49 protein-coding genes and 1 pseudogene (2 of these 50 cut by a window edge) are annotated in these 56,913 nt (G+C 61.4%); 23 read left to right on the top strand and 27 right to left on the bottom strand.

Translation table 11 applies throughout. The features are described 5' to 3' along the window. The 3 genes in view from ACM530_RS26020 to ACM530_RS26010 are tightly spaced (at most 9 nt apart) and all read right to left on the bottom strand, a layout consistent with a single transcriptional unit that may run on beyond the window. A protein-coding gene (locus ACM530_RS26020; protein ID WP_416363519.1) for an EAL domain-containing protein crosses the window boundary here: on the bottom strand, positions 1-436 show its 5' end (the start). The gene continues 818 nt to the left of window position 1, outside the view; only the first 436 of its 1,254 coding nucleotides appear in the window; its start codon is at positions 434-436; its stop codon lies beyond the left edge, outside the window. A 9-nt stretch (positions 437-445) separates the two neighbouring features. Next, positions 446-829, bottom strand: coding sequence for a response regulator (locus tag ACM530_RS26015; RefSeq protein ID WP_145160607.1), 384 nt, complete (start codon positions 827-829; stop codon positions 446-448). Beyond that, positions 814-2,163: a sensor histidine kinase gene (locus ACM530_RS26010; RefSeq protein WP_416363518.1), complete on the bottom strand. Its 1,350-nt coding sequence runs from the start codon at positions 2,161-2,163 to the stop codon at positions 814-816. Before ACM530_RS26010 ends, ACM530_RS26015 begins: the two co-directional genes overlap by 16 nt. A gap of 1,238 nt (positions 2,164-3,401) precedes the next feature. On the opposite strand from ACM530_RS26010, the gene ACM530_RS26005 reads away from it, so the two are divergent. Genes ACM530_RS26005 through xylB form a run of 5 tightly spaced genes read left to right on the top strand, consistent with a single transcriptional unit; the run spans position 3,402 to position 9,381 of the window. After that, positions 3,402-4,934: a sugar ABC transporter ATP-binding protein gene (locus ACM530_RS26005; RefSeq protein WP_416363517.1), complete on the top strand. Its 1,533-nt coding sequence runs from the start codon at positions 3,402-3,404 to the stop codon at positions 4,932-4,934. Further along, positions 4,927-5,919: an ABC transporter permease subunit gene (locus ACM530_RS26000; RefSeq protein ID WP_416363516.1), complete on the top strand. Its 993-nt coding sequence runs from the start codon at positions 4,927-4,929 to the stop codon at positions 5,917-5,919. The genes ACM530_RS26005 and ACM530_RS26000 overlap by 8 nt, the downstream gene beginning before the upstream one ends. A gap of 34 nt (positions 5,920-5,953) precedes the next feature. Further along, positions 5,954-6,886 carry an ABC transporter substrate-binding protein gene (locus tag ACM530_RS25995; protein WP_145160615.1) on the top strand — a complete coding sequence of 311 codons (933 nt, stop codon included), beginning with the start codon at positions 5,954-5,956 and terminating at the stop codon, positions 6,884-6,886. A 25-nt stretch (positions 6,887-6,911) separates the two neighbouring features. Next, positions 6,912-7,904: a LacI family DNA-binding transcriptional regulator gene (locus ACM530_RS25990; protein WP_416363515.1), complete on the top strand. Its 993-nt coding sequence runs from the start codon at positions 6,912-6,914 to the stop codon at positions 7,902-7,904. Between the two features lie 16 nt (positions 7,905-7,920). Continuing rightward, on the top strand, positions 7,921-9,381 hold the full coding sequence (gene xylB, locus ACM530_RS25985; protein ID WP_416363514.1) for a xylulokinase: 1,461 nt from the start codon (positions 7,921-7,923) through the stop codon (positions 9,379-9,381). 265 nt (positions 9,382-9,646) lie between these two features. On the opposite strand, the pseudogene ACM530_RS25980 reads toward xylB, so the two are convergent. The 4 genes and pseudogenes from ACM530_RS25980 to ACM530_RS25965 form a co-directional block, all read right to left on the bottom strand. Continuing rightward, positions 9,647-10,105, bottom strand: a pseudogene (locus ACM530_RS25980) (REP-associated tyrosine transposase). A gap of 322 nt (positions 10,106-10,427) precedes the next feature. Continuing rightward, positions 10,428-11,225 carry an aldo/keto reductase gene (locus tag ACM530_RS25975; RefSeq protein WP_416363513.1) on the bottom strand — a complete coding sequence of 266 codons (798 nt, stop codon included), beginning with the start codon at positions 11,223-11,225 and terminating at the stop codon, positions 10,428-10,430. Then, positions 11,225-12,094 carry an NmrA family NAD(P)-binding protein gene (locus tag ACM530_RS25970; RefSeq protein WP_416363512.1) on the bottom strand — a complete coding sequence of 290 codons (870 nt, stop codon included), beginning with the start codon at positions 12,092-12,094 and terminating at the stop codon, positions 11,225-11,227. The genes ACM530_RS25975 and ACM530_RS25970 overlap by 1 nt, the downstream gene beginning before the upstream one ends. A 98-nt stretch (positions 12,095-12,192) precedes the next feature. Further along, complete coding sequence (locus ACM530_RS25965) at positions 12,193-12,636, bottom strand: Lrp/AsnC family transcriptional regulator (protein ID WP_145160627.1); 444 nt, start codon at positions 12,634-12,636, stop codon at positions 12,193-12,195. A 108-nt stretch (positions 12,637-12,744) separates the two neighbouring features. Here ACM530_RS25965 and ACM530_RS25960 point away from each other — a divergent pair, with 108 nt between their 5' ends. After that, on the top strand, positions 12,745-13,650 hold the full coding sequence (locus tag ACM530_RS25960) for a DMT family transporter (protein WP_416363511.1): 906 nt from the start codon (positions 12,745-12,747) through the stop codon (positions 13,648-13,650). Here the strand turns inward: ACM530_RS25960 and ACM530_RS25955 are convergent. The 3 genes from ACM530_RS25955 to fabF all read right to left on the bottom strand — a co-directional run bounded on the left by ACM530_RS25955 (position 13,628) and on the right by fabF (position 17,879). Beyond that, positions 13,628-15,607: a peptidase U32 family protein gene (locus ACM530_RS25955; protein ID WP_262209481.1), complete on the bottom strand. Its 1,980-nt coding sequence runs from the start codon at positions 15,605-15,607 to the stop codon at positions 13,628-13,630. The genes ACM530_RS25960 and ACM530_RS25955 overlap by 23 nt on opposite strands. Positions 15,608-16,158: 551 nt before the next feature. Continuing rightward, positions 16,159-16,539, bottom strand: coding sequence for a RidA family protein (locus tag ACM530_RS25950; protein WP_145160633.1), 381 nt, complete (start codon positions 16,537-16,539; stop codon positions 16,159-16,161). Positions 16,540-16,610: 71 nt separating this feature from the next. After that, a complete protein-coding gene (gene fabF, locus ACM530_RS25945; protein ID WP_145160636.1) occupies positions 16,611-17,879 on the bottom strand; it encodes a beta-ketoacyl-ACP synthase II in 1,269 nt (422 codons plus the stop codon). Positions 17,880-17,986: 107 nt separating this feature from the next. On the opposite strand from fabF, the gene ACM530_RS25940 reads away from it, so the two are divergent. Then, positions 17,987-18,478 (top strand): winged helix-turn-helix transcriptional regulator, encoded by a 492-nt coding sequence (locus ACM530_RS25940; protein ID WP_145160638.1) that lies wholly within the window; start codon positions 17,987-17,989, stop codon positions 18,476-18,478. Here the strand turns inward: ACM530_RS25940 and ACM530_RS25935 are convergent. Then, complete coding sequence (locus tag ACM530_RS25935) at positions 18,465-19,787, bottom strand: OprD family porin (protein WP_145160640.1); 1,323 nt, start codon at positions 19,785-19,787, stop codon at positions 18,465-18,467. The genes ACM530_RS25940 and ACM530_RS25935 overlap by 14 nt on opposite strands. A 464-nt stretch (positions 19,788-20,251) precedes the next feature. Here ACM530_RS25935 and ACM530_RS25930 point away from each other — a divergent pair, with 464 nt between their 5' ends. Continuing rightward, on the top strand, positions 20,252-22,741 hold the full coding sequence (locus ACM530_RS25930; protein WP_416363510.1) for a hypothetical protein: 2,490 nt from the start codon (positions 20,252-20,254) through the stop codon (positions 22,739-22,741). 45 nt (positions 22,742-22,786) lie between these two features. Here the strand turns inward: ACM530_RS25930 and ACM530_RS25925 are convergent, their stop codons facing one another. Then, on the bottom strand, positions 22,787-23,656 hold the full coding sequence (locus tag ACM530_RS25925) for an isocitrate lyase/PEP mutase family protein (protein WP_242196795.1): 870 nt from the start codon (positions 23,654-23,656) through the stop codon (positions 22,787-22,789). A 279-nt stretch (positions 23,657-23,935) separates the two neighbouring features. On the opposite strand from ACM530_RS25925, the gene ACM530_RS25920 reads away from it, so the two are divergent. Beyond that, positions 23,936-24,877 carry a cupin gene (locus ACM530_RS25920; RefSeq protein WP_242196792.1) on the top strand — a complete coding sequence of 314 codons (942 nt, stop codon included), beginning with the start codon at positions 23,936-23,938 and terminating at the stop codon, positions 24,875-24,877. A 117-nt stretch (positions 24,878-24,994) separates the two neighbouring features. Here the strand turns inward: ACM530_RS25920 and ACM530_RS25915 are convergent, their stop codons facing one another. From ACM530_RS25915 to ACM530_RS25900, 4 genes are all read right to left on the bottom strand, one after another. Next, positions 24,995-25,933, bottom strand: a complete 939-nt coding sequence (locus ACM530_RS25915) for a LysR substrate-binding domain-containing protein (protein ID WP_416363509.1) — start codon at positions 25,931-25,933, stop codon at positions 24,995-24,997. 22 nt (positions 25,934-25,955) lie between these two features. Further along, positions 25,956-29,021, bottom strand: coding sequence for an efflux RND transporter permease subunit (locus ACM530_RS25910; RefSeq protein WP_416363508.1), 3,066 nt, complete (start codon positions 29,019-29,021; stop codon positions 25,956-25,958). 9 nt (positions 29,022-29,030) lie between these two features. Beyond that, complete coding sequence (locus tag ACM530_RS25905; protein WP_416365129.1) at positions 29,031-30,143, bottom strand: efflux RND transporter periplasmic adaptor subunit; 1,113 nt, start codon at positions 30,141-30,143, stop codon at positions 29,031-29,033. Positions 30,144-30,234: 91 nt separating this feature from the next. Then, positions 30,235-31,842 (bottom strand): efflux transporter outer membrane subunit, encoded by a 1,608-nt coding sequence (locus tag ACM530_RS25900; protein ID WP_416363507.1) that lies wholly within the window; start codon positions 31,840-31,842, stop codon positions 30,235-30,237. Positions 31,843-32,159: 317 nt separating this feature from the next. On the opposite strand from ACM530_RS25900, the gene ACM530_RS25895 reads away from it, so the two are divergent. From ACM530_RS25895 to ACM530_RS25865, 7 genes are all read left to right on the top strand, one after another. Further along, positions 32,160-33,116 (top strand): ABC transporter substrate-binding protein, encoded by a 957-nt coding sequence (locus ACM530_RS25895; RefSeq protein WP_262209503.1) that lies wholly within the window; start codon positions 32,160-32,162, stop codon positions 33,114-33,116. 23 nt (positions 33,117-33,139) lie between these two features. After that, positions 33,140-34,465, top strand: coding sequence for an LLM class flavin-dependent oxidoreductase (locus ACM530_RS25890; protein ID WP_416363506.1), 1,326 nt, complete (start codon positions 33,140-33,142; stop codon positions 34,463-34,465). 308 nt (positions 34,466-34,773) lie between these two features. Further along, positions 34,774-35,172: a cytidine deaminase gene (locus ACM530_RS25885; protein ID WP_416363505.1), complete on the top strand. Its 399-nt coding sequence runs from the start codon at positions 34,774-34,776 to the stop codon at positions 35,170-35,172. Positions 35,173-35,226: 54 nt separating this feature from the next. Beyond that, the gene (locus ACM530_RS25880; protein WP_242196759.1) at positions 35,227-36,492 is read left to right on the top strand and encodes a NupC/NupG family nucleoside CNT transporter; all 1,266 of its coding nucleotides are present in this window, start codon (positions 35,227-35,229) and stop codon (positions 36,490-36,492) included. Between the two features lie 10 nt (positions 36,493-36,502). Next, positions 36,503-37,810: a thymidine phosphorylase gene (deoA, locus tag ACM530_RS25875; RefSeq protein ID WP_416363504.1), complete on the top strand. Its 1,308-nt coding sequence runs from the start codon at positions 36,503-36,505 to the stop codon at positions 37,808-37,810. After that, positions 37,807-39,039, top strand: coding sequence for a phosphopentomutase (locus ACM530_RS25870; RefSeq protein ID WP_416363503.1), 1,233 nt, complete (start codon positions 37,807-37,809; stop codon positions 39,037-39,039). Before deoA ends, ACM530_RS25870 begins: the two co-directional genes overlap by 4 nt. Before the next feature lie 118 nt (positions 39,040-39,157). Beyond that, positions 39,158-39,775, top strand: coding sequence for a dTMP kinase (locus ACM530_RS25865; RefSeq protein ID WP_145160671.1), 618 nt, complete (start codon positions 39,158-39,160; stop codon positions 39,773-39,775). Positions 39,776-39,785: 10 nt separating this feature from the next. Here the strand turns inward: ACM530_RS25865 and phzG are convergent, their stop codons facing one another. Genes phzG through ACM530_RS25830 form a run of 7 tightly spaced genes read right to left on the bottom strand, consistent with a single transcriptional unit; the run spans position 39,786 to position 46,073 of the window. Beyond that, positions 39,786-40,454 (bottom strand): phenazine biosynthesis FMN-dependent oxidase PhzG, encoded by a 669-nt coding sequence (phzG, locus tag ACM530_RS25860; RefSeq protein WP_416363502.1) that lies wholly within the window; start codon positions 40,452-40,454, stop codon positions 39,786-39,788. Further along, a complete protein-coding gene (locus ACM530_RS25855; RefSeq protein ID WP_416363501.1) occupies positions 40,451-41,287 on the bottom strand; it encodes a PhzF family phenazine biosynthesis protein in 837 nt (278 codons plus the stop codon). Before ACM530_RS25855 ends, phzG begins: the two co-directional genes overlap by 4 nt. Before the next feature lie 2 nt (positions 41,288-41,289). Beyond that, positions 41,290-43,179 (bottom strand): anthranilate synthase family protein, encoded by a 1,890-nt coding sequence (locus tag ACM530_RS25850; protein ID WP_416365128.1) that lies wholly within the window; start codon positions 43,177-43,179, stop codon positions 41,290-41,292. A 20-nt stretch (positions 43,180-43,199) separates the two neighbouring features. After that, the gene (locus ACM530_RS25845) at positions 43,200-43,823 is read right to left on the bottom strand and encodes an isochorismatase family protein (protein WP_416363500.1); all 624 of its coding nucleotides are present in this window, start codon (positions 43,821-43,823) and stop codon (positions 43,200-43,202) included. A gap of 15 nt (positions 43,824-43,838) precedes the next feature. Then, complete coding sequence (locus tag ACM530_RS25840) at positions 43,839-45,041, bottom strand: 3-deoxy-7-phosphoheptulonate synthase (protein WP_369302846.1); 1,203 nt, start codon at positions 45,039-45,041, stop codon at positions 43,839-43,841. A 23-nt stretch (positions 45,042-45,064) separates the two neighbouring features. Further along, complete coding sequence (locus ACM530_RS25835; RefSeq protein WP_242196730.1) at positions 45,065-45,556, bottom strand: PhzA/PhzB family protein; 492 nt, start codon at positions 45,554-45,556, stop codon at positions 45,065-45,067. Positions 45,557-45,581: 25 nt separating this feature from the next. Further along, complete coding sequence (locus ACM530_RS25830; RefSeq protein WP_416363499.1) at positions 45,582-46,073, bottom strand: PhzA/PhzB family protein; 492 nt, start codon at positions 46,071-46,073, stop codon at positions 45,582-45,584. A 431-nt stretch (positions 46,074-46,504) separates the two neighbouring features. On the opposite strand from ACM530_RS25830, the gene ACM530_RS25825 reads away from it, so the two are divergent. Next, a complete protein-coding gene (locus ACM530_RS25825; RefSeq protein ID WP_369302847.1) occupies positions 46,505-47,230 on the top strand; it encodes an autoinducer binding domain-containing protein in 726 nt (241 codons plus the stop codon). A gap of 49 nt (positions 47,231-47,279) precedes the next feature. On the opposite strand, the gene ACM530_RS25820 is transcribed toward ACM530_RS25825, so the two are convergent. Beyond that, entirely contained in the window at positions 47,280-47,870 is a 591-nt protein-coding gene (locus ACM530_RS25820) for an acyl-homoserine-lactone synthase (RefSeq protein WP_369302848.1), read from the bottom strand. A 296-nt stretch (positions 47,871-48,166) separates the two neighbouring features. On the opposite strand from ACM530_RS25820, the gene ACM530_RS25815 reads away from it, so the two are divergent. From ACM530_RS25815 to ACM530_RS25800, 4 genes are read left to right on the top strand one after another with little or no spacing between them, the layout of a single operon-like run. Next, positions 48,167-50,998: a xanthine dehydrogenase family protein molybdopterin-binding subunit gene (locus ACM530_RS25815; protein ID WP_416363498.1), complete on the top strand. Its 2,832-nt coding sequence runs from the start codon at positions 48,167-48,169 to the stop codon at positions 50,996-50,998. Next, a complete protein-coding gene (locus tag ACM530_RS25810; protein ID WP_416363497.1) occupies positions 50,991-51,530 on the top strand; it encodes a (2Fe-2S)-binding protein in 540 nt (179 codons plus the stop codon). Before ACM530_RS25815 ends, ACM530_RS25810 begins: the two co-directional genes overlap by 8 nt. A 2-nt stretch (positions 51,531-51,532) precedes the next feature. Continuing rightward, a complete protein-coding gene (locus ACM530_RS25805) occupies positions 51,533-52,768 on the top strand; it encodes a c-type cytochrome (RefSeq protein ID WP_416363496.1) in 1,236 nt (411 codons plus the stop codon). Between the two features lies 1 nt (position 52,769). Further along, positions 52,770-53,741, top strand: a complete 972-nt coding sequence (locus ACM530_RS25800; RefSeq protein WP_416363495.1) for an XdhC family protein — start codon at positions 52,770-52,772, stop codon at positions 53,739-53,741. A 121-nt stretch (positions 53,742-53,862) separates the two neighbouring features. Here ACM530_RS25800 and ACM530_RS25795 read toward each other — a convergent pair whose 3' ends face one another. Continuing rightward, positions 53,863-54,315, bottom strand: coding sequence for a PAS domain-containing protein (locus tag ACM530_RS25795; protein ID WP_262209523.1), 453 nt, complete (start codon positions 54,313-54,315; stop codon positions 53,863-53,865). Between the two features lie 217 nt (positions 54,316-54,532). Here ACM530_RS25795 and ACM530_RS25790 point away from each other — a divergent pair, with 217 nt between their 5' ends. Both ACM530_RS25790 and ACM530_RS25785 read left to right on the top strand, forming a co-directional pair. Further along, a complete protein-coding gene (locus ACM530_RS25790; RefSeq protein WP_145160703.1) occupies positions 54,533-54,781 on the top strand; it encodes a CsbD family protein in 249 nt (82 codons plus the stop codon). A gap of 356 nt (positions 54,782-55,137) precedes the next feature. Continuing rightward, positions 55,138-55,719: a DedA family protein gene (locus ACM530_RS25785; RefSeq protein WP_416365127.1), complete on the top strand. Its 582-nt coding sequence runs from the start codon at positions 55,138-55,140 to the stop codon at positions 55,717-55,719. 349 nt (positions 55,720-56,068) lie between these two features. Here the strand turns inward: ACM530_RS25785 and uraH are convergent, their stop codons facing one another. Both uraH and ACM530_RS25775 read right to left on the bottom strand, forming a co-directional pair. Then, the gene (gene uraH, locus ACM530_RS25780; RefSeq protein ID WP_416363494.1) at positions 56,069-56,479 is read right to left on the bottom strand and encodes a hydroxyisourate hydrolase; all 411 of its coding nucleotides are present in this window, start codon (positions 56,477-56,479) and stop codon (positions 56,069-56,071) included. A gap of 10 nt (positions 56,480-56,489) precedes the next feature. After that, positions 56,490-56,913 carry the 3' portion of a GlcG/HbpS family heme-binding protein gene (locus ACM530_RS25775; protein WP_416365126.1) on the bottom strand. 80 nt of this gene lie beyond the right edge of the window, so the window shows 424 of its 504 coding nt (coding positions 81-504); the start codon falls outside the window, past its right edge — the gene reads right to left on this strand; the stop codon is at positions 56,490-56,492.

Below are 56,913 nucleotides of genomic sequence, written 5' to 3'. Positions count from 1 at the left end.
GCTGCTGCAGTTGCTGTTCGAGCATCAGGTTGTGGACTTTCAAATGATCACCGCGCGCCTTGAGCCGCAGCAGGTTGCGCACCCGCAGCCACAACTCGACACGCTCCACCGGTTTGCTGATGAACTCCTCGGCGCCGGTTTGCAGCCCGGTGACGCGCGCGCTGGGCTCGCTGAGGGCCGACAACATGATGATCGGGATACTCGCCGTGGCTTCGTCGCCCTTCAAGTGGCTGGCCACCTCGTAGCCATCCATGCCCGGCATCATGATGTCCAGCAGGATCAGGTCGGGCGGTTGCTGCGCCACCAACTGCAAGGCTTCCTCACCGCTGCCGGCACTCAAGGTCTGGTAGCCCTCGTGTTGCAGCAGGGTTTCCAGCAGCTTGCGAACATGGGGTTCATCATCAACGATCAATAGCGTTGCGGGTTGGCTGGCCATGGAGAGGACTCATAGGAGTGGGCTGATGTGTTGTTGCAGCAAGGTGTCGATGGTCTGGTAAAGCTCTTTGTAGCGCAGCGGCTTGATGATGTAGGCGTCGCAGCCGGCCAGTCGGGTTTTTTCGCGGTCTTCCTTCATGGCCATGGCGGTCAGGGCGATCACCGGAATGTGCGCGGTGCCGGGGTCTTGCTTGAGCAGTCGGGTGGCGGCGAGGCCATCCATGCCCGGCAACTGGATATCCATCAGGATCAGCGCCGGCTGTTTTTCCCGCGCCAGCGTCAGCCCGGTTTCTGCATCCGCCGCCCACAACACGCTGTGACCGGCATTGACCAGCAGCAACCGAGCCAGGCGCATGTTCGCCTCGTTGTCTTCGACGATCAGGATTTCGGCCATGCTGCCTCCGGGGCGCGGTGCAGTGGCAGCCACACCACAAAGCGGGTGCCCAGGCCCACGCGGCTGGCGACGGCGACGCTGCCGCCATGCAGGTCGGTCAATTGCTTGACCATCGCCAGCCCCAAACCCGTGCCTTCAAATTTACGCGCCAGGCTGCTGTCGATCTGGCTGAACGCCTTGAAGAGCTTGCTCATGTCGTCCTTGGCAATGCCGATGCCGGTGTCGCTGACGCTCAGTTCGAGGAACTGCGCGTGGGGGCTGGGTTGCAGGGCGAAGCCATGGGTCGGCCAGTCGCCTGGGATTTGCCCGACCTGGGCGCGACTGACCTCGCGCACCGCCAGGGTCACGGAGGCGCCGTGTTCGCTGAACTTCACCGCATTGGCCAGCAGGTTGTAGATGATCTGCTTGGTTTTGCGCAGGTCCAGTTCCAGGGTGCCGAAATCGCCGTCGCTTTCCAGCTTCAACTGGATGCGTTGCAGGGCGGCTTTTTCGCGCACGATCAACAGGCTGTTGGCCAGCAAGCCGGCGAGCTCCACGGCCTCAAGCTCCAGGTCCATCATCCCGGCCTCGACCTTGGACAGGTCGAGAATGTCGTTGATCAGTGACAGCAGGTGCTGGCCGCTGGTGAAAATATCGCCGATGTATTCACGCTGCACCTCACTCATGTCGCCGACCAGGCCATCCTTGAGCGCCTCGGAAAAGCCGATCACCGCGTTCAGCGGCGTGCGCAATTCGTGGGACATGGTGGCGAGAAACTCGGACTTCATGTGGTTGGCGTGTTCCAGTTCCAGGTTCTTTTCTTCCAGGGCGCGTTCGAAGCCTTTGCGCTCGGCTTCTTCCTGCTTGCGCGCGGTGTTGTCGGTGCCGATCAGCAGGTAGCCGATGATGGTGTCGTGGCGGTTGCGCAGGGCCGTCACCGAGACCATGGCCGACAGGCGACTGCCGTCCTTGCGGATGTAGGTCAGCTCGTAAATGTCTTCGATGCCGCGCGAGGCTTTGAACACCAGGGCTTCGAAGCCCGGCGTGATCGGTGTGTCGAGCTCCAGGCTGAGGGCGGCGGCGCGGGTGATGAGTTCGGCAGGGTCGGAAATGTCGGCGGGAGTAATGCGGTTCAGCACGTCGTCGGCGGCGTAGCCGAGCATGCGTTCGGCGCCGACGTTGAAGATCTGGATCACGCCTTTTTCGTCGGTGGCGATGCTTGAAAAATACGCGCTGTTGAAGATCGCGTCTTGCAGGGCGCCGGTCTTGAGCAGAGTTTTCTGGCGTTTGAATTCGACGATTTTTTCGGCCCGCGATTGCGGTTCGAGGGGTCGTTCGGTTGGGTTTTTATCCATCGCGGTGGCGTTCCATGAACTTCAGGCCCGCCAACGTTGATAGCCGATGGCGCAGAGCATGCTCACTGAGATCGCACGAGGGCGACGAGGAGGAGATGAGGTCTTTGGACGATAGCAGAGATTATGGCGTTTTGATGCTTGGCAGCTTTGACTTGGCGGGTTTTGGAGGGATTGGTGGGCGGGGGCATATCCGTTGCTGCGCTCAGGGCAGCTGGCGGTTGCGCTCTTACAGCGGGTCACCTTTGGCAAACGCCCGGTATGCCGGAGCACAGCAACACACGTCTATCTGATGCACAAAGCTCCAAATGTGGGAGCGGGCTTGCCCGCGAAAGCGGTGGGTCAGTGAGCTCATGTGTCACTGGCACACCGCCTTCGCGAGCAAGCGCGCTCCCACAAGTTGACCGAGTGCAGCCAGCCAGTACCGCAGTGCTTTGCCTTTCTGTGGGAGCTGGCTTGCCTGCGATGCAGGCACCTCGGTCTATCAGTGACACACAGTAGATGCCATCGCAGGCAAGCCAGCTCCCACCTTTAACCGAGTACAAACGAAGCCCATCTACCTGATGCACAGAGATCCAAATGTGGGAGCTGGCTTGCCTGCGAAGGCGGTGGGTCAGCCAACTCATGTATCACTGGCCCACCGCCTTCGCGGGCAAGCCAGCTCCCACAAGTTGACCGAGTGCAGCCCGCCAGTACCGCAGTGCTTTGCTTTTTTGTGGGAGCTGGCTTGCCTGCGAATGCGGTGGGTCAGCCAGCTCATGTGTCACTGGCACACCGCCTTCGCGAGCAAGCCCGCTCCCACAAGTTGACCGCGTTCAGCCACCAGTACCGCAGCGCTTTGCTTTTCTGTGGGAGCTGGCTTGCCTGCGAATGCGGTGGGCCAGTCAGCTCATGTATCACTGGCACACCGCCTTCGCGGGCAAGCCCGCTCCCACAAGTTGACCGCGTTCAGCCGCCATTGGGAATACCAGATGTAAACGACAACGCCTGCGTTGGAGGTCATGACGCATCCTGATTTCTTCCAATGACTGCTGGCAGAACGCACGGGCGCAGGGTTTTATTCCGCTGGCGTATAAATTTCATTTCATGCACCCGCCGATGTGCGGGTTTCGCGCTTGTGTGCTTGGTGAAACGTTTAATCAATCGATAAACGGCGTACGCAAGCGCTTGCGTAAGGAAATGTAACTGGACTAGAGTCGGCAGCACTCGACTACAAAAATAATAATTCCAGGAGCTCATCCATGAGCCTTGAACCCTTGCTTGAGATGCAGGGCATCAGCAAAACCTTCAGCGGTTTGCGCGTGCTCAAGAATGTCGGCCTGAAGGTCTACCCCGGTGAAATCCACGCGTTGATGGGGGAGAACGGGGCCGGCAAATCCACCCTGATGAAAATCCTCTCCGGCGCCTACCAGGCCGATCCCGGCGGTGAAATCCGCATCGACGGCCAGCCCGTTGCCACCTTCGACCCCGCCACCGCCAAGACCCTCGGCATCGCCGTGATTTACCAGGAACTGAGCCTGTGCCCCAACCTGAGCGTGGCCGAGAATATCTACTTGGGCCGCGAACTGCGGCGCGGCTGGACCATCGACCGCAAGGGCATGCAAGCCGGCTGCGTCGAGGTGCTGCAACGCCTGGGCGCCGAGTTCAAACCCACCACGCCGGTGAGCAGCCTGTCGATTGCCGAGCGCCAGCTGGTGGAAATCGCCCGTGCGCTGCATGCCCACGCCCGGATCCTGGTGATGGACGAGCCGACCACGCCGCTGTCATCGCGTGAGACCGACCGCCTGTTTGCCTTGATCAAACAGCTGCGCAGCCAGGGCCTGGCGATTATCTACATCAGCCACCGCATGGCCGAGATCTATGAGTTGTCGGACCGCGTCTCGGTGCTGCGCGACGGCCAGTACATCGGCGAGCTGACGCGCGAGGCGCTGTCGGCCGAAGTGTTGGTGAAAATGATGGTCGGCCGCGATCTTTCCGGGTTCTACAAGAAGGAACACGCCGCCTATAACCCCGGCAACGTGGTGATGCGCGTGCGTGACATGGCCGATGGCAAGCGCGTGCGCCAGTGCAGTTTCGACCTGCATGCCGGCGAGGTATTGGGCATTGCCGGGCTGGTCGGGGCAGGGCGCACGGAGCTGGCGCGGCTGATCTTTGCGGCCGACCCGCGCACCAGCGGCACACTTGAAGTGGTGGGCAAGACCGTCACCCAACTGCGTAACCCGGCTGACGCGATCCGCGCCGGCGTGGTGTACCTCACCGAGGACCGCAAGGCCCAGGGCCTGTTCCTCGACATGAGCGTGGCCGACAACATCAACGTCTGCGCCTGTGTGCCGGACGCGCATGCCGGTGGCGTGCTGGATCGCGGCCATGCTGCCCAGCGTTCAAATGACGCGATCAAGTCGCTGTCGATCCGGGTGGCATCGGGCAAGGTCAATGTCGGCGCCTTGAGCGGCGGCAATCAGCAGAAAGTGCTGCTGGCGCGGCTGCTGGAGGTCAAGCCGCATGTGCTGATCCTCGACGAGCCGACACGGGGCGTGGACATCGGCTCCAAGTCCGAGATCTACCGCATCATCAATCAACTGGCGCTGGCCGGTGTTGGCATTGTGGTGATCTCCAGTGAGTTGCCGGAAATCATCGGCACGTGCGACCGCGTGTTGATCATGCGCGAAGGCCAGTTGGTGGCCGAAGTCGGCGGGGCATCCGGCCACGTCATTTCCCAGGAACGTATTATTGACCTCGCCACCGGTGGCGATCAGGTGGCTGCCCATGGCTGATTCAAACAACCACACACTTGCCCTTGCGCCCGTCGGTAAAGCGGAACGCGTTCGCGAGCTGATGCGCACGGTCGGCATGCTGCCGGTGCTGATACTGCTGTTGGTCGGGTTTGCCCTGGCCAGTGAAAACTTCCTCACCGTGCAGAACCTGTCGATCATCACCCAGCAGGCTTCGGTGAATGTGGTGCTGGCGACGGGCATGACCTTTGTGATTCTGACGGCGGGCATCGACTTGTCCGTCGGTGCGATTCTCGCGGCGTCCGCCGTGGTCGCGTTGCAGGCCTCAATGTCGCCACAGTTCGGCATGTTCGGGATTGCTGCCGGCATCGGTTTCGGTCTGTTGCTGGGGCTGGTCAATGGCGGGCTGATCGCCTTCATGCGCCTGCCGCCGTTTATCGTCACCCTCGGCGCACTGACCGCCATGCGCGGCCTGGCTCGGTTGCTGGCAGATGACAAAACCGTGTTCAACCCCGACCTGCCGTTTGCGTTTATCGGCAATGACTCGGTGCTGGGCGTGCCGTGGCTGGTGATCATTGCCGTCGCTGTGGTGGCGCTGTCGTGGTTCATCCTGCGCCGCACCGTCATGGGCGTGCAGATCTACTCCGTCGGCGGTAACCCGGAAGCGGCGCGCTTGTCGGGGATCAAGGTGTGGAAAGTGCTGCTGTTCGTCTACGCGATGTCCGGTGCACTGGCCGGGCTGGGCGCGGTGATGAGCGCCTCGCGCCTGTTCGCCGCCAATGGCCTGCAACTGGGGCAATCCTATGAGCTGGACGCGATTGCTGCGGTGATTCTCGGCGGCACCAGTTTTACCGGCGGCGTCGGCACCATCGGCGGCACGCTGATCGGTGCGCTGATTATCGCGGTGCTCACCAACGGCCTGGTGCTGCTGGGTGTGTCGGATATCTGGCAGTACATCATCAAGGGCATTGTGATCATCGGCGCGGTGGCGCTGGATCGCTATCGCCAGTCCGGCGCACGGACCTGATTTCACTCCAACAACAATCACAAGAGAGTCCCGCATGAACTTCAAACGCCTCTTTCCTGTTATGGCCTTGGCTGCCCTGATCTCCCACACCGTAGAAGCCCGCGAACTCAAGGCCCTCGGCATCAGCATGGGCTCGCTCGGCAACCCGTATTTTGTGACCCTGGCCGATGGCGCCACGGCGCGGGCCAAAGAGCTGAACCCCAATGTCAAAGTGACGTCAGTGTCGGCCGACTATGACCTGAGCAAGCAGTTCTCGCAGATCGACAACTTCATTTCGTCCAAGGTCGACCTGATCCTGCTCAACGCCGTCGACCCATCGGCCATGGCCTCGGCCATCAAGAAAGCCCGGGATGCCGGCATTGTCGTGGTGGCGGTGGATGTGGACGCCAAGGGCGTAAACGCCACGGTGCAAACCGACAACGTCGAAGCCGGCAAACTGGCGTGCCAGTTCCTGGTGGACAAGCTTGCGGGCAAGGGCAATGTGATCATCCAGAATGGCCCGCAAGTCACCGCCGTGACCGACCGCGTCAAAGGCTGCAAGGCTGCATTGGCCGGTGCGCCGGACATCAAGGTGCTGTCCGATGACCAGGACGGCAAAGGCTCGCGCGAAGGTGGCCTGAACGTGATGCAGGGTTACCTCACGCGCTTCCCGAAAATCGACGGCCTGTTCGCGATCAACGACCCGCAAGCCATCGGCAGCGACCTGGCGGCCAAGCAGCTTAAACGCAGCGGCATCCTCATCACTTCGGTGGACGGCGCGCCAGACATCGAAAATGCGCTGAAGACCGACACGCAAATCCAGGCTTCGGCCAGCCAGGACCCTTGGGCCATGGCGCAAACAGCGGTGAACGTGGGCAACGACATTCTCAATGACAAGGCCCCGGCCGAAGCGGTTACCCTGCTCACGCCAAAACTGATCACCCGCGACAACGTGGCTACGTACAGCGGTTGGTCGAGTAAACATTGAGTCATTGAGCAAAGGGGAGCGCGTCGTGGTCACCATGGATGACGTGGCAAGCAGGGCGGGGGTGTCGACGTCGACCGTGTCCCACGTGTTGAACGGCACCCGCAAAGTCAGCGAGGCCACGGTGCAAGCGGTGCAGCGCGCAATTCAGGACCTGGGCTACATCCCCAATACCCTGGCGCGCTCACTGGCCCGTTCCAGCACCAGCACGATTGGCGTGGCGATCTCGGCGCTGTCCAACCATTACTTCAGTGAAACCGTGCACGCGATTGAAACCGAGTGTGCCAAGCACGGCTACATGATGCTGTTTGTCGACCCCCACGACGACCCGGAGCAGGAGCTGCGGGTGGTCACCGCGTTGCATCATCGGCGGGTTGACGGAATTTTGCTGGCCCCGTCCACCGATTCCAGGGCCCTTAAGTATTTGCAGGCAAATGAAATGCCCACGGTGCTGGTGGACCGCATGAAGAGTACGCAGTTTGACCAGATCGGGGTGGAAAATACCCAGTCCACCCAGGCCCTGGTCGCGCACTTGATTGAACACGGGCACCGCCGGATCGGCTTTATTGCCGGGCGCGCGGGGCTGGGCACTACCGATGAGCGCGTGGCGGGTTACCGGGCTGCCTTGCAGGCGGCAGGCGTGGCGTTTGATCCGCAGTTGCTGGTCAACGGTGGCTCGAACAGTCAGCCGGCGCGCGCCGCGACTGCGCAGTTGCTGGCCCTGAGCGCGCCGCCTACGGCGATCATGGCGGGCAATAACCTGATGACACTGGGCGCCATGCATGCCCTGCGTGACGCGCAGATTGAGGTACCAGGGCAGATCGCGCTGGTGGGTTTTGATGATTTTGACTGGGCGGATTTTTTCGTGCCGCGCCTGACCTTGATTGCCCAGCCGGTCAAGGAACTGGGCGTACGCGCGGTGCAGATGCTGCTGCAACGCATGGCCGCGCCGGCCGCGCCGGTACAAAGCGTACGCCTGGCGCCGAGCCTGCAATACCGTAATTCATGTGGCTGTATTTGATTGGAATGACCCACGTATGAGCAGTCCTGTTTCCCTCGGTATTGATCTGGGCACCTCCGAACTCAAGGCGATTTTGATGGACGTCGACGGCGCCGTGCTGGCCCACGCCGGTGTGCGCTTGAGTGTTTCGCGACGTCACAGCGGCTGGTCCGAACAGGCTCCGCAAGACTGGTGGCAGGCCTGTTTGCAGGCGCTTGAGCAATTGCGTGCGCACGCGGCTTTCAGTCGCGTGGTGTGCATCGGGTTGTCGGGGCAGATGCACGGCGCCGTGTTGCTCGGGGATGACGACCGCGTGTTGTACCCGGCGATCCTGTGGGACGACTCGCGTGCTGTCGCCGACGCTGAGCAACTCGGGCCCGGCTTCGCCGAAGTCACTGGCAGCCTGCCCATGGCCGGGCTGACCGCGCCGAAACTGCTGTGGCTGCAACGGCATGAACCCGAGGTGTTCAAGGCCATTGACTGCGTGCTCTCGCCCAAGGATTACCTGCGTTTACGCCTGAGTGGCGAGCGCATCAGCGAGATGTCCGATGCGGCCGGCACACTGTGGCTGGACGTGGCGCAGCGCGAATGGTTCGCGCCGATGCTGGGTGCCACGGGGCTTGCGCCTGCGCAGATGCCCAGGTTGGTGGAAGGCGGTGCGCCGGCGGGTTACGTGACCGCAAGCGGGCTGGGTTTGTCGCCCGGCGTGGTGATTGCCGGTGGCGGCGGCGATAACCCGGTGGCGGCCGTCGGCATCGGCGCAATCAATGCCGGCGACGGTTTCATCACCCTGGGCACCAGCGCGGCCATCGTCGCTATCACCGATCACGCCGCCGGCAACCCGGCCAGCGCCGTGCACAGCTTCTGCCACGCGCTGCCTGATCGCTGGTACACCATGGGCGCCATGCTGGCCGGGGCCAGTTGCTTGCGCTGGGTGACGCGCCTGACCGGTATGCCAGACGAACAAACGCTGCTGGACCAGGTGCAGGCGCAGTTGCCGATGGGCCAGCCGGTACCATTGGACACACCCCTGTTTTTGCCCTATCTGGCCGGTGAACGCACGCCGCATAACGACCCATTGCTGCGCGGCGGCTTCATGAACCTGGGCCACGATTGCACCCCGGCGATGCTCGGTTACGCCGTGATGGAAGGCGTGGGGTTTGGCTTGCTCGATGCCTTGCGCGCCGTGCAATCGGCCGGCGCCAGCGTCGGCGCCTGCGCTCTGGTGGGCGGCGGCGCGCGCAGCGAGTACTGGGCGCAGTTGTTGGCGAACATCCTGCAGCGCGAGATCTTTACCTTGCAGGGCAGCGAATTGAGCGCGTGTATTGGGGCGGCGAAGCTGGGGTTTGTGGCGATCGGGCAGGGCGCGTCGTTGTTGCAAGCGGGCCTGCCGGTCAAGGCGCGGTATTGGCCTGATGCGACGCAACAGCCGGTGTTGGAAGCGCGTTATCGCAAGTTCCAAGGGTTGCTGGTGGCGGCGAAGGCGCTGCACGACTGATCAGGCTTGTTGTGGATAGCGGGGCTGTTGTGGCAAACGGGCTTGTTGTGGCGAGCGGGCTTACTGTGGCGAGCGGGCTTGCCCCGCGTTGGGCTGCGAAGCAGCCCCAAACCCGTCACCGCGTTTTTCCAGATGGATTGAGTCGTCAGGTTTCGGGGCCGCTTCGCGCCCCAACGCGGGGCAAGCCCGCTCGCCACAACAAGCCCGCTCGCCACAGGAATCCCGTCCACCACAGGAAACCCGCTTGCCAAGCGAATCTGCAGCGTCACAACCACGCCGCGTCCCACAACGGATAATCGCCAATATGCTCGACCAGCCCGGCTCGTAGAGGATTGGCGATCACGTAGCGGGCTATTTTCCTTACGTCTTCCTCGGCCCGAACAGCATGGTCGTGATAGCCGCGCTGCCAGAATCTTTCCCGGCTGCCTCAGGCTCGATTGATACTCAGCGTACTGCGCGACTTGGTCTGGCGCATCACATCGGGCAGGGTCGAGTTATGCAGGTCGAACAACCAATGAAAGTGATCCGGCATGATCACCCACGCCAGTGAGTTGACCTGGCCCGCGTCGTGGGTTCGTTTGAATTCTGCTACCAATAATCGTCCCAGCTCAAAACTGATGAACAAGGGTTGGCGCTGATGCACCACGACGGTAACCAAATAAGCACGCCCTGATTCTGAGTAGAGACCGCGGCGTAACCGGTGAGAGTTGGGCTGACGAGACAATCCGTTGCTCCGTGCATGGATAAGAAGCTGTGACGCTAGCAGCGCCGGTGGATTGACCGTGTTGAGTTCGGTGTCTCCATATTTCCAGTGGGCACGGGCTTGTTGTGCATAGCGGGGCCGTTATGGCGAGCGGGCTTACTGTGGCGAGCGGGCTTGCCCCGCGTTGGGCTGCGCAGCAGCCCCAAACCCGTCACCGCGTTTTTCCAGGTGAATTGAGTCGGCAGGTTTCGGGGCCGCTTCGCGCCCCAGCGTGGGGCAAGCCCGCTCGCCACAACCAGACCGCTCGCCACAGGAAGCCCACTGACGACAACAGTCCATCGGCTTACAGCGCATCCCACTGCGGTGCAAACGGCGGCTGCACAAAGCGTTGGTCTTTGGGCAGGCGCGCGATGGCTTGCATATCCTGCTCATCGAGTGTGACGTGCAGCGAATCGAGGTTGGCTTGCTGGCTTTGCGGACGCTGGGCTTTGGGAATCGCCGCCACGCCTTGTTGGCGTAACCAGGCCAGGGCGACTTGCGCTGCGCTGGCGCCGTGCTTGGCGCCGATCTGTGTCAATACCGGGTCAGTGGCCGCGCGACCCTGTGCCAACGGTGCATATGCAACCATCGGGATGCGTTTGCCGCGCAGGTAATTGAGCAGGCGGCTCTGGTCGAGGAACGGGTGGTATTCCACCTGTACCGCGGCAATCGGCGTGCCCAGCACATCGATCGCCTCGCGCAGCATCGGCATGTTGAAGTTGCACACACCGATGTGCTTCACGCGGCCACTGTCGCGCAGGGCCAACAAAGCGTTCATCACGCCGGGCAGGTCCATGTCGGCAGCCGGCCAATGCACCATGAACAGATCGACGTAGTCCACCGCCAGCTTGCCGAGGCTCAGCTCAAAGGCTTTTTGCAGCGCGGCCGGCGCCAACTGGTCATGCCACACCTTGGTGGTCAGGAACACCTCGTCGCGGGGGATGCCCGAGTGTTTAATCGCCTGGCCCACAGCGGCTTCGTTGTTGTACATAGCGGCGGTGTCGATATGCCGGTAACCCAGCGCCAGGGCACTTTCGACCACTGCCCGGCAGTCATCGCCGGGCATACGGAAGGTACCGAAACCCAATTCAGGCAGGTTCATCAGGCATTCGCCTCCGCGGTTTTATCTGCCAGCTCGCGCAACACCGTGAGCAGGGAAGTTGTGCCCTTGAGCACCTGATCGTGCTCGAAACAGATCCAGCCTTCGTTGAAGCCATCGACCATGCGCATGCGCGGCAGTGGGTTGTGTGCACCTTGGGCGCGCAGCAACGGTTCCCAGGTATCGCGCTCAACCACCTCGGCGCGCACGTCACGGCCGAGCACTTGCGCCAGGGTCTGGGCGATGTCGTTCGGGCTGACCCACTGGCTTTCCAGTTCGACTACGCGGTGGCCGGCCCAGTCTTGCTGCAACAGTTGCGCGGCGAGTGTGCCGATGTCGGCCGTGGCAACCATCGGCACGCGTTTGTCGAGCGGTTGCAGGAAGCTGTGGATCACGCCGGTGTCACGCGCACTGCTGACGTCATAGGCGGCGTTTTCCATGAACCAGCCTGGGCGCAGGAAGGTTACGGGGATGTCCAGGGCGCTCAACGCCTGCTCCATCAGCGTGCGCTGGGTCAGCAGGTTGAGCTCCTTGGCCTGCGCGCCGATGGTCGACAGGCACAAGACTTTTTGTGGCGCGGCGGCCTTGAGGGCCTGGCTGACAGCCGCTATCACGGCACGCGCTTCAGGAAACCCAGGCTGCGGATCGAAGCCCGGTGGCGGCAGGATGAACACAGCGGTCGCGCCCTTGAACGCTTCGGTCAGCGGCTGTGCATCTTCCATCGCGGCAAACGCGATTTCGCAGCCCTGGTCGGCCCAATAGGCCGCTTTGCCGGCGTCGCGAATGACGGCGCGAACCGGCAGACCTGCCTTGAGGAGGTTATGCGCCAGGGCGCCGCCGACTTTGCCTGTGATGCCAGTGATTACGTACATGCGCTTTACTCCTGTGGGTTCCAATGTGTGGAGCCCAGCATAAAGTTCGGCCGGCGATGACAGAATAGCGATTACGTCACTGCGTTAGTGACGCGAAATCACGAATCGGCCAGTGGCGGCAAACGCCGTTTGACCGGGGTTTTCTTGACGATGGCGGTGTTGGTTTCGGCATAGGCGTTAAGCCGGTCGAGCAGGGTGTCGAGCTGGTCCATGGTGCGCACGTGCAGGCGCGCGATAAAGCAGTCCTCACCGGTGACTTTGTCGCACTCGGTGAACTCGGGAATCGCCTGGATCTGGCGCTCCACCTCCTGCAATTTGCCGGGCAATGGGCGGATACGCACGATGGCTTGCAGCAAATAGCCGAAGTGTTTGGGGTCGATGTCGACGGTGTAGTGGGTCAGTACGCCGCGCTCTTCCAGACGGCGCAGGCGTTCGCCCACGCTGGGCGAAGACAGCCCGGTAATACCCGCCAACGCCTTGAGCGACAGGCGCGAGTCGTCCATCAAGGCGGCGATCAGTTGCTGGTCGATAGAGTCAATCATGCTGCCTGCCTAATTTAAAAAGGTAATTGAGGGTTTTTGCCTACTTTATTCGCTGGAGGCGCTGATCAGCAGATTGCCATAATTGAGCCTCACTTGAGGAGCGCCATCGTGGACACATCTATTCGTCGCGGGTCGTGGGAAATGGTCGCCGCCATGCTGATTTCGGGCACCATCGGCTGGTTTGTGCTGGTGTCTGGCGTGTCGGTGATCGAAGTGGTGTTCTGGCGCTGCCTGATTGGCGCGCTGACGCTGTTGCTGGTGTGTGCGTGGTTGGGCTATTTGCGCCGAGACCTGCTGACCTGGGCCAAGCTCGGCCTGGCGATGCTCAGCGGTGTGGCCATCGTCGGCAACTGGTTGCTGTTGTTCGAATCCTATTCACGTGCGTCGATTGCCATCAGCACCGCGGTGTACAACGTGCAGCCGTTCATGTTGGTGATGCTGGGGGCGCTGTTTCTGGGTGAGAAGATCACCGTGCAGAAGCTCGCATGGTTGAGCGTGGCGTTCCTCGGCATGCTGGCGATTGTCACCGCCCATGGCGAACAGCAAAGCGCTGGCGGGGATTATCTGACCGGTATTGCTCTGGCGTTGGGCGCAGCGTTTTTGTATGCGATTGCCGCCTTGATCATCAAGCGCTTGAAGGACGTTCCACCCCACTTGATGGCGTTGATCCAGGTGATTACCGGCGCACTGTTGCTGGCGCCGTTAGTGCCTTGGCACAGCTTGCCTGCCGCGACCCAGGCCTGGGCTGCGCTGGTCACGCTGGGCATGGTGCACACCGGTTTGATGTATGTGTTGCTTTACGGGGCGATCCAGAAACTGCCGACTGCGATTACCGGCGCACTGTCGTTCATCTACCCGATTGCGGCGATCTTTGTCGATTGGATCGCCTTTGGGCATCGCCTGGGTTGGCTGCAATGGCTGGGGGTTGTTGCGATTCTGCTGGCGGCAGCGGGGTTGCAGCGGGGCTGGTGGTGGCCCCGCTCCCCAAGAGTCAGTGCGTGCCCTGAAAGATGATGTTTTCCGGGTTGAAATGGCCCACGCCGCTGCCCGGCTGTGGCAAGCCAAGGATGTGGCCCTTGATCTTGCCCACCACGTGCATCTCGCACGGTTTGCAGTCGAACTTCAGGGTCAGTACTTCATCACCGTGGATCAGCTGCATCGGCGCCACTTTGGTCTTCACACCCGTCACGCCCTTGGCCTGTTTAGGGCACAGGTTGAACGAGAACCGCAGGCAGTGCTTGGTGATCATCACCGGCACTTCGCCGGTTTCTTCGTGGGCTTCGAAGGCGGCGTCGATCAGCTTAACGCCGTGACGGTGGTAGAAGTCCCGGGCTTTCTGGTTGTAGACGTTGGCCAGGAACGACAAATGCGCTTCCGGGTACACCGGCGGCGGCGACGTCTCAGCCTTGCGTCCACCCCGTGGGTGAGCGGCAACGCGGGCGGCGGTCAGCGCCTCGATCACTTCACGGCGCAAGGCCTTGAGCTGCGAGTTGGGGATGAAGAATGCCTGCGGCGCATCCAGTTCGATGTGCGTGGCGTGGTACTCGGTGGTGCCGAGTTGGCCAAGCAGGTCGCGCAGGGTGTCGAGCGCCTGTTCCGGCTTGTTGGCCACGCCGAACGGGCCGGGCAGGGTGACGCTGGCGCTGATGCCTTCTTCGCTGGTCGCGGTCACGTCCAACTGGTTTTCACGCAGGCGCGCGACCCACTGCAGGCCAATACGGCGTTCGGCCGAGGTCTTGAGCAGGGCTTGTTGCCAGTTGTGGTCGAGGTTGCGGTTCAGCGGATGGTTGGGGCGCAACTGATGCAGGCCAGCCGGCATTTCATTGGGTTCGACGCGGTAGCGGTAGCGTTTCTCGCCGTCTTCTTCGAACTCGCCTTTGGGTTCGGCGATGTTGGCGCGAAAACCCACGACTTCGCGCTTGATCAGCACATTGAGGCCGTCGCCGTTGGACAACGGCTCATGGGTGACTACCTGCAAGTCGCGCTTGCCGGCTTTTTCCACCACACCCACCGGCAGGCCGGTGAAGGTGGGCGTGTCGAAGGCGCCGATGTCGATCTTGCGGTCGGTGACGAAGTAGTCGGTGCTGCCCCGGTGGAAGGTTTTTTCCGGGTCGGGCAGGAAGAAATGCGCAGTACGGCCGCTGGAAGCGCGCGCCAGGTCAGGGCGGTCTTCGAGGACGTCGTCGAGGCGTTGGCGGTAATAGGCGGTGATGTTTTTCACATAACCCATGTCCTTGTAGCGGCCTTCGATCTTGAACGAACGCACACCGGCTTCGACCAGCGCGCGGATGTTGGCGCTCTGGTTGTTGTCTTTCATCGACAGCAGGTGTTTTTCAAAGGCCACCACGCGGCCCTGGTCATCTTTCAAGGTGTACGGCAGGCGGCAGGCCTGGGAGCAATCGCCACGGTTGGCGCTGCGGCCATTCTGCGCGTGGGAGATATTGCATTGCCCGGAGAACGCCACGCACAGGGCGCCGTGGATGAAGAACTCGATGGCGGCATCGGTTTCATCGGCGATCGCGCGGATTTCCTGCAGGTTCAGCTCGCGGGCCAGCACCAGCTGCGAGAAACCGGCCTGGTCGAGAAACTTGGCGCGGCCCAGGGTGCGGATATCGGTCTGGGTGCTGGCGTGCAGCTCGATGGGCGGAATATCCAGCTCCATCACGCCCAGGTCTTGCACGATCAACGCATCGACACCGGCGTCGTACAGCTGATGGATCAGCTTGCGCGCGGGTTCCAGTTCGTTGTCGTGCAGGATGGTGTTGATGGTGGTGAACACGCGGGCGTGGTAACGGCGGGCGAATTCGACCAGTTGAGCGATGTCGCTCACCTCGTTACACGCGTTATGGCGTGCGCCGAAGCTTGGTCCACCGATGTAGATGGCGTCGGCGCCATGCAAGATAGCCTCGCGCGCGATGGCGACATCGCGGGCCGGGCTGAGCAATTCCAGGTGATGCTTGGGCAAGGACATAGTTTTTTTAGTCAGGCTTGTCACGGTTGAGGCGGGCATTGTAGCTGTGAAATGCTGGGTGGGCACCTACCGCAGGGCTGCTTGGGCGAATGGGGGTAGGTAGATTGGGAGCATATCCGTTGCTGCGGTAACGGCCACTGGTGGTTCCGCTCTTACAGCGGGTCACTTTTGGCAAACGCCCGGAATGCCGGCCCAGCCAAAAGTAACCAAAAGGTCTTTGCCCCACCACTCGGTGCCTCGCCTAGGTTCGGCCAGCGTGGTTGACGGGGCCTGTCAGATCAAAATCAAAAGCAAAGCAACACACTTCTATCTGATGCACAGAGATCCAAATGTGGGAGCGGGCTTGCCCGCGAAGGCGGTGGGTCAGCTAAACATGAGTTGACTGACCCACCGCCTTCGCGAGCAAGCCCGCTCCCACAAGTTGACCGCGTTCAGCCGCCACCACCGCACTGCTTTTGCTTTTCTGTGGGAGCTGGCTTGCCTGCGATGCAGGCACCTCGGTCTATCTGACGCTATCGAGGCAACCCTTGATGTGTATTGCCAGCGATAACTCAGGCCTTGGCCGCCATCGCGGTGACTTCCACGCGCATGCCTTCAACGGCCAATGCGGCCACGCCTACTGCAGCGCGAACCGGCCACGGTTTGGCGAAAAAGCGTTTGTAGACTTCATTGAAAGCGGCGCGATCGGCCATGTCGGTGAGGTAGATCGTCAGGTGCATCACCCGGTCCATGGAACTGCCGGCTTTTTCCAGCGCGACTTTCAGCGCTTGCAGGGTGCATTCGCTTTGCAGGGTGATGTCGCCGAGTTCGAGGCTGCCATCGGCGCGGGTCGGGATCTGGGTGGAGACCAGGATGCCGTTGAAGCCGACGACGTCGGAGGAAATCGAGTCGGCATCCGGATCGGGGGTGTAGCTCAGGTCGTGGTTGGCCATGGGCGCCTCTGGTTGGCTGTAGCAGAAGGCGCACATGGTCCCCGAAAATCACAACAGGGGCAAACCGAGGGTTATGCCCAGCGGCGGAACAGCACGCTGGCATTCACGCCACCAAAGCCGAAGCCGTTGGACAGCGCATATTCAATCGGCATGTGCCGCGCTTCACCGCGCACCATGTCCAGGCCGTCGGCCAGCGCGTCCGGGTTGTCCAGGTTCAGCGTCACCGGGGCGACCTGGTCGCGCAGGGCAAGCACGCTGAAGATCGCTTCGATGCCGCCTGCGGCGCCCAGTAAGTGGCCGGTGGCAGACTTGGTTGAGCTGATGGCCGGGCCGCCATGGGCGCCGAACACGGTCTTGATGGCGGCCAGTTCGCCTTTGTCACCCACCGGCGTCGAGGTTGCATGGGCGTTCAAGTACTGGACCTGGGCCGCCTCAATGCCTGCCTGACGCAGTGCCTGGGTCATCGCCCGCCGCGCGCCATCACCGTCTTCCGGCCCGGCCGTCATGTGGTAGGCATCGGCACTGGTGCCATAACCCACCAGTTCGGCGATGGGCTGCGCGCCGCGTGCCAGGGCATGCTCCAGTTCTTCGATGACCAGGATGCCGGCACCTTCGCCCATCACGAAGCCGTCACGCGCCTGATCGAAGGGCCGCGAAGCCCGTTCTGGCGTGTCATTGAAGTCGCTGGATAACGCCCGCGCCGCTGCAAACCCGGCCAGGCTGACCCGGTGAATTGCCGCTTCCGCACCGCCACACACCGCCACATCGATTTCCCCGGCACGGATCATCCGCGCCGCGTCCCCAATTGCTTGCACACCGGCTGCGCAGGCCGTCACCGGCGCGCCCAGCGGGCCTTTCAAGCCGTAGTTGATCGACACATGCCCGGCCGCCATGTTGCTCAGGAACGAGGGAATGGTGAAGGGCGACAAACGTCGCGGGCCTTTGCTGTCTGTGGTGCGCACGGCATCGGCAATCGCCGGAAAGCCACCCACGCCAGAGGCAATGATGGTCGCCGTGCGTTCCTGTGCCTGCGGCGTTTGAGGCGCCCAGCCGGCTTGCTTCAAGGCTTCATCGGCCGCCGCAAGGGCGAAGAGGATAAAGCGGTCCATCTTGCGCTGTTCCTTGGCGGCCAGCAGCCGATCAGGGTCAAACCCGGCCTCAGGGTCTTGCAACACGCTTTGCACTTGGCCACCGATGCTGATGGCGAGGTCACCGATCAATGCTTCAGGCAGACGGCGTATGCCCGACTGCCCGTTCAACAGGCGTTGCCAGGTGGATTCCACGCTGGCGCCCAGCGGCGTCAGTGCGCCCATGCCTGTCACGACGATACGTTTACTCATGATCAATCGACTCCGGTTGCGTTGAGGGTACAGACCCTATGGACGTCACTATCATGATGAAAGTAACATGGCGTCACACAACTTTGTACCGGCACCTGGGAACCCTTATGCAACGCAAGTCTCTTGTCAGCGACGAATGCCCCATCGCCCGCAGCCTTGAACGGATAGGGGAGTGGTGGAGCATGTTGATCATGCGCGATGCATTGCATGGCTTGCGTCGCTTCGATGAGTTTTCACGCAGCCTGGGCATCGCGCCGAACATGTTGACGCGCCGCTTGAATGGCCTGGTGGACGCCGGGATGCTTGAGCGCCGCGCCTACAGCGAGCGGCCGCCACGGTATGAATACGTGCCGACGGCCAAGGGCGAGGATTTGCGCATGGTGCTGATGGCACTGGTGGCGTGGGGCAATCGGCATTATGCCGAAGAGGGCACCAGTGTCGAGGTGGTGGAGCGCGAGACGGGCAAGCCGGTGCAACCGATGATGGCAACGGCCGAAGGCACACTCGTGCCGTTGGACGCGTGCGTGGTGCAGGCCGGTCCAGCCGCCAGCGCAGGCATGCGCCAACGGCTGGAGCCTGGGGTGGTTACAGCAGAGTGAACGGGTAGTCGACGATCACCCGCAGCTCGTTCAATTTGCCGTCGCGCTGATCCGCGTTTGACGAAACCATCGCATCGCGCACGCGCAGTGACAGGTTTTTCGCCGGGCCGCTTTGCAGCACGTATTTGGCCTCCACATCCGTCTCGTGATGGTCGCCGTCGGCACCGTAGTCGCCGACGTAGGCGCTGTTGGCCGGCGTGTGCGTGCCGTTGATGTCGGAGCCGTTGACGTAGCGGGTCATGAAGCTCAAGCCTGGCACGCCGTAGCTGGCCATGTTCAGGTCATAACGCACGCCCCAGGACTGCTCGCCCGGGCCGTTGAAGTCGCCCCACTGAATCGAGTTGGCCAGGAACACTGAATCGCCGCCTTCACCCGCGCCGTTGTTGCCGGTGCCGATGTAGTCGAACGGCGTGTCGCCGTGCACCTTCTGGAACGACAGCGTCAGCGTGTGGGCCGCCAGGAACGAGTAGGCCGCCGCCACCGAATACGTGGTGTTGTTGATGGCCCCGGCCTTGGCGCTGCCGGTGTCGAGGGTGCGGTACAGGTTGCCGTCCAGCGCCAGCGACTGGTCATGGCCCAACGGCAATACGTAGTTGAGGTTGGTGTAGTACTGGCGCCAGATATCTTCCAGTTCACCGGCGTACACGGTTGCACTCAGCGAGGGCGTGAAGGTGTATTTGCCGCCGACGAAACTCGCACTGTTGGCCGCGACGTTGGCGTAGGTGGCATAGATATCGTGGTCATGGTTGCTGGTCATGCCGCTGTTGGTGCTGGTGAAATGCCCGGCTTCCAGGTCCAGCCCGGCGATTTCGCTGCTGGTCAGGTCAAACCCGGTGGCGGTCTGCGGCAGAATCCGCGTGCCGCCGGTGGCAAAGACCGGCGCCGTGGGTTGCATGTCACCGAACTTCAGTTGGGTCTTGGACACCTTGATTTTCACCGCGGCGCCGACGGAGCCATAGCCGTTTTCCGGGTCGCCATGGCGGTCGGTCGGCAGGTCACCGGTGCCGGCATCCGCGTGGGTGGCGTCGAGCTTCATCGCGCCATAGGCGTAGGCGTCCACGCCAAAACCAATGGTGCCTTGGGTAAAGCCCGAGGCGTAGTTGAGCATTGCGCCCTGGGTCCAGTCGCGGTTGTCTGCCTTGCCACTTTGGCGATCGCGGTCGAAATAATAGTTGCGCAACAGGCCCGTGATGCTGCTGCCGTCAATAAAACCCTTGGAATCGGCCTGGTCGCTGACAGACTCGGCAAAGGCCACTTGGCTGACACTCGCGCACACTGCCAGTGTGAGCAGGCTGCACTGTCTAATCATGGGTTTGATCATGGTGTTTACTTCCCCGGAATAAGTAACGCGCGCGCAGAAACATCGCAATTGTTATGGCGCATACAGTGTTGTGGGCAGATGTTTTCAGGTGAGCGTAGTGACGGTTTTTATTGTGTTCGACAGGGTTGCCGAAGCCGATTTTTATCATATTTTTCGCGGCTTTCAGCGGTGTGGCGGATTAAACTCGATTAATTAAACTTCACGTCTTTTAATCACGAGCGGGTGTAGCGTTGATAGGGTCTTAGCCGCTCTGCTTCGACAAAAACCTTTGGTTTGCCGCCGCAGGCTCTGCGGCGGATTTTTTAATGCTTAGTTATATAAAAGTTCATGTACGCCGCCGTCGTTCAGTGGTGGCTATATGATTGCGCTTGATTCAATTTCGCCCATGTAACAAGACTGTTGCACTTGCCCTTTAATAATCCTTTCTCCCACGCCAGATCAGGAGACAGGCCATGCAAGTCAATCAGCTTCGTCAGGTTGATAGCACCCCCAACGCGGGCGACAACCCCAACTGGAATAAAGCGGTGTCGAAAGCGCTAAACAATCAGCCCGACGACAACCGCCTCGGCCCCGATACAAAGCGGCCCCAAGGTGACTTTCGCACTGCGCAGCAGATCATCGACGACAACCCGCTGCTCAAGAATCTCGGCAACCAGAGTGGCGTGAAAGACAAATTGCGTGAACGCGTTGGCGACTTTGAGCACGATCCGGACGCCGCTTACCGCGCGAGCCGGGTGCTGGAGCACATCGAAAAACTCGACGAAAACGGCAAGCCCACCGTCAAGCGGCCAGAACTCAATGAAGCCGGCAACGGCAAGGTCGACGGTTTTACCAAAGGCGGTGACGCCCGCCACGGCACCGAAGCCGGGCGCCTGCAGGATTTCGGCAAGTACGGCTGGGAGACCCTTAAAGGCGAGCTACCGCAGAGCTCACCCAGCACGCCGCCCAAGGGCGATGCGCCGTCCAACCATCTGCCGTTGCCGGGTGAAGGCCGGCCGATGGGCGACAACCGCAGTGCCGAGCAAATCATTGAAGACAACCCGTTGCTGAAAAACCTCGGCAACCAGAGCGGGGTCAAGGACGCTCTGCGCGAGCGTGTCGGCGACTTTGAACACGACGCCGATGCGGCCTGGCGTGCCGCGCAGGTGCTCAACTATGTCGAGAACTACGACGAGACCGGCAAGCACATCGAAGGCGGCAACGTGGGCAATGGCCGCATCGACGGCTTCACCAAGGATGGCGAAGCGCGCCACGGTACGGAAGCGGGGCGCCTGCAGGACTTCGGCAAATACGGCTACGACAACCTCAAGGGCCTGGACGGCAACAGCGCGGATGACCAGATCAAGGACTTGAATGCCAAGGCCACCGAAGACGCCGTGAAGGCGGCCGGTGGTGACGCCTCCAAGGTGGGCGCTGACTATTTCGCCACGGGCAACAGCAGCGCCAGCGGTGCGGACAAGACTGCAGCGATCATCCAGCTGTCCACGGGCCTGGCCAACTACAAGGCGGGTGCCGATGCGTTTGCGCACCAGGGGCCGGATGCGGCCAATGAGTGGTCAGGCGACGGCCCGTCACCGGGCCAGCAACGCGAAGACTTTATCAAGGATGTGCAAGGGCGCATCGACACGCTCAGCAAAGACCCGGACGTGCAGCAGTTCCTCAACACCCAGGGCACCGAACAGCTGCAGAAAATGGTCGCCGCCGACCCAGCCTTGAAAGCCGAGATGGAGCGGCGCCTGGACGCTTCATCCAGTTGCGACGCGCTGCAAAGCGCGTTTGCCGCCAAGGGCGCCAGCACCACCGATGCGCTGTCGAGTTTTATCAAGTACCCGGACTTCTACGCCCAGGCCCTGGGCAAACAGCCGGACTACAAGAAAGCCCTGGAAAACGCCCCGCAAGCCATCAAGGACAAGGTCAACGCCGAGTACGCAGACATCACCTCCGGCAAGCAGATCAACGACCTGATCGCCAGCGGTGTGCCGGCAGACAAGGCGGTGATTCAGTCCGGTGTGAACAAGGCAATCTTTGACGCGGTACTCGACGACAAGACTGTGCAAGTGATCAACGACAACATCGCTGCATTCACGCCACCGGGAGAGGCCCCACCGAAGACCGCCGATATCATCAGTGGCATTCGGGCGGTGGACGACGCCATGCGCGGCGGCGCCAAGTTCGACGATGCGATCAAAAAAGTCCAAAGCACCTGGGGCGGCAAGCTGCCGGCCGGGGTCAGCGCGGCGTACAAGGCCGGGTTGATGCACGGCGTGTCGGGCGTGTTGTTGGCGGGCGCCATCGGTACGCGCATCGCCAGCGGCAAGGGCGGCAGCACCGCGCAGACAGTGGGTCAGTCGTTTCAGGCGGCCGGACTGTTCCTGGAAGGTGGCGCCAAGTTTGTCCAGGACCAGTTCGATCGTACCCAACAGGGCACTTACAAGTTCGACGCGCCCAAGTACGTGAAAGACGTGGAAAACGTCGGCAAGAGCCTGGGCGGCGTGGCAGGGAACGTATTGGGCTTGGTCACCGGGGCCATTTCCGCGAAAAACTCGGCCCAGAGCGGCGACAAGGTCGGCGCCGGCTTCCAGGGCACCTTCGCGGGGCTTAATGGCCTGTCGGCCGTGGCCGGCATGGTGGAGGTCGCCACCTATGTGGTGCCGCGCATAACCACGGTGGCAGCCGGCGTTGCAGAAGCGGCCGGCGTGATTGGCGGCGCGGCCGGCGCCCTGGCGGGTGCCGTGGGCGGCATCGCGGCGGTCGGTGGCTTGATCTACGCGATCATTGCCGACATCAAGGCCGACAATGCGCGCAAGAAACAGCAGGAAGAGTGGTACACCGGGCTCAAGGATCAGCTCGATGACTTCGGCGTTACGCCGCCGCCATTGGATGTGATCATTGCGCCCCAAAATGGCTACGTGGACGTGGGTAATCCCAACGCCAATTACTGACCGAAGTCGGCGGCCAGTCGGAACTGGCCGCCGATTGACTGAGGCTTACTCTTTCACGTCCATGAATTCTTCCGCCCACGCCACGTAGCTTTCCGGCAGCGTGTAGGTATGCGTCAGTTCAGTCGCGCTGAGGTTCGAGGTGCTGCTGGTCAACTTGCGTTGCGCACGCAGGCTGTCGTAAGTCGCCTTGATCGACGCAAAGTAGGCGCCGTGGCCGGCCACCACAATGCGCACACCCAGCGCGGCCAGGCGTTCGCTGTCATTGAGCTGCGGGTTGCCGTAAGTCACCAGCATCAACGGCACGCTGAGGTTTTCTGCGATCTTCTCAAGGTGGTCGAAGTCTTTGACGCCCACCATGCAGATGCCGTCGGCGCCGGCTTTTTCATAAGCTTTGGTGCGGGCGATGACGTCTTCGGTCGGCAACACGCCAGCGTTGGTGCGGGCGACGATCGACAGCTGCGGATCGACCCGCGCTTCAAGGGCGGCCTTGACCTTGCCGATGCCTTCCTCAACCGAAATCAGGTCGGTGGATTTGCGCCCGAACTGCGCGGGCAACAGCGTGTCCTCAATCGTCAGTGCCGCAACCCCGGCGCGCTCGAGCTCTTCGACGGTGCGCATCACGTTCAGGGCATTGCCGTAACCGTGGTCGGCGTCGGCGATGAACGGCAGTTGGGCCACACGGCCAATGCGGGTGGCCTGTTCGACGAACTCACTCAGTGTGATCAACGCAAAATCGGGTGCCGCGAGGACCTGCAACGATGCGACCGAACCGCCGAGGATACCGACTTCGAAACCCAGATCGGCGGCGATGCGCGCAGACATGGGGTCAAAGACGGAGGCGGTTTCAACGCAGATTTGTTTGGCAAGCAGTTCACGGAAGTTGCGGCGCAGTGCTGAGTGAGAAATCTTTGGCATGTTCTTTCCTGGCTCTGGTCATCGTCAAGTGACGATCAATGTCTATTCATGGTGGCGCCAGATTACCACGCAGACGAACGGGGGATTATGACGTTTGAGCATGAGACAGATGCCTGACACATGGATCATCGGTTCACGCTTTGGCGATAGACAGGCCTTTCGCACCATCCAGGAGCATAGCCGCCCCATCTTGCACAACTGCTGTGCCAACCGAGTGCTTAATCGCGGTGGGCGCAATGCCTATAGTTGTTTCAAACCAGCCCAAGACTTAGGTGAACCATGAACAGCGAATTCAAGCCCGACCTGAGCGTTGATGCCCCGCGCGAACAAGTGGATGCCGAGTACTTTGAATACAGCAAGGCAGCCAACCCGATCAGCGCCAATCTGATTACCCGAATTCCTTACCACAGCTTCCCGGCCTCGCTGTATGCCAGTGGCCCGTCGCGGGTGGTCGCGCTGGACCTCAGCGCTGCGCTGGGCTGTGAGGGCCCGGCAACCGGGCCTGGGCTGTGTGCCAACTTCATCCGGCTGAACGCCGACGACACCTTGGAGCTGCACCCCAATGCCACCTCTCAAGTGTTTTATGTGATCACCGGAGAGGGCAGCGTCGTTCAGGGCGAACACCAGATCGAATGGTCGGCCGGTTGTTTTATCGCGCTGCCAGGCTTGCTGCCAGCCCGGTTCCGCGCCTCGCAGGATGCGCGCCTGTACTACGTGCACGATGAGCCGCTGTTGCGCTACCTGGGGGTTACGCGCAGCACCGACCGTTTCGCGCCGACGCTGTATCCCGCCGCACTGGCCAACCTGAAGCTGCGTGAAGCCGCCGATGATCCGCGTGCCCAGGACCGCAGCCGTATCAGCATTCTGCTGGGTAACCGCAACTTTCCACAGACCCGAACCGTCACGCATGTGCTGTGGGCCATGTACGGCATCCTGCCGCCCGGCTCGATCCAGAAGCCGCACCGGCACCAGTCGATTGCACTGGACTTCATCATCGACTGCCCCACGGGCTGCTACTCGCTGGTAGGCACCGAACTGGACGCCGACGGGCAGATTCGCAACCCGGTACGCGTCGACTGGTCGCCGGGGTTGGCGTTCGTGACCCCGCCGGGGTACTGGCACGCGCACTTCAATGAGTCCGACCAGGAAGCATTCCTGATCCCTATCCAGGACGCCGGGTTGCAAACGTACTTGCGCGCGCTGGATATTCGCTTTAGCTGATGTGATGAGACCCTAATGTGGGAGCGGGCTTGCTCGCGAATGCGCTGTGTCAGCAAGCTCATTTTTAACTGAACGACCGCATTCGCGAGCAAGCCCGCTCCCACAATTTGACCGAGTTTAACAGCCATCCTTTAGGTCGGCTGGGCACAGACAGCCCTGGCGCTTCCAATCAGGTGTGTCGCCCAACTGCTCAACGATGAAGTCGATAAAGCACCTGACCTTCGACGACACGATCTTCTTGGGTGGATAGACGAACCACACAGAAAATGCCTGCTCGGCACCGAGGATGTTCCATTCTGGCAGCCACACCTGTAACGCGCCCGCTTCGATACTGGTCGCCACCAACCAGTCGGGTAACAGGGCAAATCCCAGGCCCTGGCGCGCCGCGATCAGCTGCGCATCCAGGTCGTTGATACGGACACAGTCGTGAGGCACCAGCGGCACGACTTCATCAGCGGATGCAAACGCAAAATCATGCTGGCTCAGTACCGCCGGCAGGCGGGCCAGCTCTGCCGGCGTTGAAGGGGCAGGGTGCGCAGCGCAAAAGCTCTGACTGGCCACCAGCAGGTAGTTGCCCGCGCAGATCTTGCGCGCCTTGAGCGTGGAATCAGCCAGCGCGCCAATGCGAATCGCCAGGTCAACGCCGGTATGAATCAGGTTGACTTGGGCGTTATCCAATACCAGTTCCAGCTTGATCTGCGGGTAGCGAGCCACAAATGTATTCAACAGCGGCAGGATATGGTGACGGGCAAACGCTGGCGGCAAGTTGAGCTTGAGCAGCCCACGAGGCTCCTGGTTCAGCGCCGACGTCGCCGCCTTGGCCTGTTCAAGCTCATCCAGCACCTTGCGCGCATGCAGCAAAAACGTCTGGCCGCCCTCGGTCAGGTGCAGCGTGCGCGTCGAGCGGTTGAACAGGGCGATGCCCAAGTCCTGTTCAAGGTCCTTCACGTAGCGAGAAACGGTTGACGCCTTGATGCCGAGCCGCTCGGCGGCGCGCGAAAAGTTGTTGCCTTCGGCGGCTTCGACGAAGGCGGTCAGCGCGGTGAAATAATCCAAGTGTGACCTGCCGGGCTTGGGTTTATGTTGTCCTCAAGTCTGAGCCTGGGAGTGTCTGCGGTGTTTGCTGATGGTGCGTTTCCCCAATAAACATATACATCGCCGGCACCATGAACAACGTCAGCAGCGTACCAATCGACAACCCGGCGAAAATCACCAGCCCCATGTCGTGCCGCCCCGCAGCACCGGCGCCGGAGGCCCACACCAGCGGCACCACGCCCAGCACCATCGCGGCCGTGGTCATCAGGATCGGGCGCAGACGCACGCCGGCGGCCTCTTCTATGGCTTCGCGCTTGCTGTGACCTGCGCGTTGCAGTTCGTTGGCGAACTGCACGATCAGGATCCCATGCTTGGTGATCAACCCCAACAGCGTCACCAGGCCCACCTGGGTATACACGTTGATCGACGCGTAGCCCATGGTGATGAAGGCCAGTGCGCCAAACAGTGCCGGCGGCACCGAGAACAGGATCACCACCGGGTCGCGAAAGCTCTCGAACTGGAAGGCCAGGGCGAGGTAGACGATCAGAATCGAGAACATCAGCAAACCAAAGAACCCACCAGACTCCTGCATGAATTGGCGCGACTCGCCGGCAAAGTCCGAGGTGTAACCCGAGGGCGCCACGTTGGTCAGGATCGTGTTGAGTTTGCCCAGCAGCTCACCTTGGGCCACGCCACTGACGCCTGAGAGGGTGGCCGAGTTGAGTTGCTGGAAGTGGTTGATCGATTCGGGCTGTGTCGAGGTCTCGATATGCGCGACGGTGCGTGCCTGGATCATCGAGCCGGACGGGGTGCGAATGTAGTAATCGAGAATCTGCTCCGGGTTCAGGCGGTTGACCTGCAGCACTTGGGGAATGACTTTGTAGGAGCGGCCGGCGGTCGAGAAGTAGTTCACGTAGTTACCGCCCAACGCCGCCGACAGCGCCGCGCCGACGTCGGCCTGAGTCAGGCCCAATGCGGCGATCTTCTCCCGGTCCACCACCAGCCGGGCTTGCGGCTTGTCGAGTTTCAAGTCCATGTCGGCAAACCAGAACAACTGCTGTTTCTGCGCCTCGGCCATCACGGCCTGCGCGACCTCATTGAGGTTTTCCACGGAGTCGGTGGTGGTGATCACAAATTGCACCGGCAAGCCCTGGGCGCCCGGCAGCGACGGCAGCGGAAAGGCCGCGATGGTGGCGCCCGGCACCTGATTCCACTTTTGCTGCAGGTCGAGTATCAGCTGGGCCTGGGAGCGCGTGCGGTCGCCCCAGGTTTTCAGCAGCACGCCGCCCAGGCCTTGATTGAGGATGGGCAGCCCGGTCAGCTGGAACATCTGCGCGTATTCCGTCTCTTTACTGGCGATCTGGAAGGCCTGGTCGGCAATACGCTCCATCTGCTGGGGCGAGGCCGTCGGCGGGCCTTTGATCTGCATGAACACCAGCCCCTGGTCTTCGGTGGGCGACAGTTCACTTTTGGCGGTCATGCCACTGGCGGCCACCAGCAGGAACAGCACAAACCCAAAGGTCACCAGCACCGGCCAGATGTTCAACCCGCCAGACAACACACGGTGGTAACGCCCGCGCAGCCAGTCAAAATACTGGTCGAGCTTACGCGCGAAACGACCTTCTTCCTTCCCGGACTTGAACAGCTTGGACGTCATCATTGGCGAGAGGGTCAACGCCACCACGGCCGACACGGTCACGGCGCCCGCCAGCGAGAAACAGAACTCCTTGAACAGCGCACCGGTGAGGCCGCTGCGCAGGCCGATGGGCACGTACGCGGCGATCAACACCACGGTCATCGCGATGATCGGGCCACCCAGTTCCCGCGCCGCGATCAGCGCGGCCTCCAGCACGCCTTTGCCTTCTTCCTTGATGTGCCGGTCGACGTTTTCCACCACGATAATCGCGTCGTCCACCACCAGGCCAATCGCCAGAACCAGCGCGAGCAGGGTCAGCAGGTTAATCGAGTACCCCAGCAGGTACATGATGAAGAAAGTCCCGACCAGCGACAGCGGGATCGCCACCAGCGGCACGATCACCGCGCGGAACGAGCCGAGGAACAGGTAGATGACCACCGAGACAATGATCATCGCCTCGACCAGGGTCTTCACCACCTCGTAAATCGAGGTATTGATGAACTCGGTTGAGTCGTACACGATCTCGCCGCGCACGCCAGTAGGCAGTTGCGATTGCAGCTCGGGGAAGGCCTCACGCACGCTGTCGGCGACGGTCAGGATATTGGCGGTCGGCGCCGCCTTGATGCCGATGAACACCGAGCGCTTGCCGGAAAACGCCACGCTGCTGTCGTAGCTTTCGGCGCCAAGGGTGACGGTGGCCACGTCCTCCAGATACACCAAGGCGTCGCCTTTCTGCTTGATCACCAGTCGTTTGAATTCATCCACCGTGTGCAGATCGGTGCCGGCCGTGAGGTCGACCGTTACCGTTTGCCCGCGCGTCGAGCCCACGGCAGACAAGTAGTTGTTGTTGGCCAGGGCCGTGGAAACGTCCTGCGCCGTGACGTTATGCGCGGCCAGCTTGTCCGGGTCCAGCCAGGCGCGCAGGGCGAATTGGCGCCCGCCGAGAATCTCTGCGGTCTGCACGCCCTGGATCGAATCCAGTTTGGGCTTGACCACCCGCACCAGGTAATCGGTGATGTTGTTGGTGGGCAGCGTGTCGCTGTAGAACCCCAGGTACATCGCGTCGGTGGTCTGCCCGACGGCAATGGTGAGCACCGGCTCCTGGGACTGCGCGGGCAGTTGGTTCTTCACCGAATTGACCTGGGTATTGATCTCGGTGAGGGCCTTGCTGGCGTCGTAGTTCAAACGCAATGTCGCGGTAATGGTGGAGACACCGGTGATGCTGGTCGAGGACAAATAGTCGATGCCCTGGGCTTGGGCGATGGCCGACTCAAGCGGCTGGGTGATAAAACCGGCGACCGTGGACGCGTCCGCGCCGTAGTAGGCGGTGGTAATGGTGACCACGGTGTTTTCGGTGCGCGGCCATTGGTTCACCGGCAACTCGAAGATCGAGCGCAGCCCCAGGATCAGAATGAACAGCGAAACCACCACTGCCCACACCGGTCGCTGAATAAAGGTATCGGTAAGCTTCATGGGACACCTTTACTGTTCTTGGGGCGTTGGCGCCGGGTCGTTCAACGGCGCGGCACTGTTATCGACCTTCACCGGCGAGCCATTCTTGAGCTTCATCTGGCCGCTGGTGATCAACAGATCGCCTTCCTTCACGCCCGACAGGATCGCGACCTGATCGCCGCGGGTCGGCCCGGTCTTGATGAAGGTTTGTTGCGCGGTGAGTACTTCATCGCCCTTGTCGTTTTTGCTCGACGTGGCGATGAACACCGTGGTGCCGTAAGGGTTGTAGGTCACTGACGTCTGCGGCACGGTGAGGTAGCGCTGGGTGGTCCCCGAGTTGACTACCGCACGGGCGAACATGCCGGGCACCAGGCTTTGCTTGGGGTTCTCAACGGTCGCCTCGACGGTGACGTTGCGCGTGGTTGAGTCGAACTGGGTGTCGATGGTGCTGATCCGGCCGGTGAAGGTCTGCTTTGACAGGCCGTCAGCCGTCACCGAAACCACCTGGCCGATGGCAATGGCTTCCAGTTGGGTCTGCGGCACCGAAAAATCGATGTAGATGGGATCAAAAGTCTGCAACGTGGCGATCTTGTCGCCGGGGTTGAGGTATTGGCCGGGGTTGACGCTGGTGATGCCGATGCGCCCGGCAAAGGGGGCACGAATGGTTTTTTTCGCCACCAGCGCGCGCTGTTGTTCGGCGGCGGCGAGTTTGGCCTTGAGGTCGGCGGTGTCGGTGTCCACCTGGGCTTGGGAAATGGCGTTGACCGCCAGTTGCGCCTTGTCGCGCTTGAGCACGATACCGGCCAGGTCCGCGGTCGCCTCAAGGGAATGCAATTGGGCGATGTCCGAGTCGGCGTTCAACTGCACCAGCAGTGCCTGGGCCGCCACCTCTTGCCCGGGCGTGAAGCCCAGGGTGCGCACGATGCCGCCGACTTCAGTGGTCACATCCACACCGCGCACCGCCTTCATCGAGCCCACGGCGGAGACGCTCGGTTGCCAGTCACTGAATGGCACCTGCAGCGCCGTCACCACGGCGGCCGGCAAGGGCGCTTTGGATTGGGCGATCAGCGCCGAAATCTGCACGAATTTCACCCCGGCAATGATCGCGACAATTACCAGCACCACCACGATCATGATCAGCATCGGCCGCCACAGGCGGCGCTTGCGCGGTACGCCGGGTTCGGGGGGCAGGGTAGAGGCGGTCTGAACGTCAGCCATGGGAGTTCTCACTGTTTCAATGATTCAAGTCGGGCGCGGCTTTACTGTGAGCCGGCATGATCTCTTGCCACGACGGCAGGCCGAAGCGGTCCGGCGTGCCCTGGGTGGCGGGGTCCACATCCGTGCGGTTCCACCAGCCGCCACCCAATGCCTGGAACAGCGCCGTGGTGTCGCTGTAGCGCGCGGCCTGGGCTTTGACGCGGGCGAGCACGGTGTTTTGGTAGGTTTGCTGGGCCGTGAGCAGGTTGATATACGCCACTGCGCCCAGGCGGAACTGGGCTTGCACCAGGTCCAGGTTGGCTTGCGCGGAGTGTTCGGCCACGACCTGCTGATTCAGCGCATCGGCATCCGCCTCCAGCGCCCGCAGCGCGTTGGCGACATCCTGGAATGCGGTAATCACTGTGCCGCGATAGCGCGCCGCCGACTCGTCGTAGGCCGCCACGGCCGCACGTTTACGGTGCTCGAGTGCGCCGGCGTCAAAGATCGGCTGGGTAATCGAACCCGCCAGGCTCCAGACACCGCTGCCCGCCGAAAACAGCTTGGTGCCGCTTGCCACCGTGGAACCCAACGACCCGGTAATACTGAATTGCGGCAACTGATTGGCGACGGCCACGCCAATGTTGGCGCTGGCTTGATGCAGTTGCGCCTGCGCCGAACGCACATCCGGTCTTTGGCCGACGATGGCCGAGGGCAGGCTGACCGGCAGCTCTTCTGGCAGATGCAACGAGGCCAGATTGAAGCGTTCGCCTTGATCCTGGTTTGGAAAGCGCCCCAGGTACGCCATCAATTGGTTGCGGGTCTGTGCCAATTGCTTTTGCAGTGGCGGCAAGGTCGCGCGGGTTTGCGCCAGTGCGGTTTGCTGCGTGAGTACATCGCTGTCGCCGATGGCGCCCAGTCGGCGCTGAGCTTGCAGCAGGTCGAGCTGACCGCCCTGCAGTGTGATGATTTCTTCGGTGGCGGCCACCTGATCGCGCAACGACGCCAGGCTGACCGCGGTGTTGACCACATTGGAGGTCAGGGTCAGGTAAGTCGCCTCCAGCTGAAAGCGCTCGTACTCGGCTTGCGCGGTGGTGGATTCGATTTGCCGGCGCGTGCCGCCAAACACGTCCGGCGCATAGGAAACGCTCAGCGACGCCGAACTCACTGTGAGAATCGGCGACTCCGGGATGCCCGAGGTGACGCCGGAGACTTTCTCGCGGGCTTTTTGCACATTGGCGCTCACCGACGGAAACAGTGACGCCTGGTCGGCGTACACCAGCTCGTTGGCCTGGCGCAGTGCCGCTTGCGCGGCGCTGACGTCCGGGTTGGCGCGCAGGGCTTCTTCGACCAGCGCATTGAGTGAGGGCGAGCGGAACAGCGTCCACCATTGCCCGGGAATATCCATCCCGGCGATCAGCCGCTGCGCCGCGCCACCGGCGTCAATTTCCGCCTGGGCGGTGGTCGTCAGTGGGTCCTTTGCAAAGCCTGCATTGGCCGGTACATCGGGCCGTGCAAAGTCGGGCCCCACGGTACAGCCGGCGAGGGCGAGGCACAGCAGGCTCAGCGGCGCCAGCAAACAGGCATGTCGAAACGGGGTGCGGATTGGCACCACTGCGGGTGCACGCTGGCGAAGCTGCTCTTTCATATTTACTCGGATTAATCAGTTGGCCAACGGCTGTAATGGTTGAGCGATGCGTGCGGGTACGTCCGGCCGGGCGGCTTGAAAAGGCCGCGGGGTGTCGGGGTTTCAACCAGTGTAGGTGGCGTAGGGCACTGTGCAATGTGCGGGTGCAACGCGTGCGGCCTGAAAATGCCTAAGTTGCATTATTTGTGAATTAGGTTATGCGTTATCAGTATTTTACAAGCGGTATTTATAACCGCATCGTATGAACCCCTACGAACACTGCCGAGACCGCACGCGCGGATCGACTTGCATGCCTGACCAGGCATCTGGAGACGAACGTGCGTTACCTGACAACACTGGCGGCCGGGTTGGCCGCCACCTTGCTGTGCCTGACCGCGAACGCGCAAACGCTGGTGGTGGGCGACCAAAGCTACAACGCCCAAGCCGTGATGGAGGCGGCGGGCGTGCTGGAAAACCTGCCGTACACGCTTGAGTGGAAGCAGTTCACCGCAGGCTCGCCGGTCGCCGAAGCGCTGAATGCCAACAGCCTGGATATCGGCTTGCTGGGGGACGCGCCGGTGCTGTTCCTGGGCGCATTAGGTGCGCCGATCAAGGTGATTGCCGTCAGCCGGCAAAACCTCGACGGCGTGGCCATCCTGGTCAGAAAGGATTCGTCGATCCACACACTGGCCGACCTTGCCGGCAAACGTGCGGCGCTCTGGAAGGGCTCCTGGAGCCAGCAATTGCTGCTCACCGCGCTGGACAACGCCGGCGTCCCGCGCGACTCACTCGAGCTGCGCTACCTCAGCGCACTCGACGCTTCCCATGCGCTGGAAGGAGGCTCGGTTGACGTCATCGCCACCTGGGAACCCTACGTCACGCAACAGGAACGCCAAGGGGCGCGGGTACTCGCAACCGCGGAGGGCTTGATCCCGGCCCAGAGCTTTATCGCCGCCAACGCCAAGGCTGTCGAGGCCAAACGCGCGCAAATCAGTGACTTCCTCCAGCGCCTGAAAAAAGCCCGCGACTGGACGCGCCAAAGCCCGGCCAACGCTGACGCGTATGCCGATGCGTGGGCCAAGCGCACCCGCGCCGACGCCGACATCGCCCGCGCCTGGTTTGCGCGTGCGCGCACTACGGTCGAACCGCTCACGGCCCAGTCGCCGGTAGAAGCGCAAAAGACCGTGGACTTCTTCGCCAGCCTTGGCCTGGTCAAGTCTTACTCCGCAGCGAGCCTGTTCGATGATTCCTTCTCGGCCTCGCTGCAACCCGCCGTCGCCCAGACCCAGCCGTGAACGTTTCAAGGAACTCTTCTGATATGACCCAACGACAGCTCAAACTCGGTGCCCTGACCATGGGTTGCGGCGGGCCGGGCCGCCACAATCTATGGCTGGACCCGCACTTGCCGGCCGACGCCAGCGTCAACGTCGACTGGTACATCGACATTGCCCGCCAGGCCGAGGCGGCGCTGTTCGACCTGATGTTTATCGTCGACAGCCAATTCATCACACCGGGCTCGCCGTCCCACTACCTGAACCGCCTGGAACCGCTGACACTGCTCTCTGCGCTGGCCGTCAGCACGCGGCATCTGGGCTTGGTCGGTACGCTGACCACCTCTTACAACTCGCCCTATAACGTCGCCCGGCGCCTGGCCTCACTCGACCTGATCAGCAAAGGCCGCGCCGGCTGGAACGTGGTCACCAGCGGTGACGCCGGCACTGCCGGCAACTACAGCCGCGACGAACATTACGATTACGACACGCGCTACAGCCGCGCCGCCGAGCACGTCCACGTGGTGCAAGGCCTGTGGAACTCCTACGAGGAAGACGCTTTCGTGCGTGACCGTGCCACCGGCCAGTTCCTCGACCCCAGCAAACTGCACAGCCTGAACCACAAGGGCGAGCACTTTTCGGTGGTCGGCCCGCTGAACATCCAACGCTCGCCGCAGGGCCAGCCAGTGATCTTCCAGGCCGGCGACTCAGAGCAAGGCCGCGACCTGGGCGCCGCCACGGCGGACGTGATCTTCACCCACGCGGCCAGCATCGAGCAGGGCCAGGCGTTTTACCGCGATATAAAGGGCAGGGCGGCGCAACACGGTCGCGACCCGGAGCAATTACTGGTCATGCCCGGCGCCGAGATCTATGTGGGCGACACCGATGAGCACGCCCGTGAAATCGAGCAGCACTACCATCACGCCGATCACAGTTTCGAGCTGGCGCTCAAGGAGTTCGGGCGTAATTTCGGCTGGCATGATTTCAGCCAGTACGACCTCGATGCGCCGTTTCCACAGGAGAGCCTGGAAGCGGCGCGCAGCAGCTTTTTCACCAATGCCAAACGCATTGCTGATCAAGCGCGGGACAAAGGTTTCACGCTGCGCCAGGCAGTGGAGTTTGGTCGCCAACTGCGGCCGGGCGCGTTTGTGGGCACGGCGGACACGGTTGCGCGCAAGATGGAGGCGTGGCTCCAGGCGCGGGCGGTGGATGGGTTCAACATCTATATTGGCCATCCGCAGCAGTTCGCGCGGTTTACGCAGGAAGTCATACCGTTGCTGCAGGCGCGTGGGGTGTATCGCACGGCGTATGAAGGGACGACGTTGCGGGAAAGTTTGGGGCTGGGGATTTCCCGGTTCAAGCACCACGGTTAGCTGCGCTGGCTGTGAGCAAAGGTGGGCGCGGGCTTGCTCGCGAAGGCGCCGGACCAGCAAGCAGTATTCAGGCTGTGCTCCCGGAAAACAAAGGGTTTTAGGCTTGCATCCTTGTGAGCCAACAACGCTACAACACCTGTCTACGTCAAAGACGCGAGCACTTGAAGCGGCGAAGGACTTCGGCGCGGACCTTTGTCCGCGAGCATAAAAAAAGATTGAATATTCACATCAATTGTTATTTAAATAACACCACAATAGCGTCACGACCGCCCTGGACGTGCTCGCAATAAGATGGGATGACCCTGTGCATGACAATTGAAGAGCGTTTGATGGAACAGGCAAAGCGTGCCGCCCAGAGCACGTACTCGCCTTATTCCCATTTCCCCGTGGGCGCGGCATTGCTGACCGCCAACGGTGAGGTGGTACAGGGTTGCAACGTGGAGAATATCTCCTACGGGCTGACCAACTGTGCCGAGCGCAGCGCGTTGTTCAGCGCCATCAGCCAGGGCTATGCCCCACGCAGTTTCAAAGCCATGGCTGTTTATGCACCCAATGTTTCACTGATAAGCCCTTGCGGTGCCTGCCGCCAGGTGATGCTGGAGTTGATGGCCAAGGATGCAGTGGTGATTTGTCAGGGCAGTGACCCGGCCGCCACGCGCACCTGGACCCTGGAGCAATTGCTGCCGGGCGCCTTCGACGCTTTCTAATCCTGGGCAGGCCTTCGGGTCTGCATCCGCGTGGTCCATTGTTGAGACGCCTGCATGATCAGTCTTGTCGGAATAGCGACCCTTATTCTCATTGCCATTGCTTTATCTCATCAACGACGCTCGATCAACTGGCGCACCGTTTCGGTCGCGTTTTTGATCCAGGTCTTGATCGGCGCCTTTGCGCTTTACGTGCCGTGGGGCCAGACGGTGCTCGCCTCGCTGTCAGGCGCGGTGGCATCGCTGCAGCTTTACGCTAACAAAGGTATCGAGTTTCTGTTCGGCGGCCTGAGTTCACCGCACATGTTTGAAGTGTTCGGCAGTGGCGGGTTTGTGTTCGCCATCCGGGTTTTGCCGATGATCGTGTTCTTCGGCAGCTTTATCTCTGTGTTGTATTACATCGGTGTGATGGGCTGGATCATTCGGCTGGTGGGCGGCACCTTGCGCCTGTTGCTGGGCACCAGCCGCATCGAGTCGATGGTGGTGACCTCGGCGATCTTCATCGGCCAGTCGGAAGTGCCGCTGGTGGTACGGCCCTTCATTGCCAAGCTGACGCGCTCTGAGTTGTTTGCGGTGATGGTCGGTGGTTTCGCCGCAGTGGCCGGCTCGGTGCTGCTGGGCTATGCCGGGCTGGGCGTGGAGCTCAAGTACCTGATTGCGGCGTGTTTCATGTCGGCGCCGGGGGCCCTGTTGATGGCCAAACTCATGGAGCCGGAAACCGAAGCCGCCTGCACCGAACAGGTGATCGAGGAGCTGGGCCAGGCCGAGAATCGCCCCACCAATATCATCGATGCCGCCGCCGATGGCGCCCAGGTTGGCTTGCGCCTGGCCTTGGCGGTGGGTGCCATGCTGCTGGCGTTTATCGCGTTGATTGCGCTGCTCAACGGGCTACTGGGCTGGGCGGGCAACTGGTTTGGCTACCCGCAATTGACCTTGCAACTGGTTCTCGGGTACGTGCTGGCGCCCATCGCGTTTCTGCTCGGGGTGCCGTGGCATGAGGCGGTCATGGCCGGCGGTTTTATCGGCGAAAAACTGGTGCTCAACGAGTTTGTCGCCTACGCCGACCTGGCTAACTACCTGACCCCGGCCAAGGCTGCCGAAGCCGGCGTGCCGCTGTTGTCGGTGCACACCCAGGTGATCGTGACTTTCGCCCTGTGCGGCTTTGCCAATCTGTCTTCGATAGCCATTCAGCTGGGTGGCCTCACGGGTATCGCCCCGCAACGCCGTGAGGAACTCGCGCGGCTGGGCTTGCGAGCCATGATCGGCGGCACGCTTTCCAACCTGATGAGCGCGGCGATTGTCGGCTTTTTCATTTCGCTGTAAGGAGCACAGTATGTGGTTGCCACAAGAAGTGATTCGGTGCAAACGCGACGGGCACGCCCTGGCTGCGATGGACATTCAACGCTTTGTCGCCGGCATTGCCGACGCCAGCCTCAGCGATGGGCAGGTGGCGGCGTTCGCCATGGCGGTGTTCATCAAGGGCATGGACGTGAGCGAGCGCCTGGCCTTGACCAAGGCGATGCGCGACTCCGGCCAAGTGCTGAAGTGGGACCTGCCAGGGCCGGTCGTGGACAAGCATTCCACCGGCGGCGTCGGCGACATGATCAGCTTGCTGCTCGCGCCGTTGCTGGCGGCCTGCGGTTGTTACGTGCCGATGATTTCCGGGCGTGGGCTGGGGCATACCGGCGGCACCCTGGACAAGCTCGAGAGCATTCCCGGCTACGACTGCCAACCCAGCCCCGAACGCCTGCACGCGGTGGTGGCCGACGTCGGTTGCGCGATCATCGGCCAGACTGCCAACCTGGCGCCGGCGGATAAGCGCTTGTATGTGATCCGCGACGTGACCGGGTCGGTGGAGTCGATTGACCTGATCACCGCGTCGATCCTCGGCAAAAAACTCGCCGCCGGCCTCGACGTACTGATCATGGATGTGAAAACCGGCAACGGCGCCTTCATGGCCGAGCCGCAACAGGCGCGCGAGCTGGCCGCCAGCATCGTCGCGGTGGCCAACGGTGCCGGGGTCAACACCCGCGCGCTGATCACCGACATGAACCAACCGCTGGCCCGCAGTGCCGGCAACGCGCTGGAGGTTGGCGAAGCAGTCGCTTTGCTCAAGGGCGAGGTGCGCAGTGAGCGCTTGTGGGCGGTGACCTTGGCGCTGGCCACCCAAGCATTGACGATGGCCGGTTTGGCGCGGGATGACGCCCAGGCCCGTGATCAATTACTCCAGGCCTGGCAGAGCGGTGCAGCCTTGCAGCGCTTCGAGCAAATGGTCGTCGCTCTGGGCGGCCCGCCGGGCTTTACGGCAGACCCTGAAGCATATTTACCCAAGGCCGCCGTGTCGGTGCCGGTGTGGGCCGAGGAAGAGGGCTGCGTTACCGACATCGACACCCGGGCGGTGGGCTTGGCGGTGGTGGCATTGGGCGGCGGACGCAGTCATCCCGACGACGTGCTGGACTTGTCCGTGGGCTTCAGCGAGTTGGCCTTTGTGGGTGAACAGGTGAACGCGCAACGGCCTCTGGGCTGGGTGCACGCACGCAACCCAGAGCAGGCCGGGCAGGGCGCATCCGCTTTGCGCGCAGCCTATCGATTAGGCGGTTCGAGCCTGGCCGCACGTGATTTGATCCAGGACATCCTATGAGCAAAGCCATCGTATTGGTGCTGGACTCGTTGGGCATCGGCGCCAGTGCCGACGCTGCTGTTTTTGGCGATGCCGGCGCCGACACTTTGCGCCATATCGCCGAGGCGTGCGCCCGTGGAGAGGCCGATGGGCCATTGCGCCGGGGGCCTCTGTGGCTGCCAAATCTGGGTCGTCTGGGCCTGGGCGCCGCTGCGGCAGCCAGCGGTGACGGACCGTTGCCGGGCCACTGGGGCGACGCTGCACCGGTCGGCGCCTACGGCCATGCGCGCGAACAATCCTCAGGCAAAGACACACCGTCCGGACATTGGGAGATGATGGGCGTGCCGGTGTTGTTCGACTGGGGTTATTTCGAGCGGCCGGTCGAGTCCTTTCCGCCCAGGTTGCTGGCCGACCTGATTGAGCGGGCAGGGTTGTCGGGTGTCCTGGGCAACTGCCATGCCTCTGGCACTACGGTGCTGGACGAGTTGGGCGAAGCACACATCCGCAGCCAGCAGCCGATTTGCTACACCTCGGCCGACAGCGTGATGCAGATCGCCGCCCATGAAAGCCATTTCGGGCTCGATGAGCTGTACCGGGTGTGTGAAATCGCGCGCGATTTGTGTGATGAATACACGGTCGGCAGGGTCATTGCCCGGCCGTTCACCGGCGAGCACGCGGGCGAGTTTCGCCGCACCGGCAATCGCCGCGACTACACCGTGCCACCGCCGTCGCCGACGCTGCTGGATCATCTGTGCGAAGCCGGCGGCACCGTGCATGCGGTGGGCAAGATCGGCGATATCTTCGCGCACCGCGGCATCAGCCGGTTGTACAAGGCAGACGGCAACGACGCGCTGTTCGATGCCACGCTCAAGGCTTACCAGCAAGCGCCAGACAACAGCCTGGTGTTCGCCAATTTCGTCGACTTCGACATGCTTTACGGGCACCGCCGCGACCTGGCCGGCTACGCTGCCGCGCTGGAAGCCTTCGACCGCAGGCTGCCGGAATTATTGGCGTTGATGGACCCGCAGACGTTGCTGATCATCAGCGCCGACCATGGTTGCGACCCATCGCGTCCGGGCAGCGATCATACCCGTGAACATGTGCCTGTCCTGGCTTACGGGGCAGGCATTGCGCCCGGCTGGCTGGGCGAGCGCGGCAGCTTTGCCGATATCGGCCAGACGCTGGCCACGCATTTGGGCGTGGCGCCGTTGCCGTGGGGAAGTTCTTTTCTGCTCAGGGAGCATCATTGATCGACGCCTTCAGTAATGTCTGTTCCTATGGGCGCTGCACTCGATTCGCATCGTCGCGCCAGGCGACTCCAGCGAACGAGCAGAGCCCAATGAACCGCTACCAATCATGATGTGAAGTATGAGTCGTCCACTCTTTGTATCTCTCGATGGCCCCAAGGGAACGGGCAAAACCACGCTTTTGGAGGCCGTGACCCAAGTGCTGAGGGCAGACAAGCAAAAGGTGATCCGGCTCAGCGAGCAAAAAAGCGATCCCCATAGGGCTGAAACAATGGCCCTCGTTAACACTCTCGTCAGAAACCCCAGCCGGGAGTTGGAGTTGAGGGTGTGCGAGCGCTTTGCCGATAGCCGCGCCTGGATTTCCCGGCACGTACTGGCCAAACAGCCAGCCGGTAGCATCATCTTGATTGATCGCTGGTACCCCTCTGATGCAGCGTTTCGCCGGATCGTCGGGTTTGCAGACATTCTGCAGTTAAACATTGATCGAGACGTGCAAGTGCCCGACCTGCATGTCGGCGTGGTCACCGCCCCTGATATTTCATGGGCCAGGGCAGCCGAACGACGGCGTGGGCTGAGCAGTACTGTGATGCATAAGCTGGAAGAACATGTCGCGTGTACTCAGGCGTTCGAGCGCGCGATTAGCGATCACGGCTGGGTTTTATGCCGCAATGAAACAACGATCGAGGACGCCACGGCTCAGGTGGTTTCTGAGATCTACAGCGTCCTTCGATGTGCGTAGTTTTGTAGAGTCAGGGCTGCAAACGCCGCACCCTCCAGCCCGTATCGCTGCGGTCATAGCGCAACCGCTCATGCAGCCGCTCTTGCCCATTCCCCCAGAACTCCAGCGATTCAAGGCGCAACTCAAACACACAATAGCCCTCGGGACGCGGCAGCGGACCTTGGCCTTCGGCCAGTTCGCGAGCGGCGTTGCGCATGGCCTGAACATCCTGCAGTTCTTCGCTCTGGCGAGACACCGACGACATCGGATGCGTGGCATACGGGCGCTTGAGCCACGCCTCATCCGCCTTGGCGTCCGGCAAGCGCACGGCCTGGCCATTGAGGATGATCTGCTGACTGGTTTCGCGCCAATACAGCACGCCCGACGCCCACGGGTTTTGGCTCAGCTCACGGCCTTTCTGGCTGCCGGCATGGGTGCTGAACAACAGCCCCGTGTCGCTGATCTCACTGATCACCACGATGCGCGTCGAGGGCCGGCCCTGGCCGTCGGCGGTGGCCAGCGCCAACGCCCTGGGTTCGCGGATGCCCACGCGCCGTGCACGCTCCAGCCAGTTGCGCAGCACGCTCATGGGGTCGGCGGGCAGTGTCTGGTACTCGGGGAACGGTGCATCCAGCGTGCCGGTGAGCGATTCGGACATGCCTTTACCCAGCAGCGGCTTGCCTTGTACTGAAAGGTTCATAGCACGATGGTCCCCCGCCCGAAGGTGACGCCATTGCCGGAGACTTCGACGCGCGTCAGTTGATCGGCGCGGCCCTCAGCCCTGGCGAACATCAGTGAAGGGCGGCCGATTTCCACGCCCTGCAAAATCTCCACCTGCTGGCCGAACTCGATTTGGCCATGGCGCGCCAGATGAATCGCCAACGGCCCGGCAGCCGAGCCAGTGGCTGCATCCTCGACCACGCCGTAGGCCGGTGAGAACATGCGGCTGCGCCAGCGCCGCCCGGCGCCGGCGAAACAGTTGATCGCCATGTCGTGGAAGTTCGACAGCGCACGGTGGTCAGGGTGCAGGGCCGACAAGGCGGCGATGTTCGGCAGGCCGACAAACACATGGCGTGGGCCGTTGTGATAGATCTCGATGGGAAAGGTCGAATCGCTGATGCCCAGGGCTTTGAGCAATTCGGCATCGCGGCCCAGGGCCGCCCAGGTCGGTATCGGCTGGTCCATGCTGGCGGCGATCACGCTGCCGTTCTGGCGTTCCAGTTCAAAGGCGATGGTGCCCATCTGGGTTTCCAGATACAGCCGGTGATTGTCGGTGTGCGCCCCCAGCGCGATGGCCGTCCCCAGCAACGGGTGGCCGGCAAAGGGCAGTTCGTTGACCGGAGTGAAAATCCGGATCAGCGCATCACCGCCGTTGCGTGGCTTGAGCACGAAGGTGGTTTCCGACAGGTTCATCTCTCGGGCGATGCGTTGCATTTGCGGCGCCGGCAAATCATCGGCGTCGAAGAACACCGCAACCGGGTTGCCTTCCAGCGGGACGCTGGCGAAGGCGTCGATGATCACGTAGTTGTGCATGGTTATCTCCCTGCCGCCGACACGTTGCTGTCGACCGGTGTGTGGATGAGGGCGTGGCGCAGCAGGTCGGCGATGATGCGCGGGCCTTCCTGGGTGAGCAGCGACTCGGCATGAAACTGCATCGAGGCGAACGACGGCCCACGCAGGGCATGCACCTCGCCGGTTTCGCTGTCGCGACTGATCTCGACGGTGCCGATGCCGTTGATGTCCAGGCGGTCACTGGCACTCTGGGCGGCGAAGGTGTTGTAGAAACCCACCCGCTCGGCGTTGCCGAACAGGTCGATCTGTTTTTGCACGCCCTGATTGGGAATGGCCTTGCGTTGCAGCTCCAGGCCCAGGCACAGGCTCAACACCTGATGGCTCAGGCACACCGCTAGGAATGGCCGTTGCTGGCTGAGCAAGGAACGGATGGCCACGTGCAGATGGTCGATTTTCGGCAGCTGGACATCGCTCGGGTTGCCGGGGCCAGGGCCCATGATCACCAGGTCGTAACCGTCGAAACTGTATTCATCGCTGAAGCTGCACACCGTGACTATCAGGCCCAGGGCCCGCAGCTGCTTGGCGATCATCGAGGTGAAGGTGTCTTCGGCATCGACGATCAGCACCTGGCGCCCGCTGAAATCGGCCTGGGTCTGCTGGCGTTGCTGGCTGTCCATCAACCAGAAGTCCGAGACGTAGGCGTTGCGGCTGGCCAGCGCTGCGCGTACCTGCAGGTGGCTGCCAAAGCGCGAGGGCGCCTGGTTTTTCAAGGCAGCAATCAGGCCGGCGGCCTTGGCGCGGCTTTCGGCGGCTTCGGTCATGGGCTCGGAATGACGCACGATGGTCGAGCCCACGCTGATGCGTACCTGGCCGCTGTTATCGATGTCGGCGGTGCGAATCAGGATGGCCGAGTCCAGGGAGCGTCCACCTTTGCCATCGCTGCCGATCAGCGCCGCCATGCCGCTGTAGTACGCGCGGCCTTGCGGCTCATAGCGCCGGATCACCCGGCAGGCGCTTTCGAGCGGGCTGCCGGTGACGGTCGGGGCGAACAGGGTTTCGCGCAGGATGTCGCGCACGTCGCGACGGGTCTTGCCCTCAATGAAGTACTCGGTGTGGGCCAGATGCGTCATTTCCTTGAGGTAAGGGCCGAGGACGTGGCCGCCGTCTTCACAAATGCGCGCCATCATTTTCAGCTCTTCATCAACCACCATGTACAGCTCATCGGCTTCCTTGCGGTCGGCCAAAAAGGCCATGACGTCCGTCAGACAGGGGCCAGCCGGCGGGTAGCGGTAGGTGCCGCTGATGGGGTTCATCACCGCGAGCCCATCCTTGACGCTGATGTGCCGCTCGGGCGAGGCACCCACGAAGGTGCGGCTGCCGGTGTGAATGATGAAGGTCCAGTAAACACCTTTCTCGCGCTCCAGCAGATGACGAAAGAACGACAGCGCGCTGGCGGGGCCGTACTCGCTGATTTCCGCCATAAAGGTGCGTTTGATCACGAAGTTGGCGCCTTCCCCAGAGCCGATTTCGTTGGCGATCACCTGGCTGACGATCTCGGCATAGCGGGCGTCGCTGAGGTCGAAGCGTTCGCCGTTCAGCTGGATGGGCACGTTTGGCAGCAACCCCAGCAACTGTTCAATGCCGATGGATTGTTGCTCGGTAATGGTCATCGCCAGCAGCGGCGACTCATCGTCCACCGCCTCGAAGCCGCGTTCGGCGATCTGGCGGTAGGGAATCAGCGTGAGTACATCCAGGCGCGGGGCACCGATTGAAGGCGCAGGCAAGTCGATATCGGCCAGGACCTGCGGCTGCGACATCTGCCCAATCAGCACATCCAGCAGCCCCGGGCCGCTGGATTCCGGACGATACAACAGGGCAAACGGCTCAGGCACCGGTTGCAGAATGCGTTCCATAAGGCGGGCGGCAGCTTGGCTCATAGCATCACCTCGTCGGTGGTGACGACCATGGCGCAACGGCTGGCGGCGTATTCGATCGCCATCCAGTGGTGCGCCTTGCTGAAGTCAGCAATCGCGTCGGCAACCAGGAAGGGCTGGATATCGTTGGAGTAGGCATCCACGGTAGAAATCAGTACCCCGACATGGGCATACACCCCGCACAGGATCAACTGATCGCGCCCGTTGGCGTGCATGCGCTCCAGCAGGTCGGAGTTGAAGAACGCACTGTAGCGCCACTTGGTCAACAGCCAGTCACCCGGCTTGGGCGTCAGCGCGTCGACCACCTCGCGGTCGGCGGGGCTGGCCTTCATGCCAGGGCCCCAGAAGTCCTTGAGCAGCCCGCGCTGTGCCTCGCTCATGCTGCCTGGCTGGGCGGTGTAAGCCACCGGCACGTCGTGGTCGACAGCCCACTGGCGAATGCGCGCGGAATTAGCCACAACGGCTTCACGCAGGGCATCAGGCAAGGGCCGCAGGAAGTAGCGCTGCATGTCATGCACCAACAGCACGGCGCGCTCGGGGTCGACGCGCCACTGCGCGAGGTTGACGGGCAGGTCGCGGGCTGTAGGCAGGGCGTACGGGGCAATCGATGGAATGCCAGTCATGGCGACAAACTCCAGTCAAAGGTAAGCAAGGGTGGAGGAGGGCAGGTTTTTCCAGGCCATCACTGCAGTGATGGCTTGCCAAGGGGTCAGGCGCGGGTCGCACAGGCTTTTGTAGTGGCTGGCCACCTGGCTCAGGCCGGCGGCATCGGAGGCGCACTCGCTGACGTCGTCGGGGGTGGTTTCCAGGTGCAGGCCGGCAGCCACGCCACCGGCCGAGGTCACGGCATGTTTGAACGCGGTGATTTCCTCGGTGATGGTCTGCACCATGCGGGTCTTGTTGCCGCACGGCGCGATGATGGTGTTGCCGTGCATCGGGTCGCTGAGCCAGATGATCTTGTGGCCGGCATGGCGCACCGCTTCAACCAGCGGTGGCAGGCGATCAGCGACTTTGTGGGCGCCCATGCGCGCAATCAGGGTCAGCCGGCCGGGCTCGCGTCGTGGGTCCAGGCGCTCGCACAGGCTCAATAACTGGTCCTGGGTGATGTCCGGGCCGACCTTGCAGGCCACTGGGTTGAGCACTTCGCTGAGCAGTGCCACGTGAGCGCCCGTCAACTGACGGGTACGTTCGCCGATCCACGGCCAGTGGGTTGAGCCGAGAAACACCCGGCCCTGTTCGTCCTTGCGCACTTGCGGCAGTTCGTAGTCGAGCACCAGCATTTCGTGGCTGGTCCAGGCGGGAGAACCGCTGAGCTGTTCCTTGCTGGCCGGTTCCTTCCAGCCCAGGTGGTGCATGATGTCCTGGGCGGCGCGATAGCCTCGTACCAGGCGTTGTGCGTCATGCTGGCGATGGTTGCAGACCGCTTCGCGGCCGTTGACCATGTCGCCGCGGTACACCGGCAACTCGACATCGCCGATGCGCTCGCTGTTGTTGGAGCGCGGCTTGGCGAACTGCCCGGCAATCCGCCCGACGCGCACCACCGGTTGCTGGGTGACCAGCCGGAACGCACCGGCGAGGATATCCAGCACCGCGGCCTTGCGGGCCACGTGGCTGGGAGCACTTTCATCCATGTCCTCGGCGCAGTCACCGGACTGGATGATCATCGCTTCGCCCGCCGCCACCCTGGCCAAGGTGGCACGCAGGACCAGGATGTCTTCGACGCGAATCAGCGATGCACTGTCCCTGAGGTAGGCCTGCGCGTCATGCAATTGTGAGGGCTCGCTCCATTGAGGCTGCTGGAACGCTTCACAACTTAGAACCCGTTTCAATAAGTCTTCCATGATGCGATTACTCTCCCTAAGGATTAAGTAGGAATGCCTTCACGCTTGATCTGCGGCACGGGAATACCCAGGGCGCGCAGTTGTTGAAAGACGTTCATGAACTCGCGATTGCGTTTTACTTTGCCGTCTTGCAGCTCGAAGGAGTGCAGGAAGTGGTTCTCGTAATACCCTTCCGGGTAACCTGGAAAGAGGATCTTGCCGTGGCCATCGCACTCGACCCAAAAATGGTTGGGGTCGTCGGTTTCAAATACGTTGACGTTGTACCATTCCCAATCCGGGAAGCACTTGAGGGACCAAACAGCATGTTCGGCCAACTTGGCTTTGCCACTGATTACAATGGGCGCGCCGGTGTCTGTGGTCCACAAGCCACCCGAACCGTCCTCGGTAAACAGTTCATGGCGGCGCAGGCGATCCTGACCTTTGGTGCGCATATATTGCTCGACCGTGGCGCGGTTTTTGCGGCGAAGTTCGCTGCTGTCGTCAGCGGTTAGTTGTCGGGCTGCATGAGTAGGCATGTTCACTCTCCAATAATGAAAGGGCTTATGAGGCGGGAATACCTTCACGCTTGATGCGTGGCACCGGAATGCCCAAGGCGCGCAGTTGTTCGAAGGGGTTCATGAATTCACGGTTTTGCTTGATCTTGCCGTTGTCCAATTCGAAGGAATGGATGTAATGGTTTTCGCAATACCCTTCCGGGTAACCGGGGAACAGGGTCTTGCCACGGCCATCACTTTCGACCCAGAAGTGGTTGGGGTTGTCGGTTTCAAACACCCGCACGTTGTGAAACTGCCAGTCTGGAAAGCACTGTTCCAGCCACACGCCAAGGGCGGCAAGTTTCGCGTGGCCCTTGAATACCAGGGGTTCACCGGTTTCGGTGTTCCACGAACCGCCGCTGCCATCCGGGGTGAACAGTTCATGCCGACGCAGGCGATCTTGGCCATGGGTGCGCATGTACTGTTCGACGGTGGCGCGGTTTTTACGGCGAAGTTCAAGCTGATCATTAAAGCCGCTGGCGGAAAGCGAAACCGACATAAGCCGTATCCTCCTTAGTTGAATTAAGGTTTTTCGAAAATCAAGTAAATATTTAGTTAATCAGGCGCGCCAGCATTTACAGGTTTAACTTTGTATATTGAGAGCGTGCTGAGGCGTGTTGTTTATACACCTGCACTTCTCGCGGCAGGAACTACCAGATCTTGTAGCGGTTCGGCCATGGAGGGGGGCGGATGCGGTCCATCGGGTAGTGTGTTGCACTATTATGAATCAGCAGGTTCATTCGTCGGCCAAGCCGCAACGATGGCCCGCTAACATCGCCTGGCTATCAATGGCCTATGGCTAGTTAGTTGGTTAGGCACAATAAAGCCTTCGCTATTGCGAAGTGGTCTATAACCGTTGAATTTTGTGTATTGACATGAGTTCAGGTTGGTCTAGTCTCACGACTCGTTTCCAACTCTAGTGGTGTTCAAATGGAATTAGGACAGCTGTTGGGATGGGATGCTTATTTTTACAGTATCTTTGCGCAAACTATGAACATGCAGGAGTTTACTGCTGTTGCATTGAGAGCTTTACGTGAACTGCAGTTTGATTTTTTCGCCTACGGCATGTGCAGTGCGACGCCGTTCATGCGACCGAAAACCTATATGTACAGCAATTATCCCAAGGACTGGATAGCGCGATATCAGGCAGCGAACTACGCCGCGATCGACCCCACGGTGAAACACAGCAAAGTCTCGTCCGCCCCCATTTTGTGGAGCAATGAGCTGTTCAAGGGGTGCCCGGACCTGTGGTCCGAGGCCAACGATTCGAATCTGTGCCATGGCCTGGCGCAGCCTTCATTCAACGTCCAGGGCCGGGTAGGGGTGTTGAGCATCGCACGCAAGGACAAGGTCATCAGCCTTCAGGAGTTCGAAGCCTTGAAGCCGGTGACCAAAGCGTTTGCCGCGGCGGCCCACCAGAAAATTTCTGAGCTGGAGAGTGACGCGCGTGTGTTCAATACGGATGTCGAGTTCAGCGAACGGGAGTGTGATGTGCTGCGCTGGACCGCAGACGGCAAAACCTCCGAGGAAATTGGCGTGATCATGGGCGTGTGCACCGACACGGTGAATTACCATCACCGCAACATCCAACGCAAAATCGGCGCCAGCAACCGTGTACAGGCGGTGTCTTACGCGGTTGCGCTGGGGTATATCTGAGGTTCATCGACTGCCGCCGAGCCCTCCCAAAAGGATGACTCGGCCGGTATCAAGCGGTGTCTTTCAACAATGCGGCGGGCATGAAGGCTGAAGGCGGGCGGGCGCCTCGATGGTGTTCACGGTGAGCCGAGAGCTTGATCGCAAGGATTTTTTCGTCCTGGTGCACGGTGACCGGTCCCAATCGCTCGTAGTTGACCCCGTTGATTTTGTAATAGCGCTCCATCGTGCTGTTGACGATGCCGACAATGAAATCGGCGCCTGCCAGGCTGGCGGTCTTCAGGCTTTTCCAGAACAACGGCATGGCCAATTGCGGTTCACGGGTGGTGAAGCGTGTCATTTCCCAGATGGCAGGCTCCTTGGGCGGCGTGCCAGCGCAGGTATGGCTGAAAACACCTTCCAGCAGGTTTGGCAATGTGGTGGGTATCAGACGAGCACAGCCAACGATGTCGCAGTACTCGTTGAACGCCAAGAGGTAGCGCGCATGCTCGGTGTCGTATTGATCCCATTCACAACCTGCCGGGTGCGGATGGCCAGGCAGCCGCCAGCCGAGTTTCTCGACAAATTGCTCGTGCCGAAAGCGGCCTAGCCTGAGTTTGAGCTCGTCGCTCATTGCGCTCAGCGTGTGCTCTTCCATGTGCATGGCTGGGAGTTCCTGGGGGATTGGGGAAGTGCGGGGTTTTATAGAGGACTTGTTCAGGCTTGGCACCTACAAGATCTTGTAGGCCGCGTTGGCACGCGGTTCGCTGGTTTGATTCCTCGGTCAGTTTTTTGTAACAGCTTGTTTGCGGCTGACGCAGAAACCTATAAAGTTAACCTTTCGGTCAGCTTTGCACTGCCACATACAGCCTTTTGTTCCGGCAAAAGCGCTTCTGCCAGACCCGAGATCCCCAGAACATAACCATAAGGGCGGACCTATAACCGCCCAGAGGATGATCCATGTCCAACCGTGATATCTCCCGGCGCTCGTTCCTTCAGGGCGGGCTGGTGGCGGGTGTGAGCGTGACGCTTACACCGCTCAGCACTCAGGCGCTGGCTGCGTTGATGGAAAACAGCGTGACCGTGCCGTCCGAGCAATGGCTCGGCAACAATGGCAAGGCGCGCTCGCGTAACGATGCCTTGTCCAAGGTGTGCGGCAGCAAAGTCTTTGCCCGCGACATCCGTTCCAAAGACATGCCGGGCTGGCCGCAGCAACAGGGCCACGCCATGTTGCTGAAAATCACCAAGGCCGACCGCATCTACGCCGGCTACGATCTGTCGTGGCTTGGCGCCGATCTGCAACCTGACCGCATCGTGACAGCCGCCGACCTGGACAAAGACGGCATCGTCTTCCCGGAAGAGCACGCGCCGGATCCGCTGTTGCCGGAAGGCCAGGTACCGATGTTCATCGGTCACCCCGTGGCGATCCTGATCTGGAACGACTTCGAGCGGTTCCGCCAGGCCAAGGCCAAACTCAAATTCAATGACAAAGCGATCCGTTACGGCGCCCCAGCGCCGTACTACGAGCGTGATCCATATGGCAGCTTCCGCTATGTACGCGTCGGCGGTGCGACCTCGGCTGACGAAGATGAATTCGCCAGCCTCAAGGATTCGATTCTGTTTCCGATGCTGAAAAACCGTCGCCCGGTGTGGAATTCCCAGCCGGACCTGCACGGCAATCTCACCGAGCGCGGGCTGTTTTACGCCGACCGGATGAAGCAGCAGATCGACGCGCCGCCCGACCACTGGCTGGTGTTCGACGAGCGCTACAAAACCCCGTCGATTGAGCCGGCCGCGATGGAACCGGACAACGGCAACGGCTGGTACGACCCGGCCACCAAGACCTTGCACTTTGTCGTCGCCACCCAGTGCCCGCTGGAAGCCGCCACCGAAACCGCGAAGATGATCGCGCCCTCGCGCTTCGGCCTGGCGAATCTGAACATGCACCCGGGCTACACCGTCGGTTACGGCTCCAAGGACCACAACATTTTTGTCTACTACGCAGCCCTCGCCGCGTTGTATGGCGCCGGTGTACCGGTGCGCCTGGCCAACGACCGCTATGAGCAGTTTCAAAGCGGCATCAAGCGTCACCCGTTCGATATCCGCTACCAATTGGCGGTGGACAAAAACGATCACAGCTTCCAGATTTTTCGCGCCGAGATGAACGTCGATGGCGGCGGGCGCATCAACTACAGCCCTTCGGTGGCCGCGGTTGGCGCCACGGCAGCGCAGTCGATCTACTACATGCCGCAGAACGATCTGCAGGTCACGGCCTACCATTCGCGCGCGGTTGAAGCGGGCTCGATGCGCGGTTACGGCACCCTGCAAAGCATGGCGTCGACCGAGATGATGGTCGACGAAATCGCTGATCGTCTGGGTATCGACGCTATCGACCTGCGCAAGAAAAACGCCTTGCTGTCGGGCATGAAAAACACCCAGGGCGCGGTGCCGGCCGGTGCATTGCGCTTGCACGAGATTCTCGACAAAGCGGCTGCCCACGACGTCTGGAAAAACCGCGACCAGATCAAAAAGACGCGCGAAGCCGCTGACCCGGATAACTGGTATGGCGTCGGTTTCGCCATCTGCCAAAAAGACTTCGGCACCGGTTCCGAGGCGCCGATGGCCAGCATCGAATTCACCGCCGAAGGGCACGTGACGTTGCGCCATATCGGCATTGAAATCGGCACCGGCATGTCCACCTCGCAAGCGCTGGTGGTGGCGGATTTCATCGGCATACCGGCCACGCAAGTGAAGACCGGCGAAACCGAATGGAAAGAGTTGCAACTGATCACGGGCGGCAACCCGTACACCATGAGCCAGGCCGAACAGGATGGTTTTCTGCGCAACCCGCGTTGGGTCGGCAAACTGGCGTCGGCCTCGTCGGCGACCAACTCCGCGTACTACTTCAGCCACGCCACCCGTGAAGCCTCCCGAGTGCTGTTCAACCACGGCTTGTGGCCGGCGGCGTTGCAGATCTGGGGCCAGGGCCCTTACGGCGGCCAGGCCAACCCGTACGTGGTGCGTCGCGAAGATGCGCACTGGGTCGACGGCAAACTCACCGCCAACGGCATGCAGCCGCTGAGTTTTGAGCAATTGGCCAAACACGCCCACGAAAAGGGCCTGGTGACCGGCGCTACCGTGCACGGCTTCAACCGCTGGAGCTGGGCCGAGGCCGAGTACAGCATCGACGGCGTGCGCGAGCGTCTGCCCCTGGATGGTCTGGCGGTGAAGTACGGTGACGGCGCGCCGCAGGCGAAACGGGCACAGATGACCAGCAACGGTTTCCACCTGCTGGATCGCCAGAACGTCCACTACCCGGACATCCAGTTGAACAACGCGGCGGTGACTTACTACAGCCCGGTTGCGACGCTGGTGGAATTGAAAGTGAACAAGGGCTCCGCCCAAGTGCAAGTGCTCAACCACCACTCGTGGGTCGAGTGCGGTCGGGTGCTGGTGGAAGAGCTGGTCAAGGGGCAGCTCGAAGGCGGGATCGCCATGGGCATCGGCCATGCGTTGATGGAAGAGATGCCGCTGTACGAAGGCGGGCCGGGGGAGGGTGATTGGAATTTCAACCGTTACCGCTTGCCGATGGCCCGACACGTTGCCGTGTGGAACCAGACGGCTGAAATCCTGCCGCCGTTGTCGCCGAGCGACCCGTCCAAGGGCATCGCAGAAGTGGTGATGATCCCGATCGTCGGCGCTATCGGTAACGCCGTGGCCCACGCCATCGGCAAACGTGTCCGCGACCTGCCTATCACTTCTGCGCGCATCAAGGAGGCCCTCAATGGCTAACCGTCCGTTTCAACTGACCCTCAACGGTCAATCCGTCGGCCCGGTGGACATCCCTGATGACCTGCCGATGATCGACTACCTGCACGAATACAAAAACCTCACCGGCTCGCGGCTCGGCTGCGGCCAGGGCATTTGCCACGCCTGCGTGGTGATCGTCGACAACCCGGACGGCACCAGCGAAGAAGTGCGCACCTGCATCACCGGCGCCCACTATTTTGGAGGCAAAAAAGTGCGGACCATCGAAGGCCACGCGACTCGCGACGAGCAGGGCAACGTCACTGAACTGAACCCGATCCAGCAGCGTTTCGTCGATGAATTCGCCTTCCAGTGCAGCTACTGCGCACCGGGTTTCGTCAATGCCGCGACCGTGCTGGTCGAGAAGCTTCAGCGTCAGCCGATCGCCAACAGTCAGCTGGAAAAAGTCATCGAGGACAGCCTCGGTCACCACATCTGCCGTTGCACCGGTTACGTGCGTTACTACAACGCGACCCGCAACGTGCTCACCGATCTCGGCCTGGTCAAGGAGGGTTAAGCATGAAGCCTCTACTGTCCCGCCTGGCATTGGCGGTTGGTCTGGCTGCGCCGGTGTTGTTGGCGCACGCGGATGATCAAGTCAAGCGCGGCGAATACCTCGCCCGCGCCGCTGACTGCATGGCCTGCCACACCGCACCGGGCGGCGCGCCGTTTGCGGGCGGCCTGCCGATTGTGTCGCCGTTCGGCACCATCTATGGCACCAACATCACCCCGAGCAAAGAGCACGGCATTGGTTTGTACAACGATGACGAATTCTTCGCCGCGCTGACCGAAGGCAAACGCCGCGATGGTGCGAACCTGTACCCGGCGATGCCGTACACCTCCTATCACCTGATGCCGCGCGCAGATTCGGACGCGATCCATGCGTACCTGAAAACCATCGAGCCGATTGAACGTGCAGCGCCGGTCACTCGCCTGAGTTTCCCGTTCAATGTGCGCCTGGGCCTGATGGGCTGGAACCTGCTCTACGCCAAAGACGTGAAACTCGCGCCGGCCGAGGGCAAAAGCGAAACCTTCAAGCGTGGTGAGTACATGGTCGAAGTGCTCGGTCACTGCGGCGAATGCCATACCCCACGCGGCTTGCCTGGCGCCATGCAGCAGGATAAACGCCTGACCGGCGGCCTGCTCAACGGCTACCTGGCACCGAGTCTGTTGGCCACTGACCTGGCCGCTCGCGGCTGGAATCAACAGGACCTGAGCACCTTCCTCAAGCACGGCATGAGCGCCCAGGGCACGATGTTCAACGAGATGTTCCCGGTGTTCCACAACAGCACCCAGGGCCTGAGTGACCCGGACCTGGCGGCAATGGCCACTTACCTGCTCGGCGATCCCGCACCAGCCGCCAATGTGTTGACCGAAGTGCCGCTCGACAAAATGAGCCCAAGCGCCCAACGCGGTCGTCAGGATTACCTGAACGTGTGCGCCGGTTGCCACGCGCCGAACGGCGAGGGCAAACCGCACATCGCCGTGGCCATGCGCGGCAACACCACGCTGCGCCTGGACGATCCGCGCAACCTGTTGCGGGTGATCGAGGACGGCATCGGCGAGCAGACATTCACCGGGTTCGAACGCATGCAACCGATGCCGGGCTTTGCCGACAAGCTCAATCAGGCACAGCTGACCGATCTGCTCAACTATCTGCGCCAGGGTTGGGGCGGTCAGTCGAGTGAGCTGGCGGTCAGCGACGTGCAGAAGCTTCAGGCCGATGCACCACCAGCCGAGCACAAGGCGCACTGACATGCAGCATCTGGATCTGCAAGTCATTCGCCGTGCGCTGGAATGGTCGACGGCCGGCCAGCCGGTTTGGCTGTGCACGGTGCTCGCCACCTACGGCTCGGCGCCCCGTGCGCCGGGTTCGTTGCTGGCAGTGAACGTGAGCGGGCAATGGATCGGCTCGCTGTCGGGCGGCTGCGTTGAGGAAGACTTTCTGGAGCGGGTAGCCGAAGGCGCGTTTGAACAGGCGGTCAACGTCGTTCGTTACGGCGAAGGCGAGGACCCGCGCTCGCGAGTCAGCCTACCCTGTGGCGGCGTGCTTGATGTGCTGGTGGAAAAGCTTGCGCCGGACTGCGAGGTTCAGGCCCATCTACGCGAGCTGGAGTGCGCGTTGCTGGGCCAGCGCCGATTGATCCGCGAAGTCGAGCTGGCCAGCGGTGCGCGCCGCGTGTGTGCAGACAGCGAGCAGGGCGCGCGCATCGAGCGCGAGATCGACCGGGTCCGTGTGCGGGTCGGCGCGGCGCAGCGTTTGTTGCTGGCGGGCTATTCCAGTGTTGCCCAGGCTTGCGCCGAGTTTGCCGTGGGCCTGGGGTTTGAGGTGATTTTGTGCGATCCCCGCGACGAGGTGCTCGAAGGCGTGGTGCTGCACAACGTCGAGATCCGACGCCAGCTGCCGTCGGTGTTCATCGCTGACGGCGGCTGCCACAGTGACACGGCGGTGGTCGCGTTGACTCATGATCCGCGTATTGATGATCTGGCAATGATGGAGGCGGTGCGCACCGACGCGTTTTACATCGGCGTAATGGGTTCGATGCGCACCTCACAAAAGCGCTTCGAACGCCTGCGAAGGATTGGCGGGTTGGGCGAGGCCGAATTGGCGCGCATCCATGCGCCTATCGGTTTGAACCTAGGCAGCAAAACCCCGGCGGAAATCGCGTTGGCGGTGCTGGCCGATATTCTTCGCACGCGTAGCGGCATCGCGCGGGATCGACTCTGACCGGCGCTTCCAAGGGTAACGGCGCGGCGATTGCCGAGCAATTGGCCCAGGACGGCGCCACCGTGATCGTCAACTACCCGAGCAGCCGTGAGGGTGCCGACCGCGCATTACCTGGCTTGCCCTATGACAGCCTATGCGATTGATCCAGTTGAGCTTTCAAGCTGGCGACTTGCGCTTCAAGTTCGCGCACGCGTTCGCTGGCCGCGACTTCGACGCTGACATCCTTCTGGATGCCGATGTAATAGGTGAGCTGATCCGCCTTGTTAAACACGGGAGTAATCGATAGCTCATTCCAGAAGGCACTGCCGTCCTTACGGTAGTTGCGAATGATTTGCCGGCAGGGCTGATGCGACTTGATCGCCTCGCGGATCGCGACCAAGCCCGCCTGGTCTCGGTCGTCACCCTGCAGGAAGCGGCAGTCCTGGTACAGCGTTTCGTCAGCGCTATACCCCGTAAGGCGCATAAAGGCGGGGTTAGCGTAGATCAGGATATGCTCATCGCCTTCCTGCTCCGCAATGACAATGCCATCGTCCGAGGTTTCAACCATCAGTTTCAGCAGTTCTGCATCGATCATTTTTAGCGCCTCGGCGAAATTCAGATCATTCTAGGACAACTTGGGGGTTGAGCGCGTTCGGGGCGTCACTGACGAGCGGTGGTCATTAAAAGTGGAACTCCGACTCTTCACCACCGGTCAACTTTTCTGTCCACATCCCTTGGCTGCGATGGTGCTGAACGTGGCGCCATCGCAGTGGGTTTTTTTGAGCGTCCCACTGACACGAAGGTTTATGAATATGAAGAGTGAACAGGTTGAAGGTGTTGCAGAGAAGCTGGCCGGCAAGGCGCAGAGCGCGGTCGGAAAACTGATGGGTGATTCGAAGCTGCAAGCTGAAGGCGCTGGACGTCAAGCTTCTGGCCAGCTGACCCAAACTTATGGCGATGCACTCGACAGCGTGTCTACGTTCGTTAAGGAAAAACCGGTTGCTGCACTGGCCATCGGCGCAATAGCACTGCTTGTACTAGACCGTCTCTTGCGCCGCTAAGCCGCAAGGAGAGGGCTTCTACAGCTTTCCCTCGCACTGCCCAGGGCGTTTGCTTTGGCTGTGCGAGGACCTGATATTCCCAAGTGCTTATAGGCCTGCAAGCCTACCCATATCTATTTATTGGTAAGGCGCAGCGCAATGGATAAGACAATCACTCGGATCAACTGGCCACCGACCTTAGGTCAATCACCGAGGTATGGCTCGGCGGGACGCATACCCGGCTCGCCAATGCGTTGAACTTGCCTACAAAAGCATTGGCGTGAATCGATCGAGGAACAGATCTGTTTATGCCCATTAATACTGGGTCAAACAAATGCAATGATGCCGCCATTGCCTCCACCGCATCCAGGAATGCCATGTTCGAACATCTCGACCTCAACGCGCTGATTGCCGTCTACGGCTACTGGGTCATCTTCGTGGGCTGCCTGCTGGAAGGCGAAACAGTTTTGCTCCTCGGCGGTATGGCTGCACACCAGGGCACTCTGCAATGGCTGCATGTGATTGGCTGGGCCACGTTGGGCGGCATACTCGGCGATCAGTTACTGTTCTGGACCGGACGTTATTCCGGGAGTCTTCTGCTGCCTAAACTGAAGCGTCACCAGTCTGCCATTCAACGGGTGGAGCGCCTTATCCATCGCTACCCCATGACGTCAGTATTCGCTGTGCGCTTTCTCTACGGAATGCGCTTGGTGGGGCCTATGGTGATCGGTGCAAGCGGTCTGGCACCCTGGCGTTTCGCCCTGATCAATGTTTTGAGTGCGGCGATCTGGGCCACCCTGTTCGTCAGCGCCGGCTATTGGGCTGGCGAAGCATTGCAGCATTTCTTTGGCGACCTGAGACCGTATCGCCTGCCAATCTTTATCGGGGTGGTAGCACTTGTAGCCCTTGCGGCGCTGGTGCGGTATTTGCGCCGCCGGACCAAGGCGTTGCACCGCTGAGGGAGTGGTCATCCAGGCTCTTCGTCGGCCCATGACCAGGCAAAGCGTTCCAGGTGTGATTTTTTTTCGATGTGGGCTGCTCGTCTGAGCCGGGGTTGGAAGCAGGCACCGCGCAACGGCTATCGACACAGCGGCGGCCACTGTCTGGGTGAGGTAACTTTTTTGCTGTGCTGCGTACGGTCATGCTTGCTGTCGTGAACGGATCGCCTGCGCCTTCGATATCAAGGTGGGTGGAGAGCGTGGCCAACGGTGCGATGCAGGTCATGGACAAGAGGTTGATGCAAAATGATCAAGCAGAAAGGCCGCCCATGAGATCAGGGGCGGCCTTGTTGCTCTGTCGGGTCGACGCTCAATTGCCTCTGTAGGTAGAGAAACCGTAGGGGCTGAGCAGTAATGGGATGTGGTAGTGCGAAAGTGTCCCGTCTACCTCAAAAATGACCGGTACCTCCGGAAAGAAACTTGCAACTTTGTGCGCTTTGAACCACTCCCCGGTTTTGAAGGTGACACGGTAGGTGCCTTTCTCCAGCGCCTGACCATCGGGGTACAACCCGGGAATACGCCCTTGCTCATTTGTCGCGGCGCTGTTGAGCATGTTCCAGCTTTCGCCGTCCTGTTTTTCCAGCGTGACATTGACGCCAGGGGAGGGCAGACCATCTTGTAAGTTGAGTACATGCACGCTGAGCGGGTTTCCTGCCGCTAACGCCAGTGACGATACGACACTCAATACAAGGCCCGCGAAGAACGTTTTTAATCCAGTCATGATGATGTCCTTAGTTTTTGACGGTAGGTAAGATTTTGTTGATAGCGGCCAATGCGCAACCTTCATCGTTTGCTGCACCACCGGCACCGGCCACGCCGATCGCGCCAATGACTTGCCCTTCAAACAGCAACGGCACGCCGCCGCCGAGCAGCAATAGCTCATGCAGGGTGTTGAGGTTTTCCGCATCGGGGGTGCCGCGGGCACGCTCTGCCAATAGTCGCGTTGGCGTCTTGGTCGATAGGGCGGTATAGGCCTTGCGTTGGGCGGCTAATGTGTTGTGTGGGCCCACGTTATCGTCACGCTGCAAGGCGACCAGATTGCCCCCACGGTCGACAATGGCAGCAACACCTGTACGGCCATCGGCATGACAGGCTGTCAGCGCGGCGTTCAGCAAATCATTGGCCATTGCCAGTGACACATCGCTGCGCTGCAGC

The organism is Pseudomonas sp. NFX183 (genome assembly GCF_047943075.1).
Classification (GTDB): domain Bacteria; phylum Pseudomonadota; class Gammaproteobacteria; order Pseudomonadales; family Pseudomonadaceae; genus Aquipseudomonas.
This window is presented reverse-complemented; position numbering and strand designations above follow the sequence as displayed.

What these genes read in the sequence shown, in the direction of transcription:
- ACM530_RS26015 (WP_145160607.1), bottom strand. Translation starts at nt 829, where the DNA reads ATGGCCGAAATCCTGATCGTCGAAGACAACGAGGCGAACATGCGCCTG.
- ACM530_RS26010 (WP_416363518.1), bottom strand. Translation starts at nt 2,163, where the DNA reads ATGGATAAAAACCCAACCGAACGACCCCTCGAACCGCAATCGCGGGCC.
- ACM530_RS26005 (WP_416363517.1), top strand. Translation starts at nt 3,402, where the DNA reads ATGAGCCTTGAACCCTTGCTTGAGATGCAGGGCATCAGCAAAACCTTC.
- ACM530_RS26000 (WP_416363516.1), top strand. Translation starts at nt 4,927, where the DNA reads ATGGCTGATTCAAACAACCACACACTTGCCCTTGCGCCCGTCGGTAAA.
- ACM530_RS25995 (WP_145160615.1), top strand. Translation starts at nt 5,954, where the DNA reads ATGAACTTCAAACGCCTCTTTCCTGTTATGGCCTTGGCTGCCCTGATC.
- xylB (WP_416363514.1), top strand. Translation starts at nt 7,921, where the DNA reads ATGAGCAGTCCTGTTTCCCTCGGTATTGATCTGGGCACCTCCGAACTC.
- ACM530_RS25975 (WP_416363513.1), bottom strand. Translation starts at nt 11,225, where the DNA reads ATGAACCTGCCTGAATTGGGTTTCGGTACCTTCCGTATGCCCGGCGAT.
- ACM530_RS25970 (WP_416363512.1), bottom strand. Translation starts at nt 12,094, where the DNA reads ATGTACGTAATCACTGGCATCACAGGCAAAGTCGGCGGCGCCCTGGCG.
- ACM530_RS25965 (WP_145160627.1), bottom strand. Translation starts at nt 12,636, where the DNA reads ATGATTGACTCTATCGACCAGCAACTGATCGCCGCCTTGATGGACGAC.
- ACM530_RS25955 (WP_262209481.1), bottom strand. Translation starts at nt 15,607, where the DNA reads ATGTCCTTGCCCAAGCATCACCTGGAATTGCTCAGCCCGGCCCGCGAT.
- ACM530_RS25950 (WP_145160633.1), bottom strand. Translation starts at nt 16,539, where the DNA reads ATGGCCAACCACGACCTGAGCTACACCCCCGATCCGGATGCCGACTCG.
- fabF (WP_145160636.1), bottom strand. Translation starts at nt 17,879, where the DNA reads ATGAGTAAACGTATCGTCGTGACAGGCATGGGCGCACTGACGCCGCTG.
- ACM530_RS25940 (WP_145160638.1), top strand. Translation starts at nt 17,987, where the DNA reads ATGCAACGCAAGTCTCTTGTCAGCGACGAATGCCCCATCGCCCGCAGC.
- ACM530_RS25935 (WP_145160640.1), bottom strand. Translation starts at nt 19,787, where the DNA reads ATGATTAGACAGTGCAGCCTGCTCACACTGGCAGTGTGCGCGAGTGTC.
- ACM530_RS25930 (WP_416363510.1), top strand. Translation starts at nt 20,252, where the DNA reads ATGCAAGTCAATCAGCTTCGTCAGGTTGATAGCACCCCCAACGCGGGC.
- ACM530_RS25925 (WP_242196795.1), bottom strand. Translation starts at nt 23,656, where the DNA reads ATGCCAAAGATTTCTCACTCAGCACTGCGCCGCAACTTCCGTGAACTG.
- ACM530_RS25920 (WP_242196792.1), top strand. Translation starts at nt 23,936, where the DNA reads ATGAACAGCGAATTCAAGCCCGACCTGAGCGTTGATGCCCCGCGCGAA.
- ACM530_RS25910 (WP_416363508.1), bottom strand. Translation starts at nt 29,021, where the DNA reads ATGAAGCTTACCGATACCTTTATTCAGCGACCGGTGTGGGCAGTGGTG.
- ACM530_RS25905 (WP_416365129.1), bottom strand. Translation starts at nt 30,143, where the DNA reads ATGCTGATCATGATCGTGGTGGTGCTGGTAATTGTCGCGATCATTGCC.
- ACM530_RS25900 (WP_416363507.1), bottom strand. Translation starts at nt 31,842, where the DNA reads ATGAAAGAGCAGCTTCGCCAGCGTGCACCCGCAGTGGTGCCAATCCGC.
- ACM530_RS25890 (WP_416363506.1), top strand. Translation starts at nt 33,140, where the DNA reads ATGACCCAACGACAGCTCAAACTCGGTGCCCTGACCATGGGTTGCGGC.
- ACM530_RS25885 (WP_416363505.1), top strand. Translation starts at nt 34,774, where the DNA reads ATGACAATTGAAGAGCGTTTGATGGAACAGGCAAAGCGTGCCGCCCAG.
- ACM530_RS25880 (WP_242196759.1), top strand. Translation starts at nt 35,227, where the DNA reads ATGATCAGTCTTGTCGGAATAGCGACCCTTATTCTCATTGCCATTGCT.
- deoA (WP_416363504.1), top strand. Translation starts at nt 36,503, where the DNA reads ATGTGGTTGCCACAAGAAGTGATTCGGTGCAAACGCGACGGGCACGCC.
- ACM530_RS25870 (WP_416363503.1), top strand. Translation starts at nt 37,807, where the DNA reads ATGAGCAAAGCCATCGTATTGGTGCTGGACTCGTTGGGCATCGGCGCC.
- ACM530_RS25865 (WP_145160671.1), top strand. Translation starts at nt 39,158, where the DNA reads ATGAGTCGTCCACTCTTTGTATCTCTCGATGGCCCCAAGGGAACGGGC.
- phzG (WP_416363502.1), bottom strand. Translation starts at nt 40,454, where the DNA reads ATGAACCTTTCAGTACAAGGCAAGCCGCTGCTGGGTAAAGGCATGTCC.
- ACM530_RS25855 (WP_416363501.1), bottom strand. Translation starts at nt 41,287, where the DNA reads ATGCACAACTACGTGATCATCGACGCCTTCGCCAGCGTCCCGCTGGAA.
- ACM530_RS25850 (WP_416365128.1), bottom strand. Translation starts at nt 43,179, where the DNA reads ATGGAACGCATTCTGCAACCGGTGCCTGAGCCGTTTGCCCTGTTGTAT.
- ACM530_RS25845 (WP_416363500.1), bottom strand. Translation starts at nt 43,823, where the DNA reads ATGACTGGCATTCCATCGATTGCCCCGTACGCCCTGCCTACAGCCCGC.
- ACM530_RS25840 (WP_369302846.1), bottom strand. Translation starts at nt 45,041, where the DNA reads ATGGAAGACTTATTGAAACGGGTTCTAAGTTGTGAAGCGTTCCAGCAG.
- ACM530_RS25835 (WP_242196730.1), bottom strand. Translation starts at nt 45,556, where the DNA reads ATGCCTACTCATGCAGCCCGACAACTAACCGCTGACGACAGCAGCGAA.
- ACM530_RS25830 (WP_416363499.1), bottom strand. Translation starts at nt 46,073, where the DNA reads ATGTCGGTTTCGCTTTCCGCCAGCGGCTTTAATGATCAGCTTGAACTT.
- ACM530_RS25825 (WP_369302847.1), top strand. Translation starts at nt 46,505, where the DNA reads ATGGAATTAGGACAGCTGTTGGGATGGGATGCTTATTTTTACAGTATC.
- ACM530_RS25820 (WP_369302848.1), bottom strand. Translation starts at nt 47,870, where the DNA reads ATGCACATGGAAGAGCACACGCTGAGCGCAATGAGCGACGAGCTCAAA.
- ACM530_RS25815 (WP_416363498.1), top strand. Translation starts at nt 48,167, where the DNA reads ATGTCCAACCGTGATATCTCCCGGCGCTCGTTCCTTCAGGGCGGGCTG.
- ACM530_RS25810 (WP_416363497.1), top strand. Translation starts at nt 50,991, where the DNA reads ATGGCTAACCGTCCGTTTCAACTGACCCTCAACGGTCAATCCGTCGGC.
- ACM530_RS25805 (WP_416363496.1), top strand. Translation starts at nt 51,533, where the DNA reads ATGAAGCCTCTACTGTCCCGCCTGGCATTGGCGGTTGGTCTGGCTGCG.
- ACM530_RS25800 (WP_416363495.1), top strand. Translation starts at nt 52,770, where the DNA reads ATGCAGCATCTGGATCTGCAAGTCATTCGCCGTGCGCTGGAATGGTCG.
- ACM530_RS25795 (WP_262209523.1), bottom strand. Translation starts at nt 54,315, where the DNA reads ATGATCGATGCAGAACTGCTGAAACTGATGGTTGAAACCTCGGACGAT.
- ACM530_RS25790 (WP_145160703.1), top strand. Translation starts at nt 54,533, where the DNA reads ATGAAGAGTGAACAGGTTGAAGGTGTTGCAGAGAAGCTGGCCGGCAAG.
- ACM530_RS25785 (WP_416365127.1), top strand. Translation starts at nt 55,138, where the DNA reads ATGTTCGAACATCTCGACCTCAACGCGCTGATTGCCGTCTACGGCTAC.
- uraH (WP_416363494.1), bottom strand. Translation starts at nt 56,479, where the DNA reads ATGACTGGATTAAAAACGTTCTTCGCGGGCCTTGTATTGAGTGTCGTA.